The sequence below is a fragment of the Bacillota bacterium genome (assembly GCA_013177945.1).
GTDB lineage: Bacteria > Bacillota > DSM-12270 > Thermacetogeniales > Thermacetogeniaceae > Ch130.
In genome coordinates, this window is sequence record JABLXW010000015.1 from 55,167 (window position 1) to 112,837 (window position 57,671).

The window sequence follows — 57,671 nt, forward strand, 5'->3', positions numbered from 1 at the left end:
ACATTTTTGTGGATATTGCAGTAAGCCAGGGAATCGTTGTGTGCAATGGCGTAAGAATGAAGAATTTGCACCTGGTTAAAGGTGAGGTTGCATTCATACGCAGCTATGAAAGGGGCGTTAGGCAGATTCCAGCAGGATCTTTGTTTTGCTTGGCGGCCTCCGGGCCTCCTTCCGTTAATACATTCCGAATTTTGAAATTCCTCTGCAATTTGCAGGACAGTATGTCTTACCTGGGGCTCATCACTGCCAAAACCGGAGAATATGAGGGTGCGCGAGCGCAGGCAGTCGCGAAATAGATCCCGCGCCCAGTGGCGGTCTCCCCATTCCTGCAACTGGCGTTCCGTAAGAAGAATTTTTTCCGGTGGAAAATCTTTTTGTTTCAGTTTGGCCGCGCACCCGTTAATTTTATAGATCTTGAGACACCGTATGTCTTCTTTAATGAAAAATTTTCCTGAATCTCTCCTGTATTCTTCAAGATCGGTTATAACCAGGGCGGCGTTCTCAGAACCATTGATAAAGGTTGAATTATATGCCTCTTCCAGGCAACAATCATAATTCGTGGTGATAATCTCGTCTATTAAGCCCTCACGGGCAAGAAACGAGATGTATCTGTGAGCGATGGTCGGCTGTAGTTCGCTGAAATCCTGGATTGCTAAAACATCTTCCACTAAAGATCGCGGGGCATTCGTCCCGGCTACCCATGTATACATTTCGCAAAGTTTATCCAGAGTGACGTATTTTTTTAGATACTTGTCGCCTCCGGAATTATTGCTGAGTTCTTTGAGCAGACATTTTTTGTCGTTACATACACCCTGATGCTGGTTTTGATGCTGTTTTTCGCATTCCAGGAAAGAGCAACACCATTTAGCCCATTGTTTTTGTTCTTTACCTTGCAGCCGCAAGTCCAATAATTTACAGGCAATTAAACTGATCATGCGCCTGGTATCAGCAACTCCTGTTCTACCATCTTTGTGTACTGCGTTTCTCGAAACTCCGGCTCCGATGAAAGGAACCACTTTGCCTGTAAAAAAACGATCAACCAGCCGGGATATTTTGTCACTTACTTTAATTTTTCCCTTGCCCATTTCCCAAACGACCTCTGATGCTTAAGTAACTATCTGAATTATGAGTTCGGCAATAATATCCAAAATCCTTCCTGAATATTCCTAAAAATTACAAATTATAACGGTACGCACCAACCCCCGTTTCGCTTGCCCGCCGATCTGTGCCGTGTTTTTAAAATCCCAGATTGCTTTGATTATATTTTAAAAAATGTTGGGGCAGGAAAATTCTTGGGAATTTAGAAAAGATCGGGCAGGAAGTTCCGGCTTTTTGTCGAATTTCTCTTTTGGCGAACTCCGAAAGAGCACGGAAGCTGCAGCTCATAAAGCCGTCCGGCGCTCAATTTAGGGATCGGAGGGGGCTCTTTTCCTTGGAAACGGCAGTTGTCATTATGGCCGGCGGCTCCGGCGAGAGGTTCTGGCCGTACAGCAGAAGAGAAAGGCCCAAGCAGTTTCTGGCAATCGGCGGGAGAGAGAGCCTTCTTCAACAGGCCGTTGCAAGGGCGAAGCTGCTTGTGGACGTAGAAAAAATCTACATCGTTACCGGCCGGGGCTACAGCGAACTGGTGCGAGAGCAGGCCCCGGAGCTCCCCCCTGAAAACCTGATTGTCGAACCGGTAGGCCGCGATACGGCGCCCTGCATAGCCCTGGCGGCCCTGCTTTTAGCGGCAAGAGACCCGGAGACGCTCATGGTTGTCCTGCCGTCGGATCACATGATTCTCGACGAGCGCCGTTTTTGCGAAGCGATAACCCGTGCGCTTGCACTGGCGGCCGATACAAACGGACTCGTGACCGTCGGCATCCAGCCCACACGCCCCGAAACAGGCTACGGCTACATCCGCTTAGGGGAGCCGGCAGAGGACGGGTCGGCTTACAGGGTGGACAGGTTCGTGGAAAAGCCCGATGCCTGCCGGGCGGCCGAGTATCTGGCTTCGGGTGAGTATCTCTGGAACAGCGGCATGTTTATATGGAGGGCGAAGGCGATCAGAGAAGCGATTTCCCGCCACCTCCCGGAGCTGGCTGCTGCCATGGAGCCCATCGAGAGAGCGCTGGGCACCGCTGATTTCGAAGAGACCCTCAACGATCACTTTCCCCGCCTGCCCAAGATCTCCATCGATTACGGTGTAATCGAAAAGGCGGCCAATGTCTGGGTCGTGCCCGGGAGCTTCGGCTGGGATGACCTGGGGTCGTGGACGGCGCTGGAGCGGGTGCTGGAGCCTGACGGCTTCGGGAACCTTGTTGAAGGAAAAGCCGTTCTCGTCGATACCGAGAATGTGATTGCCAGGAACGACAACCGGGATAAATTAATGGTCACTCTTGGCCTTAAGGACCTGCTGGTCGTTGATATGCCCGATGTGCTGCTGGTGGCCCATAAGGATAGGGAACCGGAGCTCAAAAAAGTGGTCAGGGAGCTGGAGAGCCGGGGTTTGAGCCGGTATTTGCACAGCTTCGGCGGAGGAGAGGAGTAATTCGGTGGCGCTCCGTGGGGTGGTTGAACTTAACCGGCAGATATTCCGCCAGTACGACATTCGCGGCCACGCAGAGCGGGACTTCCCGGATGAAACGGTTCGGCTTCTGGGCCGGGCCTTTGGCACTTATGTCCGGGAGCGTGGGATTTCAGAGGTGCTGGTGGGGCGGGACAACCGCCTCAGCTCAGAAAGGTTGAGAAATGCTTTCGTTGCAGGGCTGCTTGCCACCGGGTGTACGGTCATCGACATCGGTCTTGTGGCAACTCCGATTCTCTATTACGCCATGGTGCACTGCGGCACTAAAGCTGGGGCGATGATCACCGGCAGCCACAACCCTCCCGATGAGAACGGCTTCAAGCTTGCCTGCGGTGAAGGGACGCTCTACGGGGAAGAGATCCTGAAGTTAAAGGAAATGGCAGAAGCCGGTCGATTCAAATCCGGGAAAGGCAGGATGGAAAAAAGGGATTTAGCAACCCCGTACCTCGCCATGCTCCAGGAGAAGATCGAGCTGGGCCCGCGCAGTTTGAAAGTTGCCGTGGACTGCGGCAACGGAACTGCTTCCCTTTTTGCCGAGAAGATCTTAAGGGCCTGGGGGTGCGAGGTGATTCCCCTTTACTGCGAATCGGATCCCCGCTTCCCCAACCATCACCCGGATCCTGTGGTTGCCGCCAATTTAGAAGATCTGAGGCAGGCGGTTTTGGAGCACGGGGCCGACCTGGGTGTGGCTTACGACGGCGATGCCGACAGGATCAGTGTGGTTGACGAAAAAGGGGAGATCATCTGGGGAGATCTGTTGATGTGCCTCTTCTGGCGGGAGATTCTGGCCCGCCACCCGGGGGCTTTGGCGATCATTGAGGTTAAGTGCTCCCAGGCGCTGGTCGATGAGGTAGTCCGCTTGGGAGGGAGGCCGTTTTTCTATAAAACAGGCCACTCTTTGATCAAGGCCAAGATGAGGGTGACGGGAGCGGTTTTTGCCGGCGAGATGTCCGGCCACATGTTCTTCGCGGACGAATACTTTGGCTTTGACGATGCCTTCTACGCTACAGGAAGGCTGTTGAGAATATTATCCAACACACCCAAGACGCTCTCTCAGCTTCTTGAAGATGTGCCCAGGTATTATGCTACTCCGGAAATACGCATCCCCTGCCCTGATGAAGATAAGTTCAAAGTGGTGGAGCGCCTGAAGGAAGAGTTTCGCCGGGATTATGAAGTTGTTGATGTAGACGGGGTGAGGGTAATTTTTCCCGAAGGCTGGGGCCTGGTGCGCGCCTCCAACACCCAGCCTGCGCTCGTGGCGAGGTGCGAAGCAAAAACCCCGGAAGGTCTTAGTAAAATCTGCAGCATCGTCAAAGAAGCCGTTGCCCGGCATCCGGAAGCAGGGGATTTCGACTGGAAGCATTAGGGTTAAGCCGGCAAATATGGTTAAGCAGAAATGTACGGGTTGACCAAGTGGTGTTATGGGCATTGTCAAAAAAACTCGGATGGAGAAGGAGAGCCCCCCGGTGAAGGTTTTGATTACAGGTGCTGCAGGGCAGCTTGGTACCGATCTGGTGAGAGTTTTGGGCGACGGCGGCTGCCAGGTGATCCCCGCAGGCCGCGCCGACTTCGATATCACCGATCTCGAGGCCACCGTAAAATTCATTACCGGTGTTCAACCGGACGCCGTTGTGCACAGCGCTGCCTTTACGGATGTTGACGCCTGCGAAAGTCAGCGTGAAAAAGCCTTTGCCGTCAACGGTCTGGGAGCGAGGAATGTTGCTGTTGCAGCAAGAAAGGTAGATGCCAAGCTCTTTTACATCAGCACTGATTATGTCTTCGATGGCCTTAAGGAGGGGCCTTACTTTGAGTTCGACAGGCCGAATCCGCTCAACGTTTACGGGAGATCGAAGCTGTGGGGCGAAGAGCTGGTTAAGGAGCAGCTGCAGAAGTTTTTCATCATCCGCACTGCCTGGCTTTACGGGCGGGCGGGCAGGAACTTTGTGAAAACGATGCTGATGCTTGGGAGGGAAAAGGGGGAATTGCAGGTCGTTAACGACCAGAGGGGCACTCCCACGTATACCGGGGACCTGGCGCTCCAGATCAAAGAACTGCTTCCCACGGAACTGTACGGCACATATCACTGTTCCTCTCAAGGGGCCTGCACCTGGTACGAGTTCGCCGTCGAGATCTTCAGGCTGGCCGGTCTGAGCGTCAGGGTTGAGCCTGTAACCTCCGAGGAGTTTCGGCGCCCGGCAAAACGACCCAAGAATTCGGTGCTGGAAAACTTCGCACTCAAGCTCGAGGGGCTCGACATCATGCCTCACTGGAAGGAGTCGCTGGAGAAGTTCATGAGAGCATTTAAAAGAGAGGAAATGATATTGTGAAGGCCTTGGTTCTGGCAGGGGGAAAGGGAACCCGCCTGCGGCCCCTGACATATACGATCCCCAAGCAGCTGGTTCCCGTGGCCAACCGCCCGATCATTCACTACGTGATGGATCAGATCGCCGGCGTGGGCATCAGAGATGTGGGGGTCATCATTTCGCCTGATACCGGTTCGCAGATAAAGGAGGCACTGGCAGAGAACCTCTGGGGATTTAATTTTACCTTCATCCTTCAGGAAGAGCCCAGGGGCCTTGCCCATGCCGTCATGGTGGCTCGCGACTTCCTGGGCGATGACCCTTTCCTGATGTATCTCGGAGACAACCTCATCGGGCAGGGCATCGAGGCTTTTGTCGAAGAGTTTCGGCAGTCGAAGCCCGAGGCGATGATCCTTTTGAAGGAAGTAGCTGACCCGCGCATGTTTGGAGTTGCCGAAGTTGACTGCGACGGCAAGATCAGGCGCCTCGTCGAGAAGCCAAAAGTTCCCCCTTCTAATCTGGCGCTGGTTGGAATTTACCTTTTCTCTCCTTCCATCCATGAAGCTGTTCTGGAGATTAAGCCTTCCTTTCGGGGGGAACTGGAGATCACCGATGCCATCCAGAAACTCCTCGACAGGAGAAAGACCGTAAGGAGCTTCATCCTCAAAAGATGGTGGCTTGACACCGGGAAGAAAGACGATCTGCTGGAGGCCAACCGTGTCGTTTTAGACGAACTCGTGAGAGAGAGCCTGGAGGGAGAAGTTGACGGGGGGAGCAGGGTTGCGGGACGCGTCTTTCTGGCGAAAGGAGCCCGGATTGAAGGGAGCACCGTCCGCGGCCCGGCGGTTATCGGGAAGGGAACGATCGTCAGGAATTCGTTTATAGGCCCCTATACAAGCATCGGCAGCGACTGCGCGGTTGAAGGTTCTGCCCTCGAACACGCTGTGATCCTGGACGGCGCCAGGATTGCAGGCATTGCGCGCCTGGAGGACAGCGTTGTCGGGAGAAATGCCGTTATCTCGAAAGGGAGCCAAAACAGCCAGGCTCTGCGGCTGATGGTGGGTGATGATGCGGAGGTGCTGCTGTAGTGCCGTTCAGTTTTCAGAGGTTAGAGATTCCGGAGGTCGTCCTCATCGAGCCGAAGGTCTTTCAGGATGGGCGCGGTTTCTTCATGGAGACCTACAAGTTCTCCGATTTCACAGCATTCGGCATCACCGAGCGCTTCGTTCAGGATAACCATTCTCGATCATTAAGAGGCGTCCTCCGCGGCCTCCACTACCAGAATCCCCCGAATGCCCAGGGAAAGCTCGTCCGGGTCGTCGCCGGTGAGATATTCGATGTAGCCGTGGATATCAGGAGAGGCTCCCCGACCTACGGGAAGTGGGTTGGTGAGAGGCTTTCGGCAGAAAACAAGCGGATGCTCTACATCCCCCCGGGGTTTGCCCACGGCTTCTGTGTCCTGAGTCAGGAGGCCGAGGTCGTCTACAAGGTGACCGAAGAATACGCACCTGAGCACGAGGCGGGGATCATCTGGAACGACCCTGACATCGGCATCCGCTGGCCGGTCGCAGAACCCATCATCTCTGAAAAGGATGCAGCCTTTCCCCGCCTCAAGGAAGCAGAAAACTATTTCTTTTTCTTTTATCAGGACTAGAGGACGCTTCTCAGGGGAGAGGGAAGGCAAGGAGGCTCAAGGTGAAGAAAAAATGAAGCTGCTCATTACCGGCGGTGCGGGTTTCATCGGGAGCAATTTCATTCGCTATATCCTACGGGAGCATCCAGAATGGGAGATCGTCAACCTCGACAAACTCACTTATGCCGGGAATCTGGCTAATTTGAAGGATGTCGAAGATAATCCCCGGTACAGGTTCGTCAGGGGGGATATTGCCGACCGCGGGCTGGTGGAGAGGCTCTTCCATGAGGAGAAGTTCGATGTAGTTGTTAATTTCGCCGCCGAGTCCCACGTGGACCGGAGCATCCTCGACTCCTCCCCCTTCATCGAGACGAACGTCAAGGGAGTGCAGGTGCTCCTGGAGGCGGCAAGGGAGTTCGAAATAAAGAAATTCGTTCAGATCTCCACCGATGAGGTTTACGGCTCCCTCGCCCACGACGATCCGCCCTGCACCGAGGAGAGCCCCCTGCTTCCCAACAGCCCCTACTCCGCCAGCAAGGCGGCGGCCGACCTCTTGTGCCGCGCCTATCATAAAACTTACAAACTTCCCATTGTCATCACCAGGAGTTCCAACAACTACGGCCCGTACCAGTTCCCCGAAAAGCTGATCCCTCTGATGATCACCAACGCCCTGGAAGACAAGCCCCTGCCCGTCTACGGGGACGGCCAGAACGTCCGGGACTGGCTCTTCGTCGAGGACAACTGCCGGGCCATTGCCCTTGTCATCGAGAAAGGAAAACCCGGAGAGATCTACAACATCGGAGGCGGAGAAGAAAAGCGAAACATCGATGTGGTAAAGACCATCCTCCGGCTCCTGGGGAAACCGGAAAGCCTGATCACTTTTGTCAAGGACCGCCCCGGCCACGACCTGCGCTACGCCCTCAATACCGGCAAGATGCTTCGAGAACTCGGCTGGCAGCCTGTAGTTTCCTTTGAAGGGGGCCTCGCCCAAACAGTTAAGTGGTACCTCGAAAACCGCACCTGGTGGGAGCGCGTCCGTGCCGGCGCCCACCTCGATTTCATGGAACAGTGGTACATTTTGCATAAAAAATACGCTGATAACTAAAAAGAATATGGGTTAATTTGATTCGCTGATTCCTTAAAGTAGCGATTTAAGTAGGATATTTAACCATAAAGGAGGAAAATATGGCGAATGATAATATAATTTATCCATTAAAAGCAGAAAAGTTTCTTAATGCTGCTCTAAAACATTATGAAGCCATTAAAGGGTCGTATATCTACAATGCGATTGTGCGTGATTTGTGGCAGAAGACTGATCAGGTAAACGCAGGATACGGGCAATGGCTCAGGCAAATGCTTGAAGTTGATACACAAACTACAACATCAAGGGCGGTCGGATCATGGATTTACGCTGTGGGTCTGGTGATTAACTGTTCGGCGGTATTCTCACAGCTATATTTCTTGAGGCAACAACTGAATTGAATATTAACTGGTATTTTAGGTGTATTTAGATACATTTTTATTGCTGTGTATATCTCTTACCATCTCTGATAGTGATATTAAGCTTATTAAACAAAATATTTTTAGGTGTGGATAACAATGAAAAGTAAGGATAATTTTGTTAAAACAGATTTCGACTTTGGTTGGAAAAGGTGGCAAGGTATTCCTGCCTATGCAGATTTAACTCTTCAACATCAAAGAGGAGATATCCTTGATGTAGGATGTGCTACTTGTCAGCTTTACACATTTTTGCGATCAAAGGGTTGGGAAAAAAGGTATTATGGAATTGATATTCAAAAATATGAGGGCTATGAATATCCTAAAGGTGCAGAGCTTATCATAGGAGATGCTCTAAAAGTAGAATTTCCAAGTTTTGATACGGTTTTACTCTATAATATTTTGGAGCATGTTGATGACCCAATAACATTATTAAGAAAAGCAATCAATGCTGCCAGAGAAAATGTTCTTATTAATGTGCCGAAAAGAAATGAGGAAATGTGGAAATATGGTGTTGTTGAATATCATCAGCTTGACAAGACTCATAAGCATTGCGGTTTTTCAAAAGAAGAAGTCTATAAATTAGTGGATTTAGCAGAAGGAGAGATAAAAACTTATAAAGAGGTGGGAAAAACAAATGCAACGATTGGGATTGGGCTGTGGAACAATATAATACCAAAAGGAATTGTTTATTTGCTTAGTAAAATATTTTCCTCCAAAACTTTTTATCAAGAAATATGGTGCGAGGTTGTGAGAAAATGAAAATAGCAGTTTTTCACAATTTACCTTCTGGAGGAGCAAAAAGGGCACTGTATGGTTTTGCTAAGTATTTGACTAAATCAGGCCATTTGGTAGATGTTTTTATTCCATCAACTGCTGATGAGACATTTTTACCATTGAAAGACGTTGCCAATAAAGTCTATGTATTTCCAGTAAGAAAAACTATTACTGGCCTGATTTATTCTACTTTCCGCTATATTCCCCCAATAAATATGAAAATTTCTTTAAGAGACCTTGAAAGAACGGAGAAAGAAATTGCTGATGTTATTAATAAGAAGGATTACGATATTGTGTTTAGTGAACAGGATCAAAATACTATGTCACCATTTTTTCTGAAATTCATTAAAAAACCAGCTGTTTACTATTGCCAGCAACCTTCAAGATTTCATGAAGCAATTTTACGGAACATCTCTCAAAATAGAAAACAGGGAGATTATCCTCAATTGTTGAGAAAAATATGGCATAAATATTTTGTTAGTAGACTGCCAGAGATAGACAGAGAAAATGCTTCCTTTTCTAGGTATATCTTAACAAATTCATATTTTTCCAGAGAGTCTATCTTGAGAAGCTATGGGCTTAATTCTTTTGTTTCTTATCTTGGAGTAGATACAGATATATTTAAACACCTTGAAATTCCTAAGGTGAACTTTGTCTTGTCTGTAGGAAGTTGTGGTCCATCTAAGGGATTTGATTTTATTATAAAATCTTTAGCTCGTATTGATTCCAAAATACGCCCTAGGTTTATTATTGTTTCCAACAGCGTTGATGTAGGATGGAAAAATTATTTGGAGCAACTGGCAATCAAAGTTGGCATTGAGTTAGAAATAAAACACTTAGTTTCAAATAATGAACTTGTGCAGCTTTACAATAAGGCAAAATTGGTTCTTTATGCTCCCTACCTCGAGCCTTTTGGACTTGTGCCATTAGAAGCAATGGCCTGTGGAACACCAGTAGTGGCAGTAAGAGAGGGGGGAGTAAGAGAGAGCGTGATTCATGATGAAACAGGAATTCTCACAGAAAGGGATGAAGACATGTTTGCCCAAGCTGTTAGTGAACTCCTCTTAAACAAAGAGAAAAGAGAAAAGATGGCTAAAAGATGTATAGAAGTAATTCGTAATTTTTGGACATTAGAGCATGCTGGAGAAAGATTATTAAATCATTTGAATCGTGTTATGGGGGTAAAAATATGAACTGGCAAGGTAAAAATATCTTAATATCTGGAATAAGTGGATTTGTTGGTCTTATTTAGCAGAAGAGTTGCTAAAAAGAGGAGCAAATGTTTTTGGTTTAATCAGGAAGAGAGCCGATGGAACAAAACCGAGGAACTTGGTAGATAAAGGGATTGTTGCTTTATAATATGGTGCTAAATAATATGGTGCTAAAGGCTGGCATTTCTAAAAACGATGTATTCCTTATCCCCCTTGGCATAGACCACGGCAGGTTTCGTATTCTAAAGGATATCAGAGAACGGCCGAAAAGGTTGCTATGATGTATTCAACTGCTAGCTATAAAGCGCCGGAAGATGGTTTGAAAGCATTAGAAATTTGTAAAAAAGAGACACCCAGATTTACAGGTGACCCTGTTTGGGCCAGGTTCTAGACCCAAGAAATTGCCATCGTGGGTAGAATATGTAGCAAATGTCAATGATGAAGAGCTGATTCAAATATATAACTCATGCAGTATCTTCGTTTCTTCTAGTGTAGCTGAGGGTTTTGCCTTTCCTCCTGCTGAAGCTATGGCTTGTGGTTGTGCAGTTGTCGCGACCGATAGTGGTGGCATTCGCGAGTATGCAGAACATGAGAGGACTGCTTTGTTATCTCCGCCGAGAAAACCGGAAGCATTGGCTGAAAATTTGCTTCGCGTTTTAAAGGATGACAACTTCTGAATACAACTTGCAAAGGCAGGGCATGAACAGATCAAAGAATTTACCTGGGATCGAAGTACAGACTTGTTGGAAAAAGCTTTGCTGGAGCACATGGAAGAAATACATTTAAGTAAAATAAGTAAAGGGAGATAGTAAAAAATGCCAAAGAAAGCTTTAATCACAGGGGTTACTGGGCAAGACGGGGCGTATCTTGCAAAGTTATTGCTCGAAAAGGGTTACAAAGTCTATGGAACTTTTCGTCGAACAACGGGTATCATGTCGTGGCGGCTGGAAGAGCTAGGCATCTTGGACAAGATTAAACTTGTTCCTATGGATCTTTTGGAGCTTACTAATATCATACGTGTGATCGAGGACATAAGACCTGACGAAGTCTATAATTTGGCTGCCCAAAGCTTTGTCGCCCTTTCTTTTGAACAACCGATCTTAACCTGCGAGACCAATGCTATAGGAACTCTAAGGCTTCTCGAAAGTGTAAGGACTATCACCCCAAAAACTAAATTCTATCAGGCTTCATCCAGTGAAATGTTCGGCAGGGTCTTAACCGAGCGCCAGAATGAGGACACCCCCTTTTATCCAAGAAGCCCTTACGGGGTATCGAAGCTTTTTGCTCACTGGATTACTGTGAATTACCGGGAAGCCTACGGCATGTTTGCTGTTTCCGGCATCTTGTTTAACCATGAATCCCCTCTGCGGGGTGAAGAATTTGTTACACGAAAGGTTTCTAAAGGAGTAGCGCGGATGAAGTTGGGTTTGCAGGATAAACTTGTCTTGGGAAATCTGGAGGCTAAACGCGACTGGGGGTATGCCCCTGAATATGTTGAGGCTATTTATCTAATGATGCAGCAGGATGAACCAGACACTTACATTATCGCAACCGGGGAATATCACTCTGTGCGTGAATTTGTGCAGAGGGCATTCGAGGTTATAGGTATTGAGCTGGAGTGGGAAGGAAAAGGAGTGGAGGAAAAAGGAGTAGACAAGCATTCGGGCAAAGTGCTCGTCGAAGTTAGCCCAGACTTTTTCCGACCAGCAGAGGTTAATACGTTGTTGGGGGATTACTCGAAAGCAAAAGGCAAACTGGGCTGGCAACCTAAAACCTCGTTTGAAGAGCTGGTAAGAATTATGGTAGAAAAAGATGTAGAGAGGGAGCGAAAGAAAACTCGATGACAGAGCTAAAAGGGTAGCGTAAAATCAATTGTATAAAAAGGAAAAACCAAAAAAAAGGGCGTACCCTCAAATAGACCATATTCCCAAAACAACCAAAAGGAGGGTACACCTTGAAAATCAGTTTAAATGCATGATGTCGAGGTCAACGAGAAATGGAGGCAGGAAATTTTCATCAACGATCTGGCCTTCTATATCAGGCAGTTCATCAAACACGCCCTTGAAGAAGCAATAAAGCAGGAAATTAACCAGCTTTCTGGGTTATGAACAGTACAAGAGGGGAAATGACAAAAGGGATAACTATCGCAATGGATATTACGAACGAGATCTCCTCACCCGGTTTGGCTTGATTGAAGATATTCAAGTGGCAAGAGACCGTAACGGCGAATTTGAATCGAAGGTTCTTCCTCGCTACAAGCGGAGAGAAGAGAAAATCGACAGACAGATCATTGATCTTTTCATTGGTGGAATCAGCACCCGAAAAATGAAGAAGATCACCAAAGAACTGCTGGGCAAAGGTTATTCCGCCGGCACCATCTCCCGAATCAACAAGCAACTCACCCAGGAGATGCGAGCCTGGCTGGAACAGCCCATTGAAGACAATATCATCTACATCTTCTTAGACGGCCTAAACCTGCCGGTTAAGCGGTTTACGGTGAGCAAGGAATCCCTTCTGGTGGCCATCGGCATCACCATCTACGGATACAGAAATCCTGGGAGTCCAGCTTGGAGACAGGGAAAGTTCAGCTTCCTGGAGGGAGTTTTTCAAAGACTTAAAAAGGCGGGGGTTCAAAGGAGAGCATTTAATCATGGGAATCATGGACGGCCTGCCGGGCCTGGAAAGCGCCTTCACCGAGGCCTTCCCAAAAGCCAAAGTGCAGAGGTGCGTCGTCCACAAGCTCCGGAACATCGCATCAAAACTTCCCCGCAAAATCCAGAAAGATTGTCTTGACCACGCCAAACGCATCTTTTATGCAGGCTCCCATGAAGAAGCTGAAGAACGTTTCCACGCCTGGAAAGATGTCTGGGAAAAAATAGCGCCTAGAGCCGTAGCATGCCTGGAAAAGGATCTGCAAGCAGTACTTCAGTTCTATACCCAGCCCAAGCCTTTGTGGAAGCTTCTGCGGTCCACCAATACCATCGAACGTACCTTCAAGGAATTTAAAAGACGTACAAGACAGATGGACAGCCTCCCTAATGAGGACTGCTGCCTGAGATGCATTTTTGCAATATCACAGGATCTGAATCAAACCTGGTCGGAAAAGAGGATTGATGGGTTCTTGAAAATGCAGCAGAAAGTGGTTGCCTAAAAATGTTAATCTTTGAGGGTTGCCCAACATAAAAAATTTTACACAAAAGGCTTGACACTACCACTGTCAGGTAGTAAAGATTGAATGATGAGATCCCCCTGTGCGCTAGGGTGTATAAGGTTACCGAGCGGACAATACTTAACAACGGCTAGCTTCTCCTCGATCCTGAGGCCTTGAGGTGGAAACCTACTGGACTACTTTACCGATCCTGTAGATGAAATCATCGCCCTTTACCATGGCCATGACACAAGTGAACAGTTCCGCAGTAAAATCAAAACCGACCTCGACCTGGAACGGCTGCCCAGCGGCAAGTTTGCTCTCTATTCGACTTGGTCTTATATCTTGGGGTGTTTGCTTACAATGTTCTGCGGCTGATAGGGAAGCTCAACCTCTCTATAAAGAAGGTGCCCCTGCGCCGGATGGTCCAACATCACCATCTGCGAACAGTCATTCAAAACTTGATCACCATGGCCTCACGGCTGGTCCGTCATGCCCGGCGGTTTGGCAAGTACAGTCCCTGGTATCCGGCTTTTGAAAATCTGTATGTGCTATTAGCCTAAGCAGAACCTCTGGATTACAGTGATATAAATCCCGCATTCAAGCCTTTCCACGAAAGGCCTGTTTTCCTATACCCTTTTTTTTCCTATACCCTTTTTATAGAAAGCTGGACATATAATTATAACACCTTGATAATCTGCAAAAAGCGACAACCGATTTGTATGTAATTAAAGGTTTGCTGTATGGTAAATATAACTCTCATAACTATTTTACTGTTAAATCAAGCTTGTTCCTTTTTGTATTCATGGATTCAGGTTATATTTATGTAAAATGATAAATGTGGATGGTGACATGATGGCCAGCGTAACACTAGTCTATTTGGTAACTATATATTTAGTATGTTTGATGTTTGTAATAAAAAGTAAAAACTTTCTCAACCCTGTACATGTATTTTTACTTTCCATGGTTCCACCATATGTAGTATTTTATTTTGTAGGTGATACCGAATTGCATAGGAAGTCATATCTACTTTACATTATTACTGTTACATCTTTTATCATAGGCTATTTCTATGCAGTAGCGATTCTTAAACTATTGTGCTCGAGTTCAATAAAAAAAGCAATTAAAAAAGCAAATCCTGGTGTTCAGTATCAGTTTAAGAAGATAAAGCCGTTGTTGAACATATTTCTTTTTATAGGTTTAATTGGTTTCGTGCTTGCAGCAATTAAGGCGTATAAGTTCAGCCAATTAGGGCCGGGTGGCCCTCTTTTCAACTTGCGTTATGCCAATACTGTTTTGAGAGTAGATATTGGTATTCCTAAATATATGTTGTTGTTCCTGCATATCTCAGTTTTATTAATGATTCTATATCGAAAGCATAATTACAAAACAATCCTTTTTCTCGCTTTAATATGGGCCGTTTCTTCCATGTTTACGATGGCTAGAACTGAACTTCTATTAGCACTTACATCTGTTTCTGCAGCTTACTACCTTAGTAGCCGTTTTATTTATAGAGATTCTTCCCTTTCTTTAAAACCATTTATTATTACTGGGGTCGTTTTTAGTTTAGGTTTTATTGGAATAGCTTTTGCAACACATAAAATTAGATCTTCTTTGTTGAGCACGTTCCTCGATTATTATATTGGGCCAATAGTCGCTTTTGATCGATATGTATTGGGATTCAATAGTTATACTTTAGGTTGGAACATATTTTATCCTTTTACCAAACTATTAAGCATTCTTGGCTACCAATTTATATCAGGACCCTACGTTCCGCCTGGTCAAGTTAATGTTTTCACCATGATGGCAGGGCCTTACCTTGATTACGGCGATATCGGCCTTGTTATTGTGCCATTTTTTTTGGGATTAGTGTATGCAATTATTTATAGGGGAGTTGTAAAAGGTGACATTTATTTTATCACATTTTATTCTTTGTTTGTTTTTCCTTTGATTATTTCTTTCTTTGCATACGAATATGCTCTAGCTAGTTGGTTATATTACATAGCTATTTTGTTTGTAGTAAAAATTTGGGAGTTACTACAACGTTAGTTGAGATAATTACGAAAAGTTGGACATAAGGAGGTTTTCAGTGGCAGATTTTCCTACTATGCATCCAAGACTTGATATCATCATTGTCAATTGGAATTCTGGACATCAATTGCAATGTTGCCTGAATTCGATTCTTAGAGCTGACAAGGAAAGCTTTATTGTAGAGCGAGTAGTGGTGGTGGATAATGCATCCACTGATGGTTCGGCAGAAGGAGTTGAAGATTTTGATCTCCCCTTGTGTTTAATACATAACATTGAGAACCGGGGTTTTGCTGCAGCTTGCAACCAGGGTGCAAAAGGTAGCAAAGCCGATTACCTGCTATTTCTAAATCCGGATACCTGCCTTTTTAAAGATTCTCTGACAAAGCCACTAACGTTTATGGAACAAAAGGAAAACAGGAATATAGGTATACTGGGCATTCAACTGGTGGACGATAATGGTCAAATCAGCCATACCTGTGCCCGTTTTCCTACACCAGGCCGTTTCTTTTCAAAGATGTTTGGGCTTGATCGCTTGTTTCCTAAACTTTTCCCAAGCCATTTTATGACTGAATGGGATCATAGGGAAGGTCGAGTAGTGGATCAAGTAATAGGTGCGTTTTTTTTGGTGCGACGTTCCATATTTGAGGATTTAGGAGGTTTTGACGAACGCTTCTTCGTCTATTTTGAAGATCTTGACTTTGCTCTTCGTGCACGGCAAGCCGGGTGGCATAATTTCTATCTGGCCGATGTACAAGCTTACCATAAGGGCGGGGGTACTTCAGAACAAGTTAAAGCTACACGTCTGTTCTACTCTTTACGCAGTCGAATTCTTTATGGCTACAAACATTTTGGGTGGTGGTCAGCAACCGGCTTAATGCTGGGGACGCTATTACTGGAGCCGCTAACACGTATAGCATGGGCTGTTATTCGCCGTTCTGGTAGAGATATCATCGAGACTATCAATGGTTATTTTATGTTATGGAGGGCATTACCAGCATTATTAGAAGCGACCAGGAAGTGTGATAAATTATGAAGGTCCTTTTACTCAGTAGATACACCCGTCTTGGTGCCAGCAGCCGGGTTCGTTTTTATCAGTACATTCCATACCTGAAAGAACAAGGCATTGAAGTTACGGTGTCTCCTTTATTTGGTGACGATTACATTAAAAACCTTTACTCAGGTAACAAAAAATGTTTTGGAAGCATTATCGCAGCATATTTTAGGCGACTTGGTGTTTTGCTTAAGAGCCGGCGATTTGATTTGTTGTGGATTGAAAAAGAACTGTTTCCCTGGCTACCAGCCTTGGCGGAGGCGGTGCTCCAATGGTTTAATATCCCCTATGTCGTTGACTACGACGATGCGGTATTTCACCGTTATGATCTGCATTCGAATGTGTTAGTTCGTTCATTCTTGGGCCGTAAAATAGATAAAGTTATGCGCCGAGCTGCTTTGGTGTTAGTTGGTAATGACTATCTGGCAGAGCGCGCTTATCGGGCTGGTGCGAAACGTGTGGAGTATCTGCCTACTGTAATTGATTTGAACCGTTACAATGTAGTGGATAAAGCTGGTGACACAAGTTTTAACATCGGCTGGATCGGTTCCCCTGCCACAGCAAAATACCTTAACTTGGTGCACCCGGCACTTGCTGAGGTTTGCAGGAAAAGAAATACTCGTTTGGTTTTGGTGGGTTCGGGCGAAATTAAACTGGAAAATGTGCCTATAATGCTACGTAGCTGGTCAGAAGAGACTGAAGTGGCTGACATTCAAAGTTTTGATGTGGGTATCATGCCTCTGCCAGATGAACCATGGGAACGGGGAAAATGTGGTTACAAACTTATTCAATATATGGCATGCGGCGTACCGGTTGTAGCCTCGCCGGTTGGAGTAAACAAGCAAATTGTTGAAAACGGGGTAAACGGCTATTTGTGTCAAACCACAATAGACTGGGTTAATGCCCTAACTACTTTGCGCGATATTCCGGAGTTAAGAGTTAAAATGGGTAGAGCAGGGCGAATAAAAGTTGGGAAGAAATATTGCACACAGGTTACAGCGCCACGACTGGTTGCTTTGCTGCATTCGATAGGAGGAGTGGGCTAATGTGTGGTATAGCAGGTTTTTTAGGCACTAACACAACTTATAGCAAGCAAGCATTGAAAGAAATGACTTCTTTACTGAAACATCGCGGTCCGGACGGAGAAGGTTTTTATTTTGATGATTTTGTAGCACTGGGACACCGGCGGCTGTCTATTATCGATCTTGAGGGAGGCCAACAGCCTATAACTAATGAGGATGGTTCTGTGGTAACGATCTTAAACGGCGAGATTTATAATTACATTGAGTTGCGTCAAGAACTACTGAAAAAAGGTCATCGTTTTTCTACAAAAACAGATACCGAATGTTTGGTACATTTATACGAAGAATACGGAGTAGATTTTCTTCGGTTTTTGAGGGGTATGTACGCTTTGGCTTTGTGGGATAAAAATCTGAGAAAACTAGTTCTGGCTAGAGATCGTGTGGGTAAGAAACCCCTTTATTATACTGTTCGAAACGGAGTATTGATTTTTGCTTCTGAATTAAAAGCACTGAAAAAGTATCCCATAGTGGATACTTCAATTTCCCTACAGTCAATATGGGATTATCTTACATTTGGATTTATTCCTTCGCCAAATACAGTTTATAAAAAAATATGTAAGCTTCCACCGGGACATCTGCTCGTTTATGATGGTAAAGGTGGGGTTAAAATTGAACGATACTGGCATGTTAAATTTACTCCTAAGCTGTCTGTATCCAGGGAAGAGGCACTCGAACAGCTAGAAAGAAGTCTTGAGAAGGCTGTTTGCTTGCGGCTCAGGTCGGATGTTCCCGTGGCATCCTTTCTTTCTGGGGGAATAGACAGCGGTTTAGTTACTGCCATCGCAGCCCAAAACTACCCTGACCGCATAAAGACCTTTACCATCGGCTTTGAAGACGGCGACTTTGATGAGAGAAATTTGGCCAGAAAGGTGGCTGAGCGTTATAGTACCGATCATCACGAGTTTCTGGTGAGACCAAATCTGGAGGATGATCTTGGTAAGATTGTGGCAGCGTATGATGAACCTTTTGCGGATTCTTCCGCAGTTCCATCCTGGTACGTGGCCCGGGAGGCTGCCAAGCATGTTAAAGTAGTGCTTAACGGTGACGGTGGTGATGAGGCTTTTTGCGGCTACCGGAGATATTTGGCTGCTAAATTTTTTAGTACTATCAGCTTTTCGCAAAGCGGCTTAATAAAAAACACGTTGAACTATATAGTTGATACAATGCCCGAACCGACGGCAGCTCGTTCACTGTACGGCTTTTTTCACCGTTTCTTAAGGGGAGTTGCCCTAAATGAAGTGGAGAGGTACCTTGCTTGGACCGGTGACAAATTAAATGAAGCGGATAAATCAGAAATGTTCTTATCTAATCTGGTAGGGAGTGTTAACCCTTCCATAAGAATTGTGGAAGATACACTAAACGAATTATCCATTTCTGGTGAAAAAATTGGATTTTTAGATAGGATGCTTTGGTTGGACATGCGCTTAATATTGCCCGATGACCTTCTGGTAAAAATGGACATTGCTACCATGACCCATTCTCTGGAAGCCAGATCGCCATTTTTAGATCATGAATTATTTGAATTTGCTATCAGGTTGCCACTTAATATAAAGTTGCCAGGACGTACTACCAAACCTTTACTGAGATCTCTGGCTAAACGATACTTGCCGCACGAAGTTGTGACAGCTCCCAAAAAAGGTTTTGAGGTACCGCTGGCAAGGTGGCTTAAAAGTGATCTGGCGGGTATGGTTCAAGATCTGCTTATTTCTACCAATGCAGAAATTTATGATTTTCTGAAGCATAAAGCTGTTGTTTCTTATATCCAGCGTACTGATATAGAACCTAAGCGGTGGGCTGGTGTCGTATGGAGTTTATTGTGGCTGGAACTTTGGTTAAGACAAAATAAGTCTTTGTAGTGACGTTTGAAGTGAGGTGTTAGAAAAATGAGTAGGTAGTGTAAAATCAATTGTATAAAAAAGGAAGACCATAAAAGAGGGCGTACCCTCAAAATAGAACCCTATTTCAAAAACAACCAAAAGAAGGGATTTTGGGATCAACCTCGCCGTGATTACGAGCGACAACTACGTGCTGGTTGCCCAGAGATCGTCGCACGTGAAGTCCCGCCTGCTCGTGTGGAGCGTTGCCGTGAACGAGGGTCTGGGCCTCCGGCGCGAGGTGGTAACCGCGCCTTAGCTATTCTGAGGGTAACAAGAGGCTGACCATCTGAGCACGCGGGGCTTTTGGTGAAAAGGCGAAAAAGGGCAATTTTTTGGGGAGGGGTTGAAGCTTGACAGCAGAAAAAACTATGGGATGTGCGGTGGTCGGGCTGGGGTATGTCGGGCTGCCGCTTGCGGTACAGGCGGCCCAGGCGGGGTATCTGGTTTATGGTGTGGATGTTAATGAAGAAAAGGTGGAACAACTAAAGCAGGGGAAGTCGGATGTTCTTGATGTGCCTTCTCATGTTGTCGCGGAATTAGTTGCTTCCGGTTTGTTCTTCCCCAGTACAGATTTTTCTTCCCTGCAGGAAGCAGATGCGGTTGTCATCTGTGTTCCAACTCCTCTGCGCAAGTCCAAAGACCCGGATATGTCCTACGTTTTGTCTGCAATCCGGTTTTTCAAACCCTACCTGCGAAGAGGTCACCTCGTTGTTGTGGAGAGCACGGTCTATCCTGGAGCTACTGAAGAACTGATCAGACCTGAGCTGGAGGAGGGCGGTCTCAAGGTTGGGCGTGACTTTTTCCTTGCTTTTTCTCCTGAGCGCGTTGATCCCGCCAACCGCGTTTATGGTATTAAAAACACGCCTAAGGTCGTCGGGGGCGTTACCCCCGAATGTACAAAAAGGGCAGTTGAGTTCTACAGTTCTTTTGTAGACGAAGTTGTTCCGGTGTCTTCTGCCCGGGCTGCGGAAATGGTGAAGTTGCTGGAAAACGTCTTCCGCGCCGTGAACATCGCCCTTATCAACGAGACTGCGATTATGTGCGACCGGATGGGAATCGATGTCTGGGAGGTGATCGAAGCCGCTGCGTCGAAGCCCTTCGGGTTTATGCCCTTTTACCCCGGGCCTGGGATTGGAGGCCATTGTATCCCTGTTGACCCGATTTACCTTTCATGGAAGGCAAAGAGCATGGGGTATCACCACAGGTTTATCGAGCTTGCCACGGATATTAACAGCGAAATGCCCAATTACGTTGTGGGGAAAATTTCTGAGATCCTCAACCTTAAGGCAAAGGCGATCCGCGGGAGCAGGATTCTTCTCCTTGGTGTCGCTTATAAGCCGGACGTAGGCGATGTGAGAGAGTCCCCCGCGCTGGAGATATACCACTTGCTGCGCGAGCGCGGTGCACTTGTTGACTACCATGATCCATATGTAGAATCTTTTAAATATCTGGAAACAAGTGTTAGGTCCGTAGAACTCAATCAAGATAATGTTCAAAATTATGATCTTCTCGTGTTGACCACAAATCACTCATGCTTCGATTACCGGTGGCTTGCGGATCACGCCGAACTGATTTTTGATACGCGGAACGGCTTTAAAAATGTTGAGGGATCGAACATTTTCAGGATCGGGGCCCCTTTGCCTAAAGCGAGCGGGGTACCCGCGGGCGCGGGGTATGAGTGCTCATGAGCAGAACTTGTCTTGTAACTGGTGGAGCGGGCTTTATCGGTTCTAATTTGACGCTCGAACTGGTGAGACGGCGGTGGCGCGTCAGGGTTCTGGACAACCTTGCGACAGGGAGGCTGCAGAACCTCGAGCCTGTTTTAGACCAGATCGAGTTTATTCAGGGCGATGTCCGGAATCGTGAGGACGTCGAGCGTGCCGTAAAAGGGGTCGAATTCGTCTTCCACCAGGCGGCCCTGCCTTCGGTGCCGCGCTCGGTGGAGGACCCTCTGTCAACAAATGAGGTTAATGTCACGGGTACGCTGAATCTCCTGCTGGCCGCCCGCGACCTGGGAGTGCGCCGGGTGGTTATTGCCTCTTCATCATCTGTCTACGGCAACATTCCTGTTTTGCCCAAGAGCGAGGAGCTTAAGCCCTGCCCCGCCTCCCCTTACGCGGTGAGCAAGCTGGCGCAGGAGCTTTACGCCAAAAACTTCTGGGAACTCTACGGGCTCAGCACCGTCTGCCTGCGCTACTTCAACGTCTTCGGCCCCCGGCAGGATCCCCAATCCCAATATGCCGCTGTCATACCGAGATTCATTGCTGCTTTGCTTTGCGGCCGCAACCCTGTAATTTACGGAGACGGGAACCAGTCCCGCGATTTTACTTTCGTGGCCGATGTGGTGGAGGCCAACCTCCGGGCGGCGGAAGCGGAGGGAGTGGACGGCGAGGTTTTTAATGTCGCGCGCGGGGAAAATGTTACGATAAATGACCTGCTGGGGATGCTTGGAGACATTACAGGCGTTGCGCTTACTGCTGAGCACCAGGAGCCGCGGCCCGGTGACGTGAGGCATTCACGTGCCGATATTACGAAAGCGCGGCGTCTTCTGGGGTATGTTCCACAATATGGTTTGCATGAGGGCCTCGAAGAAACGGTAAAGTGGTTCAGGCAACACCTGTAATAGGAGCCCGGTGGATTGATTGCCTGTTGCGTGCTTGTTAGCGTAATGCCTGTTAGCGTGCGAGGGAGCGGGAGAATTGGCCAGAGTACTGATTATATCTCACTACGCCAGGTCGTTGCTCAATTTTCGCGGGGAGCTTATTCGAACGTTGACGGAACTGGGGCACGAGGTAACAACCCTGGGGCCGGAGGCAGGCTTTGAAGAAAAGCTGAAAGCTCTTGGGGCCGGTTATATCCAGATCCCATTGGAGAGGACGGGACTTAACCCTCTCAGGGATTTTTCTACGCTGCTTGCTTTGGTGCTGGAAATGAAGAAGCTCAAGCCCGATGTCGTCTTTTCCTATGCGGTCAAGCCCGTGATTTACGGCTCTCTGGCGGCCCGGGTGGCAGGGGTTCCCGCGGTCTGCTCCATGATTACGGGAGTGGGCTCTGTCTTTTTGGAAGAGAGCGGTAGATATATTTTGCTGGCGCGGCTGGTGAAACTGCTTTACAAGGCAGCCTTGAGGTCTAATCGCGTGGTGTTTTTCCAAAATCCCGATGACATATCGCTTTTTAGAGAAACAGGTCTTTTGCCGGCAAAGTGCCGGGTAGTCCTGGTCAACGGCTCCGGGGTAGATGTGGAGCGGTTTTCATATGTTGAGCCGCCGGTGAAACCCCTTTCTTTTCTGCTTATTGCCCGGCTTATCTGGCACAAAGGGATTCGCGAATACGTGGAGGCAGCCCGTTTGCTTAAGTCTCGCTACCCGGAAGTGTCCTTTAAATTGCTCGGCCCTTTGGATACCAATCCCTCGGCCATCGGGAAGAAAGAGGTGGAAGCCTGGGTGGCTGAAGGGGTAATAGAGTACCTGGGGGAAACCGATGACGTGCGTCCCTACCTGGCTGCCTGCAGCGTTTATGTGCTGCCATCTTACAGAGAAGGCACCCCCCGCTCGGTGCTGGAGGCGATGGCCGTGGGGAGGCCGGTGATCACAACCGATTCGCCTGGCTGCCGGGAGACGGTGAAAGACGGCGTAAACGGTTTTCTCGTTCCCGTTAAGAATAGCGTTGCTCTGGCGGAGGCTATGGAGAGGTTTATCTTAAATCCAGAGATAATCGTGGAAATGGGCAAAAAGAGCAGGGAAATCGCGGAGCAAAAATACGATGTCCACAGGGTAAACCAGGTCATCCTGGAGGCTATGGGCTTAAAAGAGAGAGTGTTTTCTTGTTGTCCTATATAGTGACTGGGATAGTGCGAAAGACAATACACTTTCTTTCTTTGGTGGTTTATAGTATATTTCAAGCTTAACCGTACACGAATGAATAAAAACCAGAGTTTTAAAAAAACCACCTTCTATTGGTGGTGGATGGGAAAATGTGCCCGGTGGTGGGAAAATGGCTGAAGGAAAAAAGAATCCCACACGATCTTTTTCTTGGCTTCCGGAATGATGTGCCTCAGATATTGAAAGAAAGTGATATTTTCACTCTTATTTCTAAACGTTAAGGTCTTCCGCGATGATGTATAATGGAGGCCATGGCAGCCGGGAAACCGGTAGTGGACACCGATGTTCGGGGAAACCGTGATCTGGTGGAGCATGGCAAAACCGGCTTGCTCGTGTAATTGGGAGATACCCATGGGTTAACTACAGGTTGATTAGAGATGCAGATTTACGCTCCAAAATGGAAAAGGCAGCGTTTGAGAAGATCAGTGATTATTCTTTAGATAATGTTCTCTCAGAGATGAAATCAATTTACCGTAGTTATCTATATCTGAAATAAGTTTGTTATATAAAGAGTTAAAAATATTGCCGTGTTAATACATTAATGGAAATACTGGCATATTACCTGTTTATCTGAATTAAGAGGATAATCTGGAGGAATTCAGAAGTATGGACCCAAGGTGGTTATCATTGATGCAATCCGAGTTGGTAACAGGGCCTTTATGGATGATCCTGGGTGCGATTCTGGATGAGCCGGTAAAAAAGGCGTGCCGGAAAGTTTACCGCAAAAAGCGCTAGAATGATGCGGCATATGATACCAGCTCGAGAAGTGCCCAGGGAAATGTTTTTTACGCCGCATGATGCAAAATATGGATGGGTTGTCCTGGATACTACCAATGGTAGAGGTTATGGCAAGGCGCAACTGGTTACCCGTTATGTAAATGAGGATGCTCAACTACCGGATGTCTTGAAGAAGTTGCGCTCAGAAACTGCGGCGGAAATATTAAAATCAGGAGAAACGGGGGTTATACGGCCCTGGAACGGGAAAAGGTATTATCTGAAGTCTTTTTCGATTACCAGAACCCGTGATGATGAGCGGCCCAGAATTCATTTTGAGTTTGGGCCCTCCGATTACTTAAATTTCCTGGCAACCTCCTTGAATTTGGACCGTGAATTATATGTTAATGATGAAAAGTTCACATTGCGGGACAAATACCTGGCGGGGAAAGATCCTTATGGAAAACCGGTGGCTTTTCTTGCTCACAGTTTCGGGATTAATCTGGCGGTTCTCACAAGGGATAACTATGTTTTGCTGGTTCAAAGATCGGTGAATGTTAAATCCCGCCCCGGACTATGGAATATTGCTGTTAACGAGGGTCTGCAACGCCCAACGGATGGTGATGTCAATGGGAACCCAAATTTTTATAGAGCGGCCATTAGGGGAGTATATGAAGAGCTGGGAGTATCGATTACGGAGTCTGACAGTGATTGGCCCTTGTTTTTGAGCTTTGGCCTTGATTGGGAATTGTATCAGTATGCCTTAGGTCGCGTGCGCTTGAATTTAACGGCGAAGGAAATTCTGGAGATTAGAGAGGTCGCTTGCAAGGATAAATGGGAAAGCAGGGAATTGCATCCTGTAATATTTTCACTTAAATCTCTGGCATCATTCGTACGGGAACATTATCCGTGGTCACCCGCCGGCCTGGTTTGTTTGATCCATACCTTGATGATGGAAGAGGGTTTGACGATTGAGAAAGTTATGAAAGAATTCGCAAAAGCCGGGATCAGGCATGAGGTTTTTAGAGGTTCTTCTACTTAGCATGTACAATGATTATAGATATTGATATGGGTTTGTTCGAAATCATTTAAAATAACGTGATGATTCTGGCTATTAATATGGAGGAGGAGCATGGGGAAGAGTATTGCCGAAGTGGTTAAGCGCGGGATAGATATCTGCGTAGCGGCTGTGGGGCTTGTTTTGTTTGCCCCTCTTTTTACAGTGATTGCTCTTTTGATCAGGCTCGATTCCTCCGGGCCGGTATTTTTCCGGCAGGTGCGGCCGGGCCTGCACGGAAAGCCTTTTGTGCTTTACAAGTTTCGCACCATGCGGGAGGCTTTCGACGGGGATGGAAAACCACTGCCTGACGAAAAGCGCCTGACACGGCTTGGGTATTTTCTGAGAAGCACCAGTCTTGATGAACTGCCGGAGCTATACAACGTGCTCAAGGGGGAGATGAGCCTTGTGGGCCCCCGACCCCTGCTCATGGAGTATCTTGACCGCTATACACCTGAACAGGCGCGCCGCCATGAGGTGAAGCCGGGGATCACCGGATGGGCGCAGGTGCACGGGCGCAATGCCCTTTCCTGGGAGGAGAAGTTCCGGCTTGACGTCTGGTATGTAGATCACCGGTCTCTCTTGCTTGATCTCAAGATCCTCCTGCTCACACTTTGGAAGGTACTGCGGCGGGAGGGGATAAGCCACTCCGGCTATGCCACCATGCCGGAGTTTAAGGGAAGTGGAAAATATGGATCCTGTTAGGGATGCCGTATTTGTGGTCGGAGCCGGCGGCCATGCCAAGGTGGTGATGGCAACGCTGCTCGATGCGGGTTTTTCGATTACTGCGTTGCTGGACGACGACCAGACTAAATGGGGCTCTGAATTTTTCGGTTTACGGGTGGCAGGCAGTTTGGAAATGTTGCGTGATATGCGTTGCAGTGCCGTTATAGCCGTCGGCGATAACCGGTCCCGGAGGGATATCTCATTGCGTTACGGCGAATGCCGATGGTTGACCGTGGTGCATCCCGCTGCGTACGTACATGATAGTGTGCAGCTTGGAGCCGGTACGGTGATTATGGCTGGTTCAGTTATCCAGCCGGATTCCCGTCTTGGAGATCATGTAATTGTTAATACCGGAGCAACCATTGATCACGATTGTGAGATCGCGGATTTTGTCCATATTGCTCCCGGTGTTCACCTGGCCGGGGGTGTTTCTGTGGGTGAAGGGGCCTTACTTGGAATCGGTTCAGTGGTTTTACCTGGAAAAAAGATTGGAGCATGGGCGATAGTTGGAGCTGGGAGCGTTGTCGTTGATGATGTTCCCTCGTTTATAACGGTCGCCGGGGTGCCGGCGCGCCCGGTGGGAAAGGAATGAATGAAGATGAAGAGAATCCCGATGGCGCTTCCTGATCTGGATGAAAGCGATATCGAAGCGGTGATTGAGGTTCTGCGCAGCGGCAGGCTGGCGCTGGGGCAGCGGGCGGAGGAGTTCGAGCGGCTTATTTGCGAATACATCGGGGTGGAGCACGCCGTAGCGGTGAGCTCCGGGACGGCGGCCTTGCACCTGATAGTGCGGGCGTTAGGAATCGGCCCTGGGGATGAGGTGCTGGTGCCATCCTTTACCTTCGCGGCCAGCGTCAACGTCATCCTATACGTGGGTGCGACGCCCGTTTTCGTGGACATCGATCCGGAAACTTACTGCCTCGACCCCCAGGAACTGGAGCGGAAGATCACTCCCAGGACGAAGGCGGTCCTGGCGGTGGACGTTTTCGGACACCCGGCGGAGTGGGATGCCATCCTGGAGGTTGCGGGGAGGCACGGTCTCAGGGTGATCGATGACTCCTGCGAGGCGCTGGGGGCCGAGTACAAAGGGAAAAAGGTTGGGCAGTTCGGGGATGCTGCCGCCTTCGCCTTCTATCCCAACAAGCAGATCACCACCGGCGAGGGAGGGATCATCGTCACCTCCGATGAAGAGATCGCCCGGCTTTGCCGGAGCATGCGCAACCAGGGGCGGGGGGAGATGGGGGCATGGCTGTATCACGAGCGGCTGGGGTTCAACTACCGGATGGACGAGATGTCCGCTGCCCTCGGGGTTTCCCAGCTCAGGCGCATCGAGACATTCCTGGCGAAGCGGGAGCAGGTGGCCCGGTGGTATGGCGAGCGCCTGGCCGGGCTGGATTGGGTGCGGCCTCCGGTGGTGAAGCCTTACGTAAAGATGAGCTGGTTTGTGTATGTGGTCACCCTGGCGGAAGGAATCAAGCGGGATGCCGTGATGCGCTCACTGGAGGAGCAGGGGATTCCTACCCGCGGTTATTTCTCGCCTATCCATCTGCAGCCCTATATTCGGGAGCGGTTCGGAACCCGGGAAGGAGAGCTTCCGGTCACCGAGTCTGTAGCCCGAAGGACCATTGCCCTTCCCTTTCACAATAATCTCTCCGAGTCTGAGGTGGACCTGGTGGTGAAGGCTCTTGAAAACGCCGTAAGATGAGCCGAAAACAAGGGGACGGTTTTCTTGTTTGCGCGCACTGTTTGTTCTTGTTTGTTTCGCCGAGTACCTGGCGGAAGACGACATTGTGCGCTTTGATGACGATTTTGGGCGGGATGTCGTCGCGGTTGATTAAGTGTTCATTAGGGAAGATCTGTTAAGAGAAGCCCAGGAATAGCAGGAAAAAAATCGGGAAGAAATAATCAGGCCGGGAGAGGAGGAGGGAGACAAGGGGACGGTTCTTTTGTCTATTGGAGGATAGGCAAAAGGAGCCGTTTTTTGATGTAAGGGACTTTCCGGCAGGGTAGTTGAATCTGGATAGAGTATAGTGTCCAGCGGACTCGGCCAGATCTTTTACATCTGGTGTTGTACAATAATACGCTCAAGATATGATGATGCCTCCAAGGGCGAAGCGGAAGAGCTTGAAGTGGAAGATTGAAGAAGGCAGCCGGGGAGGGCATAAAAAATGGCGGGTCTCCCGCCACCTGGTTGATTTTGACTCTCTGTTAGACTCTTTTAAACTCCAGACATCACCGCCGGCCATTTTGAAGATTTCGAAGTGATGTTCCCAACTGGCCAACTCTTTTGCATCGATTTTTACCGGAGTGACCCCGAATGTACGGTAGAAAGTGAAAAAGTCATCTGTTTCGATGCCGTATTTTTTCTGAAATTCGAGCAATACCTGCTGCGAATGCTCCGGTTCCTTTACAAATACGAAACCCGCTTCCTCCCCAAACAGGTCCTTTAAGTCATTCAAGTACATGATACTCCCCACCAACCTTGAGTGATCATATGATCTCATACTCACAGTAATTGACTTGTTTACTAAAAAAGTATTTCCGCTTTTGGCTGAATTTATAATTAATAATCGAGAATTAAATATAGCTTGCAAGTAGATTAAAACTTATTGCGGTTGAACAGTCAAACTAAAAACACTCAGTAAATTGAATGTATTCAGGTGAATGTAGGCTCTACCTACCATTTTCTTATGGAATTCCCTAATAAACGAAAAAATTTTCGTCCCCAGGCAGTAAGTATTGATAACCCCAACTATCCCTAACTCCTTTTTCCGACTTGATGTCCCTCTTGCCGGTAACCAGGGACCCCTCGTCAGGGGACCGTTTGTCCTGCAACCCTGCGCTGTGGTCGGTGATTCTCTCATGGCAGAGACCGGAACACGGTAATATCGCAGCAGCAGTACCCGGTCGAAAGGGAAAAGGTGCCTGTTAAATCCTGCTTTTCGTACCTATGGGCGAACGGGGAATGGAATGTTATATGAGCCTTGAGAGGTTCTTAATTGAGCGTGCCCTGCTTTTCCGTGTCCCGGGGATTAGAAAGATAAACTCGGTGGAAGAGACACCTGCGACCGTAACCGTATATGTCGGTGATGCCGGGGGCGAGGCCCCCCACCGAGCTTCTTGCGGCTGCCAAAGAGGTGCGGAAAAGCACCGGCCGATCACAGTTCGGCACAAACAAAGGGACGGTTCTCATGTTTGCGCCTGCAGGCAGGGGCAGGCGGCGAAACACGAGGTCGAAAAACCAAGCGGCAGACCTGTTGGTGTCCTGCACCAGGATGGAAAAACCGGAGCGAGACAAAATCTTACATGATTGTCAGCAGGACCGCCCCCCTGTTTTGGCGTTCCCCTGATTGTAAAGCGAACTTAGAGCGATAACCGCGTGTAGCAATGTTACAAAGGGGGTAGTGTTTTCCAATAGACTTCGCACACGAAATTTATGGGACCCCTTGCTTTGGGTGTGGGTTCTGTGAAAAGCGGGAGGTTTTATTTACGCAGGCGCGTTTTCAGAGTGGCTCTAAAGAGCAGGTTTACCTTGCTGGTTGTGTTTTCTCCTGATAGAATAATCACCAGGAATTAATCCGTTTGGGAGGAACTGTATTACTGCCTGGTTAATTTGGGAGAACAGGGAGAAGAAGGTTGTGAGGCAATGAAAGCGAGGTTTCCGGAGATCTTCAACTGCAGGGTGGCACCCAATGCAGGAGTTTTTGGGAAGTGGTAAATATGAATCCTATTAAATTTGGCAGAATAATACCAGATACCCTCAAGATCGAAATTGATTATAACGGAGGTTTATGCTATGCGCCAGTTTAAAATTATAGTGGAGAAGCATCAGGACGGGTACGTGGCGTACCCTCTTGGATTAAAGGGAATTATAGTTGGCCAGGGGGATACCTGCGAAGAGGCGCTCGCTGACGTAAAATCTGCCATTCGGTTTCACATTGAAACTTTTGGAGAAGAGGTATTAGAAACTGACTCACCCGTACTTGAGGTTTTTGTGACTGAAGCAGGAGTGGCCGTATAGTGGTCAAATTTCCAGTAGATGCCCCCAAACAAAGGGTTATTAAGGCACTTGAAATTTTAGGTTTTCAGCTTGTTAGAGAACGAAGCATATTGCGATGGTTCGCAAAAACCCGGATGGTACCCGAACTCCGCTGACAATGCCAAATCATCCAAGAATAAAAGCTTCCACCTTAAGAACTATTTGTACTCAAGCAGGTATTTCCAGAGAAGAATTCTTAAAAGCGTATGATCAGGCGTAAAAACTCTGGACAAACAAAGGGACGGTTCTCATGTTTGCGCCTGCAAGCAAGGGCAGGTGCAGAGAAGGGCAGGCGGCGAAACACGAAGTCGAAAAATCAAGCGGCAGACCTGTTGGTGTCCTGCACCAGGATGGAAAAACCGGAGCGGGACAAAATTCTTGCATGATTCTCAGCAGGACCGCTCCACTGTTTTGGCAGACAGCAGGACCGTTTCCCTGTTTTCCTGGACCGGACCGGGTGCTGGACCATCTGTTTGCCGCCGGCTCCCTGGAAGAAGCCCGGAACATCATCTGGGAGAAGCTGAGCAGGTTCATTCAGTAACCTATGGGCGAACGGGGAATGGAATGTTATATGAGCCTTGAGAGGTTCTTAATTGAGCGTGCCCTGCTTTTCCGGCGCCAGGTGGCGCAAATCACCTTTCCACTGGGTGCAAGAACAGGTGGATCTCTTGGGTCTGGGCCTCGACCTGGCTTTCCTGAATAAGAATTTTCTGCGAGGTTTTGAGCCCAGGACAAGGTATTTTAGGTCCAATTTTTTAATTAATATAACACCCTTGAAACCTTTCAGAAATTTTTGAAACAGGAAGGAGGCAAAATTATGCAAAGACGATTTAAAGTCGTTTTAGAATGGAACGAAGAGGATGGGGGGTATACCGTTACAGTACCGGCTTTGCCGGGATGTATAACCGAAGGAGATACTCTCGAGGAAGCATTAAGAAATGCTGAAGAAGCTATTACTGGCTATCTCGAAGCATTAAAGATTCAGGGCCGGCCGATTCCCGAAAAAGACGCAAAACTATTTTTTGGAGAAGTTGAGGTTTCATTATGACGCGCCTTCCCAGGGTTTCCGGCAAAGACGTTGTAGCAGCCTTGCGCCGAGCAAGATTTAAACTTCTTTATGTTTGAATCACCTGCCGGCCATCTTGTCACGGTTCCTGTACATGGCAAAAAGTTACTCAAACCAAAAACCTTGAAAAGTATCCTAACCCAAGCTGACCTTTCAGTTGACGAGCTCATTGAATTGCTATAAATCTTAGAAAAAAAGAATTTGGAAGCCAATTAACTCTGACACAAAAAATCGCTTCAAAAAACTAATCCCGGCGGCAATGATTGTGATCCCATTTTGGTTCATTGCCGTTATTCTCTGGCAAATCACAAGAAAGCTCTTCTATCTACCGATTTTCCGCATTAACCAAATTTTAATCTAAACTTCCTAAAAAGAGACAGTTTTTGGAAGTTTGAAGTTTTGTGAAAACTGGCGGCTTTATCTTTAAAGCCTTAAGAATTTGGCATTAAAGGAGAAACATTACCAATCTGCTGCACAATCTGGCCATTGACCGTCAAAGTCACGCGTCAAGTGGAGATCGGAGCATTTTCAGGGCATCTCTGCCGGAGGTAGCTAATTTTTCTCTTTGACAGACCTTATTGAATATCATGTTGAACCGCAATCGTACGTACAAAAGAACTTTAACGAGTCAGCCGGTTATACGAGAAGCACCGGCGGAAGATATTACCGGTGGCCGTGTTCGGCTACGACCGGGCGCATGCTGGCCCGGATGAAGCTGGACCCGGCTCGGATGGAGTTGCTGGCCGCTTTTTTCGAGACCTACCTGAAGCTGAACCGCGAGGAAGAAGAACAGCTTTACCGGGAATTGGGTAAAATAGACAAAAAAGAGGTTGATGCCATTATGCAAATAACCACCAGCTGGCATGAAAAAGGCCGTGCGGAGGGCCTTGCGCAAGGCCGCGCAGAAGGCCGTGCGGAGGGCCTTGTGGAAGGTAAAATTAAAGCAAAGCAGGAGGTCATATGCAGGTACCTGGCCCGCAGGTTTGGAGCGGATTCTGCCGCCATACAGGAAAAGGTGCCGCAACTGACCGACATGGATGCGCTGGACCGGGTGCTGGACCAGCTGTTTGCCGCCGGCTCCCTGGAAGAAGCCCGGAACATCATCTGGGAGGAGCTGAGCAGGTTCATTCAGTAAGTGTATCTTTCGATTATTCCGACCCAACCTTCTCAGCGCTATGCTTTTAAACCCCTCGCAGCTTGTTTCATCCCGAAAAAGCTGATGTGGACCTCCTCCTTGTGGTTCGACCATTCACGATCTTGCTTGCCGCTCGATGACCCCCGAACTCAAGGAGATCTACAAAAAAATAGTGGCGTCGCACCGCGCTCATCGCCGGAAGATTTACAGCTTGATCAAACGACCTGTGCTATAATGGTGGCAAAAAAAGAGTGCCGGTCAGCCGAAGCTTTAATGCATCGTGAACTGAAAAAAGAAACAGAAAAACAGGAGGGTTTTGCGTCATGCCCCAAGTGTACCATTATACCGTGATTCTGGAGCGGGAAGAAGAGGGGGGTTTCCACGCTTTTTGTCCTGCTTTACCCGGGTGCCATTCCCAGGGGGAATCGCTAGAGGAAACGCTTTCGAACATCCGGGAAGCGATTCTGGCTTATCTGGAAAGTCTCAAGGCACATAACGAACCGCTGCCCCGGGAAGATCTCTTGATTAAGCCTGTAGAGGTTGCTTTATGACAAGAAAGCTCCCTGTGGTTACAGCGAAAGAAGTAATCCGGGTTGCGGAACGTATAGGGTTTGTTTTTGACCGGCAAAAGGGAGCCATGCGGTTTATTACCGGCCGTCGGACAAGCGTCGTGTCGTTGTTCCTGTACATTCAGGTAGAGAAATTTATCAACTCTTCTTTTTTTGTAGTTTTTCTAGCAGTTCCCGGCTCTTTGTGGTGGACAACGCCGACTGGCTCGTCGGCGGCCTTATGGCTCCGGGCGGCGCTATTTTCGGCTACGTCAATCTTTTCAACACCTTTGAAGGTTGCGTGGTGCTGAGCAAAGAACCCATGGCTTACGGCCTCGATTGTGATTGTGGGGCAATTTATATCGTGGACGTACCTCACCGGGTCACCCACCGGTACAGCCTGGTCGAACTGGTAGCAAACTTCGTACAACAAGGTGCCGTGGACTGAGATGAGGATCTTATTTTATCCTCGCCAGTGCCCGGTTTACCTCGTTGATGTAAAAATACTCCGGGTCAAACTTTTTGCCGCCAGTATCCTTTTCTGCCCAGAGCAGATAATTGTTGTATTCCTGGTGTTTGGGGTTTCGTATAACGCGCAGGAAGTCCTGGTACCCACCAATGCCGCCGACATCCTCCGGCGGCCTGTGGCGGGCACCGGCAATACACAAGGGATAGTGCCGTCCTTCTTCGGCCGTTAGTGTTTTTTCCAGAACGACCTCGTGCTGCCAGTTGTCTCCGAAATCATAGGTATAAATACATCTTTTGCGCTCTATGAGCAGCTCGTCGATTTTTGTTCTTTTGGCGTTAAGCTCTTTTTTGCCGCCGTATAATTCACCCGGGGCATAATCAGGGTCGGGAATATGAACAACCATATCACCTAGGTCAAAATCAAAAAGGTGATAATCCTGCCAGCCGAAAGAGGCCTGAATGATTTTGTGCAGTTTATAGAAGGTGATGTTTTGCGGCACCAAAATCCGCCTCCAGATGGGCGGTTCGATTTCCAGTAAAGTTATTTTTAGCTGATACACAGTACTCACCAAGTCAACCTCCAATCTGTCTGCTTATTCCGGCAGTGCTTCAGTTATCATTACCGTATGTATGGGGCTTTCCGGTCATACCACGTTAGAGCAGTTTTATTCTGTAGCGGTTTCCACCGCGGTGCAACTCTGGGATTTCCTGCCTGAATTGTACCATTTCCTCAAACAGACGGCAATATACGCCTTCAAAGGCTGTCACCTCCGGGGGCCAAGCTGCTGTTGAAAGGTAGCCGGGGCTATGTGGCATATGTGGTGTCTAATGTAATGAAAGCAAGCTTCCGGAGATCTTCAACTGCAGGGTGGCACCTCATGCAGGAGTTTTTGGGAAGTGGTAAATATGAATTAAAGTTGGCGGAATAACACCAGGGCAAACAAAGGGACGGTTCTCATGTTTGCACAAGCAGACAAGGGTAAGTGATGAAACACGGAATCACAAAAAATATAAAAAATGTTAAGTGGTAGACCTGTTAGTGTTCTGCACCAGATGGAAAAACCGGAGCGGGATAAAAAGCGGGATAAAATCCTGCAGAAAAATCAAGGTGATAGAGGGGAGCAGCCTTAGACAGATTTCGAGGATAATCTTTTCGGTAAGCTGTTGCCATAACCACTTACTGGGTTTATAATAGCGTACAGAAAGAACTGCTTGGAGGGTATGAAATGGAACAGGTTATAGTGAGAGTTTCCAGTAAGCGACAAATAACCTTGCCTGCCGCAATTTATAAAAAGCTCGGCATCCAGCCGGGACAAAAACTGTTATTAGAAGTTCAAGGGGACAAAATTATTCTTTCGCCGAAAACTACAAGTTATACGGAACTGCTGGCCGGTTCATTGAAGAACGTCTACGGCCGAACTCCAGAAGAGGTCAACGCTTATATCAGGAAGGAACGCGAAACATGGGACAGGACGCTTTCTTAAACAGAATTGCCCATGTCAAACGCTTATTACTCGACACCAATGCAATAATCTATTTTTTGCAAGGTATTAGCCCTTACGACACCGTTTTAAATCCTTTATTCCATCTTTTTGAAGAAGGAAGACTCCAAGCTGTCATTTCTGTGATTACTGAAGCCGAACTCCTGGTTGGGCCGCTTAAAAAAAATGACAAAGAAGCCTTAGCAAGGGTAAGGCTACTGCTCAATGAGTTTCCGGGCATGAAAGTAATCTCGATTTCGCGCCAGATTGGCCAGATGGCCGCTTCTATTAGAGTTGAAACTAATTTGCCTCTGCCCGATGCGCTCATCATTGCCACGGCTAAGGCAGCTGGTTGCGATGCAATTATTGGAAACGATCAATCCTGGTCTAGAATTGATACGCCGGAGGTACTCCTTCTTGATGATTATGTTTTCTTTCATCCCGCCTGCTTACGGCCCCGATGAGAACCGTTCTTTCGGCGTCGAGAATCTCGTAGAGGATGCGGATGTTCCCGACACGTAGCCTGTAGTAGTTCTTTTCGAGGCAGATACAGCCTAGCGGTCGCGGTTCTTCAGCCAGCCCTTCCAGGGCGCGCCGCACTTTCTCCTGCTCTGCCGGTGTTAGCCTCGCGTAATCGTGGCGGAAGCGGTTGACATTCTTGGGTTTAACGCTGTACACGACCCTGTTCTTCAACTTCCCGCATTATCTCGAATACGTCCTTATCCTCGGGGTTGTCGGTGGGTTGCTCGAAGATTTCCCGGGCCAGTCTGATGTCCTGGACCAGCTCGTAGGACTCCAGCAGTTCCCTGTAGGCTTCTGCGCTTAGCAGCACCCCTTCTACCTCGTTGTTCCTGAGGATCAGCAGCGGCTTCTCCTTACACTTGGCCAGATATTTCCCCAGCGACCTGGAGAGGGCGGTGACGCTGACCAGGCTGTCGATGTCGAATGAAAGCACAGGAAACACCTCCATTTGAGGATTATTCTATATAAAATAGTGCGCAATATCAAGCGAAAAATTATCGGGGGCCGTGTAAAATTTGCACAAACAGAGGGACGGTTCTCATGGGCACAAACAGAGGGACGGTTCTCATGTTTGCGCAAGCAGTCAAGGGTAAGTGACGAGAACCGGACAGCTTCGAGATTGTCTTCCCCTTCCTGGATGTTCTAAATTTCCGGTTTTACAAACTGGAGTTAAAAAAACTTGACTGGCGGGAGTACATCCATAGCGACAATCCGGTAGCAGCGGCGCTGTTAAGCAAAATGGGCAGCACTTTCTCTATCTCCCAGTTGCACCCCCAGGATCTTCCAGTAGCCATCGGCAGTGATGCCGATGGCTACGAGGAGAGACTCTTTGCTCACAGTGAAGCGTTTTATCGGCAGGTTTAAGCCGTCAAAGAAGATATAGATGTTATCTTCAATAGGCTGCTCCAGCCAGGTACGCATCCCTAGCAAAACTTTCAAACACCAGAAGGGGATGTATCTGGGCTGGTGCCAAGACGGGAAAGGTGAATAGAGGAGAGGCAGTCATGTAGTCATGTAGCACAGTTTTGGCTGCTTTTTTTATTTTTTTCTTCGGATGTAAGCCAGATGTAGGCAGGATTTTTCTTTTCCTGAAGGATTTGGAGGATAACTGTCGAATTATACCAAAAAGAGGTAAATATTGCTGTAGGTGAGTGGAAGATATGTTAGTAGGAAAGAGCTCGTTTTATCGGGCTTCTCCTTTGATGTTTGAACTTTATGAGAATCTCATAAGTGAGTTTGAAAATGATGAGAGATACTCAGGTTTTAAGGACCATGCTCGACCTACTGCAGACAATTATCCTCAGATGGCAGGAACCTTGTATCGTCATTTCCCAGCTCATTTTTATAAAGCGCAGGATTTATAAACTCCTACCAGAAAAAGTATGGTGATAGAGCGTCTATTTGTGAGCAGGAGAGTGTCGTTGTAGTAGACGTGGGAGCTGGGGTAGGAACTTTTAGCTTAGCTTTAATGGATTTAGTAATGCAGGAAAAAGCAAAAGGCGCTGATGTTTGTGAGAAATTTTATTTGATCCTGATCGAACCCAATGTGTTATATCACGAAGTAGCCAATGAATTATTAAAACAATGTGCGCAAGGGTCAAATCTACAGGTTAAATGGACGATAATTGCTGGAAAGTTTCCTGATGAACCATGTCTAAGTGAAGTATTGGAAAGAGTGGCTGGGTATGATTCTAAATTTGTGATAATTGCCATGAGTAATCTGTGGAACTGGCTAGAAGATGGAAAAAGTCTCCTCGATATTTTTTTGCCGTGGCGGCGAAAGACGGAAGCAGAAACAGTATATGATAGAGCGTGTAATTTCTTAAAAGAGTTTGCGGAGAATACTCCGGCGTTGCAGGTTGCATTATTATCAGTCGAAACTAAGGAGCCAAAGCTTCGCAAGAAACTGGATAAATTTTACAAAAGGTTAAAGCAGGCTTCGCAGGATATTTATATCTTGAAGGGCCCAGACACAAATTTTATAAGATACGAGAACTTCCCAAGATCTTATTATAGAGAAGTGAAAACGAAGATTGAGCACGTGAATAGCTATAATGCTGCCTTTGCAGTTTTTGGTTTGATTGTGAACAAAATGAGCGAGCTAGAAAATTTAAAAAGGGCGTATTTTAAGAGCCGCCAGGCATTGCGATGGGAGTTTCCTTGTGATGAAGTTGAAATCAAACTGTTTGAACAAGATCTCGAACACAACCTGAAGCAACTGGGAAAAAGGATCCTTACCGGTTACAATTTTGGGGAATTTCTACTGGAGTATGAAGTGCCGAAAAATGATAAAGAGACAAGGCCAAGGGTTATGGACAGTTTAAGTGATAGTATAGTTGGGGCCGCGTTTTTAGATGTTGTGGGTAGAGGTATAGACAGGAACTTTTGTAGGACGAGTTATGGTAACAGGATCAATGAAAAAATTGATAGTGAATATATGTATAAGTATTTTTGGCATTCGTATCGAAATTTCATGTATAAACCGAAAAGTTGGTTCGCAAAAAACGGTTTTAATTTTTTTGTGAAGATGGATATCAAGTCTTTTTATCCTTCGGTAAAACAGGAGAAATTAATTGAAAAGCTTATCAGGTTATTACCTGCAAAAGAACCGAGAGTATTAAACTTGTTAAATTCTATGATTAAAAGATCAATTTTTGGTTCTCCTGAAGGTTGTGGTATACCCCAGGGGCCGATCTGTAGCGGTTTTTTAGCGAATTGTTATTTAGACGAATTTGACCGCGAAATGGAAGCCAAATTGGGACCAAATGGATATCGGAGATATGTGGATGATATGATTATCTACACACATGATGAGGAAAGTTGTAAAGAATCGATCAAGTATGTGTCGGAAAAATTATGTGAGTTAGGGTTAAAAAATCATACAGGTAGAAAGCTGAAAGAGGGAACGATTGAAGATTATTTATCATTGATTGAGCGTGATCGGGAAGTGGATGATTTCCAGAAGGATTTATCGAGAATCTTGAGGGGGTTGTATAGTTTAGATTGGAATAACTACCGCGAGTTTATAAGAAAACCTGATGAGTTCGTCAGGTTATATAGTGAGTGCCTTCGGACTATTGGAGTTATTATCAACCCTGAGTGGTTGCGGAGAAAGCTTTTGCTTGGAAAAGGCTTGAGTGCGGCTTTATCCTTTGTGTCCAGGTATTTTAGTTCTCAAATGTACCGCGTAAATTTCCTCATCCTGCCAAATTACTCAATGCAAATGAGTGGGCAAAGGATTTTAAGTCGAAAAATTTGAAACTAGTAAAAAAACTCAAGCGGTTAAAAGAGGAATTGGAAAATAGGCTACAACGGCTTTACGACTGTTACGGAGATCTTTCAACAACTGGGCTTGATGCCGATATTAGAAAAAAGATAACGGCGAAATACAGATTTTACACATACAGAGCAAGTATCTTGTCTTCGCCTGGAATAATCCCCGTAATAAAGAAAATTTTACCGTCCCCGTGGTTATATAATATAACTGTTTTGCGGAGTTACCCGGCATTGATCCCGGACCTTGTTCGAATATTAGAGAATGAGAGTTCTGAATACCTAAAGTATGTAGCTATTTGGGCATTGGGTGAAATGAAGCCAAACTGTTCCAATGCTGTCTCAGCTTTAACCAAAATTTTGTTTTTTGATGAAAGTTTAGGCATCAAGCTGATGGCATCTCAGTCACTGCTAAAGATTGATTACTGGGATGGATTTGATTGGGAGAGGTTAGAGCAAGAGATTTTGAAAATGCAGAAAATACCCCGCTTATTGAAAAATCTAATTCTTATCTGGGGCCGCAGTGGTTCTGATAAATTAAAGTTGAATTGGATGAGAGCGTTAGAGAAGATGAAAATGTAGCGAATGCATTGAGGTGGATAAACAGATGTAGTGACAACGTTATGCGTATACCAGATAAATTGCCGGAGTACGTTAGAGGTAAGGAATATCCCTTGATGGAGCCTGGCCTTGATATCTCGGCATACAGTTCGTATTATTAGGGTTATTAAGGGTGTTATTATCAATGAAAAGGAGGCAAATGGTTGTAAGTTTCGAGAAACGATGAAATTGAACTTAAGTTCGAAGATCTTTAGCGTGAGGGGAAAGATACTGATGATCGTTTCGGCCAGCAGGAGGACAGACATACCGGCTTTTTACGGAGAATGGCTGTATCGCCGCGTTGAAGAAGGCTGGGCGGTGGCTGTTAACCCTTTTACTAAGGCTGCGGTCATGGTGTCGCTGGATCCCCAGGACGTTTATGCACTCGTGCTCTGGTCGAAGAATTTCCGGCCGTTTTTGCCCTACCTGGAGTACCTGGATCAGCGCAAGTATAACCTTTATTTTCTGTTCACGATCACCGGGATGAGTGGCCAGTTTGAACCTCATGTTCCCCCGAAGGAGGAGATGGTTGAGGTTTTCCGTTATCTCTCAGAGAGGTATTCCCCAGAACATGTCCAGTGGAGGTTTGACCCGATCCTGATAACAACTGAGATGGGTCGGGATTATTATCTGGAGAGGTTTGAATACATGGCCAGGAGGCTCAAGGGTTATACCCGGCGTTGTTACATAAGTTTCGCCAACCGCTACCGCAAGGTTGAGGTGCGCTTTCAGAAGAGGTTTGGGAATTCCAGCAGATGGTTGGAGTTGGAGCTGGAGGAGAAGCAGAAGCTGGTGCGGGAGATGGCGCAAATCGCTGAGAGGTACGGTATCAGCTTGTATAGCTGTTGCCAGCCCGAACTGGTAGGAGAAGGCGTAAAGAGGGGCAGTTGTGTAGATTACCTTTATATGACCGCGGTTTTCGGGGAATTAATACCTGCGCCCAAAAAATCTCCGACCAGGGCCGGGTGCTGCTGCTATGAGAGCATCGACATCGGCATGTACGACACCTGTCTTCACGACTGTGTATACTGTTACGCCAATCAGGATCACTGGAGGGCTCTTAAGAGGTATCGTGCTCACAGGCCCGAGAGTCCGAGTTTGCTGCCAGGAGAATGTAAATTTAACGAGAACAAGGGTAGCAATCGAATCCCCGGCCTTTTCTGCCAGCCAAAATTAATTTCGTGAGTGGGGGTATTTTTAACCTCCGGGTTGCTCCTCTCAAGACTCAAACTCGCTGGTTTATTTTTGTGCTGGGGCGGGAGTTCCTGTTTATGCCAGGTATCGGATGAATCGAAGTTTCTATAATTCTGGAGTGTATAATTCTGGAAGTGTTGTAAACCGGTAAATTTTTTGAGAGGGAGTTTTAAGGCAAGTTGACTGACCGGTGGTTATCCCCGAAGTTATAGATAGGAGAGATCAAAAATCTACCTTAAGCTCGAGGAGCGAGCGACAAATTCGGCCGCGGTTGCTGAACTGCTTTCGGCTGTGAACCGTGCTTGTTACGATGCTTTCCAGCGTGCCCAACACTGAAAAACCTGTCGCCCCTCGAATTAGCTTTGCTGATCTTGAGTGCTTTTTTCCATGATATTGGCATGTGCCCGGCAGAAGACGATGTTGCGGCCTTCAAAAAAACAATTAGAAAATCATCAAGATGAAACAAGCAGCCAGCAGCGGTTAGCCGATTGGATTAGAACTTCCCATGCGGCTCGGAGCGAAAGAATTGTCAGGAAATGAGTTTGAACTATCAGAACGTTGTATTGAGAGGGAGATTAAGGCTTGCAACGAAGTTTTGATAAAAATGCACGGTTTGCTCAAAGCAGAAGAGATTTCGAAATCTACCAGCTGAATTTGCCGCATCAAGTTGACTGCAGTCAAATTCGCCCAAAAGTTGACCATGACGGGAATCCTTTAGGCATCCTTGGTGCGGGAGTAGCCTGAGTACCAGACTGAACCAAGCAGTCTTCACTTCCTTAACCCGGTTTGTAGTACTTGAGTCTAAGGCGGCTGAGGAAAATGGTAGCCAAGGGTAGGTGAGAGAAGATAACAGGTATTTTCTCAATATGCTTGCAAAAATACACCGTGCTCCAAATGTTTCTTGGCCCCCCGGATCCCCAGGGGTGCATAGTGAAGAATACTTTTTGCGGGGCAAAAAGCCGGGGAAGTTGAATGTTATATCGCAGTATAACCCCCGTCTACAACCAGGTTATGACCGTTGACAAATGACGCCTCATCACTTGCTAAAAATAAGGCGCAAGCGGCAACTTCCTCTGGTCTCCCGTCCCTTTTCAATGGAACACCTTCCACAAATTTGCCTACAATAGGAACATCTGTCTCAGTCATTTCTGTAACAATAACACCGGGATTGATGGCGTTAACACGGATCCCCGATGGACCCAATTCAGCAGCTAGTGCTCTTGTAAAATTGGTAATAGCGCCCTTTGAAGTGCAGTAAGTTGTGGCAGAGGCTGCACCAACAATTCCGGCGACACTTGAGATGTTAATAATGCTTCCCTTTATTCCCCGCTTAAGCATTTCTTCAGCGGCAAACTTTGCCGCAAAATATGAGCCTTTAACATTAATGTTCATAAGCCTGTCGTATTCTTCTTCGGAAACTTCTGTAATTGGTTTCATCATAAAGATACCTGCATTATTTACCAAGATGTCAATGCGGCCGAAAGCATCTAAGGCTTTCTTGATCAAATTCCTTAAGTCATCAAGTTTTGATACGTCGGTCTTTTGAAAAACCGCTTCTCCACCCTGTTCAATAATCTCCTGATGTGTTGGCTTTCCTCCTTCACGAGGTTCTTCTCTGATATCCCCTATAACTATTCGTGCTCCTTCTTTGGCAAAATGCAAAGCAATCTTTCTTCCGATACCCGAACTTGCACCAGTGATTACGGCGACCTTATCTTGTAATAAAGGCAATTGAAAGGCTCCTTCCTAATTTGAGTTTTCCATTTAGTTATCCTACCCTTAAAATGCTTTTTTATTCAAAAGCAAACAGGGGGACGGTTCTCTTGTGGGCAAACAAGGGGACGGTTCTCATGTTTGCGCCTGCAGTTTCGGGACCCGGCGCGCATGGAGTTGCTGGCCGCTTTTTTCGAGACCTACCTGAAGCTGAACCGCGAGGAAGAACAGCTTTACCGGGAATTGGGTAAAATGGACAAAAAAGAGGTTGATGCCATTATGCAAATAACCACCAGCTGGCATGAAAAAGGCCGTGCGGAGGGCCTTGCGCAAGGCCGCGCAGAAGGCCGCGCGGAGGGCCTTGTGGAAGGTAAAATTAAAGCAAAGCAGGAGGTCATATGCAGGTACCTGGCCCCCAGGTTTGGAGCGGATTCTGCCGCCATACAGGAAAAGGTGCCGCAACTGACCGACATGGATGCGCTGGACCGGGTGCTGGACCAGCTGTTTGCCGCCGGCTCCCTGGAAGAAGCCCGGAACATCATTGGGAGGAGCTGAGCAGGTTCATTCAGTAAGTGTATCTTTCGATTATTCCGACCCAACCTTCTCAGCGCTATGCTTTTAAACCCCTCGCAGCTTGTTTCATCCCGAAAAAGCTAATGCGGATCCTCCTCCTTGTGGTTCGATCATCCACAACACTCTTCTGTGGTTCGAAAATTGCCGCCCGCTGGACGGCGGGGCTCATCGTGATGAACGGGGAGGACCGCTTCACCCTGTTCAATAATCTCCTGATGTGCTGCCTTTCTTCCTTCACGAAGTCAGCGGACATCAAGGATTTTCTCCGAGGCCGACATCGTTAACTGGGGCTACCTTATCCACCAGAGAAGGGCAAACAAGGGGAAACAAGGGGACGGTTCTCATGTTTGCGCCGGCAGACAAGGGCAAGGAGCATGTCCTAAACGTCGTGGAATTTCGGTGACGCCCTTTTTGCCTTTTGCGGTAGAGAAAAATTGACTCCTTGCGATTAGAGGCAAAAAATTTACTGCAGGCGGTTTGATAGAAGCGGCCCAATTTGCGCCGGAATAATAACAGGGCTCAAGGTGCCAAGATGTCCTCAAGCGCGAAGCAGAAGAGCTTGGTAGATATTGAGATCTACCAGAGGGGCGCCCCCATCATCTGTCTGCTTATGGAGAGGGCCTGTGCTGAGGCAGGCCGTGGCGCCGGTGGAGACCTCGAGACACAGGAGACCGGGGAAAAGGCCGGTTTTCCTTGCCGGTTTCCTTATCTCCTGGTAGAATAACACCAGATAGTGCTTTGGAAGTATATTTCGTTGCAGGAGGCCAAAGGGGATTTCATAATGCAGGAAATTTATCCAGGAGTGGTAGCGGATCCGGGAATTAAAGGTGGCAAGCCTGTGATTAAAGGAACGCGGGTCCCGGTTGCCCTTTTATTCTGGGCAAGTTGGCCGGTGGTGCAACATATGAAGAACTAATTGAGGAGTTTGATTTAACCCGCGAGCAAATCCTTAGTAGACCCCCATGCCGCTTTTTAGCGACACCAACAGAGGATGAAAATGGGTTCGTGTCGAACCATCCTTATTGCGGCTGGCGACGAGAGGTCGGTAGCACCTGGTGTTTTCAAGCCCGATCAGTAGACAGACCCCGGCGGCCTGGTGCACCACAGATTGTTGCTCCCTTTTCGGGAAGCACGCAGGGAGACCTGAGCCCTAAAAAGGCTGCTGCACCAGCCGCAACAAAAACTGCCACCGCGAAAGGGGAAAGCTTTTCAAATGGAGATCATTTATGAGCGCTGTTGTGGTCTAGATGTGCACAAAAAGAGCATTACGGCTTGCATCATCACTCCTGAAGGCAAGGAACTCAAAACTTTCGGAACTATGACCGGTGACCTGGTGGCCTTGGTTCAGTGGATCAAAGAGAAAGGCTGCACCCACGTGGCCATGGAAAGCACCGGCGTGTACTGGAAACCGATTTACAACCTCCTGGAGATGGAGGAAATCACTACCCTCGTGGTCAACGCCCAACACTTCAAGGCAGTGGCCGGCCGGAAGACTGACTTGAAAGACGCTGAGTGGCTCGCCGACCTTCTCCGGCACGGGCTTCTGCAAGGAAGCTACATCCCCGACCGGGAGCAGAGGGAGTTAAGGGAGTTGGTCCGCTACCGGAAGAGCCTGGTTAACGAGCGCGCCCGGGAAGTCAACCGCCTGCAAAAAGTTTTGGAGGGGGCCAACATCAAGCTTTCCTCTGTGGCCAGCGACGTTCTGGGGGCCTCTGGGCGCTCCATGATCGAAGCCATCATTCACGGCATAGATAACCCCAGGTTTCTAGCCGGACTGGCCCAGGGACGGATGAAGAGCAAGAAGGAGCAGTTGGAAAAAGCCCTTACCGGTTTAATCGGCCCCCACCAGAGGATGCTCTTGGCTGTTATCTTAGAACATATTGACTTCTTAGACCGGCAAATTGCCCGTTTGGACCAGGAGATCGAGGAGCGGATGCGCCCTTTTGAAGAAGCCCTGGCCCTTTTGGACACCATTCCCGGCGTGGGCAAACCAAGCCGCCGAGCAAATCCTGGCCGAAATCGGGACCAACATGGAGCGTTTTCCTACCGCTGCCCACCTGGCTTCTTGGGCGGGGATGTGTCCAGGCAACAACGAGAGCGCTGGAAAGCGCAAATCAGGTCGGACACGCAAAGGAAATAATTCTTTACGCAATATCCTGGTGGAAGTTGCCCGGGCTGCCGGGAGAACCAAAAACACCTACTTGTCTTCAAAGTACCACCGGATTGCCGCCCGCCGGGGGGCCAACCGGGCGGCCGTAGCTGTTGGCCACACCATTCTGGTGATCGTTTACCACGTTTTAAAAAGGCGCACACCGTACATCGAGCTGGGTGCTGACTATTTTGACCGGCTCAAAAAAGATGCCATCGTCCACCGGGCGGTTAAGAAACTTGAGTCTTTGGATACAAGGTTTCGTTGGAACTGGATGTTGCCTAAGTTTCTTGGTTTCCTAAGTTTTCTGGACCAACTCTCGTAACAGATTGCCTTTGGCGGTTATTGCCTATTGCGCTAGGTTATTTTCAGGGTAGTGCGCTGCGCTATGCGGCGACGGTATTGGATGAAGAACAGGTTAGAGCGGTTCTGTGAGATTAAGATTTCTCGTCGATGAAGATTTGCCACGGTCCACTGCGAAGGCACTTGCTGCTGCCGGGTATGAGGCTTTAGATGTTCGGGATTTTGGTCTGCGTGGTGCCAAGGACCATGAAATCTTGGTCTATGCCCTCCAAAATGAAGCCGTAAAACAAAGACCGTGACGATATATATGGTCACCGAACTTGAGCCTGAGGAAGCCTTGCGAAGACTCGAGCGGATTGACGAGGAATGGCTCCTTTCCCGCTTGAATGAACTGACTCAAAACTTTGCATAACGCTGGATTACCTTTAAGAAAAAAGAATTTTCTCCGGGAAAGTTTTTCCAGGGAGGTTTCTCGGGGGCCACAGGTGATGTTCGATTGGGAAGATTGCTTTAAATTGGCCAGGCTTTTATGCGAGTCAAAATCGGCCTTTTCAATAGTACTGCCAGAGCGTTTTTTAGAGGTTGTACTGCCGAAGAGCGCTCGCTGACGTAAAACTGCCATCCGGTTTCACATTGAAACCTTTGGTGATGAAGTACATTTCAATGGTTCATGAAAACCTTGGGTCCTCAGCCTGCTTATAGTGTTGCGGCGGACCGGTAATTGTAGAGAAAATGGAGAAGACAAGGAGGCGAATTGATCTGGAGAACGAGAAAAATTTTTTTCGCGCTTCAAGAAGTCGTCGAAGCCGTTGAGGCATTGCCGCAAGATGATCAGTTGTTGTTAATCGAAATTATTCGTCGGCGCCTGATCCAGCATCGGCGTGCAGAACTGGCAGCAGAGGTGGCTGAAGCCCGCCGGGCTTATCAGAAAGCAAGGTATTGCTTGACGTTGTTTGAGGATAAAACGGGGACAGGAGAAAGGTGGGTTTATGGACGGCAGTAATCTCTCATGGTTAACAGAGGAATATATTCGTCATCTGGCGGACGGGCGAAGTTTTGAGCGCGGGATGAATTACTACGCCGGCGGAAACATTCGCCATCCCCTCCGGCAAGGGATGGAACTGCGCGGTGAGTGTTATGGGTCACAGTCGAAGCCGTACAGGGTCAGGGTTGTATTGGATAATAACGGCATCCGGGAGGCATCCTGTACCTGCCCCCGGGGAGGGGTTTGCAAACATATCATTGCCCTCTTGCTAACCTATGTTCATGAACCGGATTCTTTTGAGGTTTTAACGTCACTGGACGCCATGCTTGCCCGGCTCAGCAGGGAAGAACTCATTTCGCTGATCGTTGAGATGCTTCAGCGGGAGCCGTCTTTGTCGGCTGTAGTTGATCTGGCTGTGGCTACGGCCGGCGGGCAGTCTCTGGATGTGGCGGCATTGAGCCGAGAAGTGAAGAGAGCGTTGAGCCTGGATGACCCCTTTGAAATAGAGATGGGCCTGCGGAACATCTTGCGAACGGCCGAGCGCCTCGCCCGGAAAGAAGACTGGCCGGGGGCAGGTGCGGTCTACCAAACGGTGCTTGACGCTCTGACAGAGATTTATGGCAATGAGTTGTTGAGCATGGACGATGATGGAGCCATCGCCGCCATTGCCTGCGAATGTGTGGAGGGATTGAGCGAGTGCCTTAATCGAGGTGATTGCGACCGCGACACGCGGCAGGCCTGGTTGATGTCTCTTATGAAGGCCGAACTGGCTGACATAGAAATGGGTGGTGTCGATTTTGCCGGTGAAGCCCTGGACGCCATATTTGAGCATGCCGGCGAGCAGGATTGGGAGCTGCTTCGGGAATGCGTATGTGAACATATCCCGAAAAGCGGCGAATGGGGGCGGGAGAAGCTGGTAGGAATACTGGTAGCCTGGGAGGAAAAGAACGGCCGCTATGAGCAGGCCAGGCGGTTAATCCAGGAAATGGGAACCGCGGAACAGCGGGCTTTTCTTATGGTCAGAGATGGCGAGCCTGGAAGAGCGGTAGCCCTGGCGAAGCAGCACATGAGGGATAAGCCGGGGATTATCATGCGCCTGGCCGGTGCGCTGGCAGACGCCGGAGCCGGGGACCACGCCGTGGCACTGTTAACCCAACTGGCCGGTTCGAAGGATTCCCATCCCGGTTACCTGGAATGGCTGGCGAACTACCACAGCAGGAATGGAGAATTGGACGAGGCATTAAAATGGCAGCGCCGGCTTTTTGAGCAGCATCCTACCCTTGCGTCATTTAGAAAATTACGCCAGATTTGTGAAGAGCTCGGAGTTTGGCCGCGGGTGCGCAACGAGATATTGAAAGTGCTGGAGCGCAAAAAGCAGGCAGACATTCTGATTGAGATAGCCCTGGACGAGGGGGATGTAGCGCGGGCGCTGGAACTGGTGCCCGGGATTCCTCCGGGGGACTGGCACGACTATCGAGGTAAAGTAGCCAGGGCCGCCGAAGAAAAGCATCCCCGGGAGGCCATAAAGCTGTACCGGGAAATGGCGGAAGCGGCTATTGCACTTCGCCAGCGCAAACACTACAGCTATGCTGCGGGGCTGCTGTGCCGCGTCAGGAACCTCTATGAACGCCTGGGTGAACAGGCGGACTGGAAAAACTACATCACCGCCCTGAAGAATAGATATGCCCGTTTCTCCGCTCTGCGTGAGGAATTAAAAAAAGCCGGCTTATAAGGGATTTTATTTTATCTTCGCAAGTGCCCGGTTTACCTCGTTGATGTAAAAATACTCCGGGTCAAACTTTCTGCCGCCAGTATCCTTTTCTGCCCGGAGCAGATATTGTATTTGTCAATAAAAAAGTTGACCACTTGATCTCTAAAAAATTGACCACCTGCATAGGATAATTTTGCTAAAACATCCAGTTCGGTTTGCCAGCACAGCATCCTCGCCTACGAATCCGCCTTTGAGAAGGTCTGGACTGGAAAACCCGGCTGAGACGTTGCTGTTACCTGCTCTCAAGCTTCGTCATCGGGTTCAATGCCGGGGGTTCCGGCGATCGCAGGAGAGCATCAACGCTTGGGTGATCCGGCTGCGGAGCGACGACCTGCTGGCAGTCATCTGCAGTTTACACCTGGCCGGGTATCCCGGGCACCTTCTGCGATCTCCTGGACCAGATCCCGCCCATATAGCCGGCAGTATAAAAACGTACACGATAACCCTGCCGGCAGGCGCATAAAGCCAGGGCAATGGCCAGGTGCGTTTTACCGGTTCCGCTGTTACCAAGGAAGATAATATTTTCCTTGGCTTTGATGTATTCTCCCCGGCTTAAAGTTAACACTTTAGGCTTGCTCAAGCCTGGTAAGGCAGTAAAGTCGAACTCTTCGAGGGTCTTGAAATAAGGGAAGTTAGCCCGGCGGATCCGGTTCTTAAGAGCGCTTTCTTCTCTGCTCAATATCTCCTGTTCTAAAAGAGCGCATAAGTATTCCTCATAAGTGCGGTTGGTTTCTGCTGCTGTGCGGGCAAAACTTTTGTAGTGCTGGGCTACCGCCGGAAGCTTCAGTTTGTGTAAATACTCTTTAAGAAGGAGTTCTGTGCTCAATGGATCATCATCCCTTTATTGCAGCTTCCCAGGATATCGAACTGTTTCAGGTTCGGCCTGGACACCCGGTAGGCTGAAAGGTCATGGGTTTCTCTGAAAGTAAGGCATTTACCGGTCAGCTGCTCAAGGATGTTTTTCACTCCGGGGGCGTGATAGACCTTTTCTTCTAAAGCCTTATTTAAGGCGGATGTTAGAGCGTCCCATCCAACTTCCCGGTGGTACGTGAGGATCTGTACAAATTCTTTTTCCGGTTGGGCATGATGTTTTTTTAAGGCCGCCAGGTAACGGTAATATACTGGCGGGAGGTCTGCACGGTGAAAGGGTTTAGCATCCTCCAAAGCCCTGGGTTTGCGGTAAAGGGCCTCAAGGTAATGATCCAAGTCATATATCTCCTCTTCCGTGCCATAAGAGTGGCGGTGAGTGGCCACCAGCCGGTGGTCAGCGTAGATTTCCACCCGGTGAACATAAGCCCGGATCACCACCAGCCGTCCTGCACAGGAAGAAGGTACAGAATAATAATTGTTTTCAAAGCGCACCAGCTGGTTCCGGGCAGCTTTGACCTCAATATGACGGCAACAGGGGAAGAAGCGGGAAGGCAGAGGAAGGAGATGCTCTTTTTCCGCCTGCCAGGCTTCATACACCGTCATCTTGGTGCCAGGTGCTTTGTGGGTCCTGGCGTAGTCCAAACAGCGCTCCAAAAACAATTCGTTTAATTCTGCCCAATCCGAAGCTTCCGGAATGGGAGTGAAAAAGTTGCGGTGGGCAAAACCTACCAGGTTTTCCGCCCCGCCCTTCTCATTCCCCCTGCCGACATTGCAGTAGCGGCTTTCAAAAAGGTAATGGCTGCGGAAAGCAATAAAGCTGTTCTGTTCAATGCGGTTTCGGCCTGCAAGAACCTTGAAAACGGCTGTCTTTAAGTTGTCGTAAGTGATACTCAGAGGAACGCCGCCCAGGAAGATAAACCCTTGGGTATGGCCTTCGAAGAAGGCTTCCTGCCTTTGGGTAGGAAAAACCATAACAAAGGGCATCCGGCTAAAGCTCAGGCGCAGGCAGAAAAACTGCACCAGTGTTTTTGCTTTGTTTAAGATGACCACATCCTCACCCCAATCACATTGGGCATTACTTCCAGGGCGGAATCCTAAGGGAATAAAGGTTTCCTTGGCGTTTCTACGCAATTCTCCAACTATCCGCCTTATAGTAGAGGGGCTTCCAGTATAACCGTATTCTTCCACTAAACGCTGGTATAAACGGTCTCCGGTGAGGCGACGCTTATTCTCCTTTTCTTCGGACACCCACTGGGCCAAAACCTCCCGGATGTGTCCGGTTACAGGCCTGCGCCTGGTACCCCTAAGCCGGTACGTAGGCGGTTCTGCATCCTGCAGCGCTTTTCTTATAGTTTGTCTGGCGAAGCCCAATTTCCTCGAGATCCACCGGATGGATTTCCCTTCTACGTAGTAGAGCCTGCGGATCATCTCCTTGTCGACCACATCGATCATCCCTCTTTCCTCCTGTTGCCAAAGGATTTCCTCCTCCAGCATAACAGGGAATTTGATCTTGGTGGTCAACTTTTCGCTGATCATCTGGTCAACTTTTAGAGTAACAAAAACAGATATCGCATTTCGGGTGTTTGGGATTTCGTATAATGAAGATAACGCCGCTGTTTACGCGGCGAAGCCGGAATTATTCCCCTTTCCCGCCCTCACCGTGATTTTGCTGCCGGCACACGGTCGTACGCATTACCCGGTGCCCGGTGCCCGTGTAAGCATTACCCCTTGCACCTTCACCGGTCTGTCTTGGGGTACCAAGCCCAAAGGACCCTTCACGAAAGCGCCTCGCGGCGCGTTACGGCCGGATATCGCACCTCCGGCGGGGAGATGCCCTCAGCAGCGAAACTTACGGCTACACCTCTGATTGATTTTTCTACTCTTCGATCAGATCGATCGTCCAGTTTGCGGCCTGGATGGCCGCGTCCAGTTCACGGTAGGCCTTGGCCAGGGCGTCGGCTTCCCGCCTCCACCGGGCGATGTCAATGGTGGGCTGGAACTTCACCTCGGAGCGGGTGAGCCGCCATCCGCCGCGCTCCGGGGCGGCCGCCTCGGCCAGGTCCTTTGCAACCTGGTGGCGGAGCTTCAGCATGTCCCGCCTGGCGATGGCCTCCATGATTGCTCTTCCATCCGGGAGTTGGGCGTGAGCGTTCGTCCGGTTGATGGCGATCACCAGCCTTTCCAGGCGCTCGGCCAGCCTGTTGATTTCGGCAACAAGGTCCTCCGGCTTTTCTGCCGGCTGGTCCCCTTCCTGCACCCGGGCGTCGTTGATTGCCCGTTCTTTCAGGGCGCCGATCTGATCCTTCAGGCTCTTGCGCTCCAGGAGCGCTTCCGCCAGCTTCATTCTCCTCACCTCCTGTCGGGCTAGTAGGTTAGACACAGAAAAAAGGAAAAAAGTTCCCGGAACAAACAAGGAACAAACAAGGGGACGGTTCTCATGTTTTACAAACAAGGGGACGGTTCTCATGTTTGCGCAAGCAGGCAAGGGTAAGTGACGAAACACGAAATCAAAAAAGTTAAGTGGTAGACCTGTTAGTGTTCTGCACCAGATGGAAAAACCGGAGCTATAAAATCCTGCAGAAAAATCAAGGTGATAGAGGGGAGCAGCCTCAGACAGATTGCGAAAATAACGGGGCTGACTGTTGAAATAAAGCCTGAAGGAGGCAAACAGCAGAACCGTCCCCCTGTTTTGCCCCCGAAGCAGAGCAGGCTGCCCTGGCCCGGCAGCTGGCCGAAATCGCCGCCGAACAGTCAAGGGATGAACCTTGCCGGGAGGCAGGAAATCTGGAAATAAGCAGAGAAATAACCGATAGAGTTTTTGTCTGGGAGGAGGACATGAGAGCCCGCGTTCGATCTTTTGTTATGGGTGTGGATACCTGGAGAAATCATTCAAATGAATTGAGGTGCAAGCATGAAGGTCTTTGAAGTGGAGAGGAACGACATCTGCCCCTGCGGCAGCGGGCGCAAGTTTAAAAAGTGCTGCCAGGAGAGGGTGGAGGAGGCGATTCGCCGGATCGGCCGGGTGATCGGCCTGGGAAACTGTACGGCCGGGGGGCGGGAGATTGTTGAAACCCTCGGATTTGTGTGCGGGATGCGGGCTGAGGAAGAGGGGCACATGCCGGACCCGGAGACGCTTGGCAGACTGCTGCAGGATGCCTGGGATGAGGAAGAACGGCTGCGCGACTCCGGGGATGAGGTCGGTTTAAGAGTTCTTTCGGACCGGCTTCAGGGGCTTCTGGGTGAGAAGCCGTATTTGAGGCATCTCAGGGTTCCGGTATGGCAGTTCGATTTTGATGAAGACTTTGACATTATGGAATACCTCGACGGAACCTGGGGATATCTGCTTGCGACAAGATCGGTGGAGTTGTTCCGTCTGTCGCTTCTTTACGATGACTGCACCGAAGACGAGCTCAAATTGCTGCTCACAGGGCTGAGCTGGCTGGTGGCGGACGACATGCGAGAGCTGTTCTGGCGGTCTGTTCTTTCCAGGACGAGGAATGACCTGCTGTCGGCTGCCAGAGAGATGAGTGAAATATCTAAAAAATACCAGGATGAGAGTCAGCACGAGTTTTACGCAAAGATACAAACCATTTTCAGCAAATATCCAGTATACAAAAAAATGCTGTCGGAAAGCCTGGCGGAAGAGATTAAACCTGCAGTAGCTGCCGTTGTACAGGGAAAAATAAAGGTGGACGTTCCCCTCTACTCCGTCCTGGGGGGGATTTACGCAACAATCTCCGGCTTTATCGAAAGTTTTGAAAACCTGCTTTTACGCCGCAGGGTACCCCCTGCGCTGCTGTCGCTGCTGGAGGAAGCGCTTCTGGGCGCCGGTGGGTACGAATTTTTCCTTCCGGAAGTCCTCAATTCTCTCAATGAGAAAATTCAGGAAATCCAGGACAGCGAGCTGGGAAAATCACTTTGCAATCTGATGCTTTACCTTTCTTTGATGTTTGACGATAACGGGTATGCGCTTCTCGAATACCTTTATCTGAGGAATGCCTGCACGTTCCTGGCCGGGCTCCCCCTGGCTCTAACGGAGGCCGGGGTGGAGTTTAAAGACGTCAAAGATCTGTGCGACGAGAACCTGGTTGAAAAGTACGCCGCTTACCTGGAGTCCCGGAATCTGGCGGAAGAAGCCGGACATGTGCGGGATGTCTACCGGTCCTTTGGTGTACGGGCAAGGGAAAAGGCTGCAGCCGGGCAGAAAGATCTGGTTAGCTTCGCCCGGTCGCTTGTGGAAGAAGGCAAACAAGGGGACGGTTCTCATGTTTGCGCAAGCAGGCAAGGGTAAGTGACGAAACACGAAATCAAAAAAGTTAAGTGGTAGACCTGTTAGTGTTCTGCACCAGATGGAAAAACCGGAGCTATAAAATCCTGCAGAAAAATCAAGGTGATAGAGGGGAGCAGCCTCAGACAGATTGCGAGGATAACGGGGCTGACTGTTAAAATAGAGCCTGAAGGAGGCAAACAGCAGAACCGTCCCCCTGTTTGTGCCCCTGTTTGTGTGTGCCGGTTCTTTTATAACACTTTTCTGCTGTGCGGGATACTCCGTTACTCGGGGGGAGAAGTAACAATGGTTACTTTGTCCGGAGCATCCCGCACGCTGCACTTTTTTCATTTCATATAGCAAAAGGCATGCCAGGGATATTAAAAAAAGTTACCCTTCACTTCGATTTGCAGACCGAAATGAAGGGCAGAAAAGAAAGTGGGGGAAATTTGTAATAGCACGTGCACCAGCTTTCGGGCCTTGATTTAGTAAATTATACTATTCCAAATATAGAAACGATCGCAATTACGATAAAAACTGTTAAGGTTTTCATGACCGTGATTGCGAAAATATCGGGATAGGACTCCCTGTGCGTTAAGCCGCAAATTGCCAGCAGGGTGATCACCGCACCGTTATGAGGCAGGGTATCGAAACCACCGCAGGCCATTGCAGCTATTCTGTGCAGCAACTCAGGGCTGACTCCCACCCGGTGGGCCCATTCAAGATACTGTTTTCCCATGATTTCAAGTGCGATGCTGAGACCGCCGGAGCCGGACCCTGTGATGCCTGCTAAAGAGGTCACCGCGATCGCTTCCGAAACAAGCGGAGTGCCTTTAATACCTAAAACTGCAGAAGCAATTGCTTTGAAGCCCGGAAGAGAAGCGATCACGCTCCCGTAGCCTACCTCAGACGACGTATTCATGATGGCCAGCAGCGACCCGATTGTACCTGTGTTGAGGCTTTTTACAACAGAATCTTTAAAGTATTTCCAGTTGAAAGTGATCGCCAGCAAAATTCCTATAACAATGGCCAGGATTAAGGCCCAAATTCCGGCTACGCTGCTCAGCTGCACCCCCGGGTAATTGCTTAAAATCGCCGGGTCCCACCTGCTAATCCATTTGGTGAAGAAAAAGTTGCCTCCCAGAACTGCCAGCAGGGGTATGCACGAGATTGCAGCATTGGGCAGCCTGTCATCGTTTGAAGTTTCAGGTTCGTTAAGGGTATGCTTTCCATAGCCTTCCCCTTTTGCGATCGCTTTGCGCTTCCGGTATTCAAGCCACGCCATGCCTCCTGTAAAGAGGATGACTGCCCCAATCAGTCCGGTCCATGGTGCTGCGTAGGTGGTAGTTCCAAAGTATTTGGTGGGGATAATGTTTTGTATCTGCGGCGATCCGGGCAGGGCGTCCATTGCGAACGTAAAAGAACCCAAGGCAATGCAGGCGGGGATGAGTCTTTTAGGAATGTTTGCTTCCTTAAAAAGGGCCGCGGCGAATGGGTACACTGCAAAGGCCACAACGAATAAGCTGACACCGCCGTAGACCAGAACCGCACATGACAACACCACCGCTAATATGGCACGTTCTGGCCCCAACTTTTGAATTAAAGCCTTGGCGATTGAGCGGGCCGCGCCGCTGTCTTCCATGACTTTTCCGAAAACTGCACCCAGCATAAAGATCGGGAAGAAGCTTTTCGCGTAGCCCACCGCTTTTGCCATAAATAACTCGGTATAGGTTGGCAGCAAACTTGCCCCGGAAAATAAAGCCGCGAGCAGGGCGCAAACCGGGGCAAACAGTATCACGGAAAAACCGCGGTATGCCAGGAAAATCAGCAGTGCGAGACTTAAGATGATGCCTAAGATAGCCACAATTTTGACCCTCCTTCGACCTGTCTTTTTTTAAGTCTTGTCGTGTGCCTGTTTCGTTTTGACTGGTAGGTTAGCCCGGCAGCAGCAGATTAATTCTGTGGTTAAAACAACGGTTAAAACAACAAACCGGCCGGCTTCCGAACTCCTCTTTTGATCATTTGTTTCCGGTCATGAAAGGCCACCTCCCGGTTAGGCGGTATAAGAAGCAGCAACCTACTGGGATGTGCTCAGCAAGTTTTATGCCAGGGTTTATTACCCGGGAACGTAATGGGAAGGAAATGCTAAGGATTCGTGGAAAATTGTGGATTCAAACATATTGATCAAGAAAATTGGTGAGCAAGATTGCTTGAAAAGGATTTTCAAAAGAGGATTTTTCATGAAGTTTCCCTTTAGGGTTTAACGCGTGCCAGTATTTGTGACGGCGAATAACTGAAATGTTATAATTTTTTAGGATAATAGTCACAGCGTAAAATTTTAATTGCAAGTTTTTGCAATCGTTTATTCACCATTGCACCTGTTTTTTAATGTTTTTGATAATTGATATATGGCACGTAAATTGCAACCACGTGAATTGCAGCTTGTGAATTGCAGCCTTGAAATTGTGAAAATAAGCACGAGAACTTGCTCTAAAGTTATTCATAGGGGGTGGGGGGATCATGAATGATACCGAGAGAAAAGAAAATTCTAAACAAAAATTAGTTGCTAAAAAAGACAACTGTATTCGCCGGGAAAAAATTGTGCATTTGCATGATTATTGTAAGAAAATCACCGGACATGATTCTCACGAGTTAACAAAAAAAATAGAAGAGGTCTTGGCTGAGTTCAGGCAAACAATCCATTTGTATGAAGGAACTCTGGAAAACTTGTATGACGGAATATTTATTGCCGATCGCAAAGGTTTTGCTGTTTTTTGCAATCGGGCCTTCGAAAAACTTACCGGACTTTCTAGAGAACAGATAATAAACATGAACGTAAGTGAAATGGAGGAGAAGGGATTTATTTCGGAGTCGATTGTGAAAAAAGTTCTTAATACCGGCAGGCCCTGCACGTTGACAATACAATATCCGACGGGCCGGGATATTGTTGTCTCAGCCGTTCCATATTTTATCGATGGAAAATTGTCTTACGTTGTTTGCAGTTTGCGGGACCTTACGGAGTTAATTGCGCTGAAGGCGGAGCTGGAAGAGGTCAGGAGGCAGCTGGATATTTCAAAGCTGCAGCTGGACAACATCAAGCTGGAAAAGATTAAAAACAGTCAGGAATTTATATTTCGCAGTTCGACCATGGAAAAGGTCTTATCGCTGGCTTTAAAGGTGGGTAGAGTTGATACTACTGTGCTTATATTAGGTGAATCAGGTGTGGGCAAGGATCTGCTGGCTAAATTTATCCATTCGGTTTCAGAGCGGAGCGAAGGCCCTTTTGTCAAGATTTGCTGCGAGGCCATACCGGAGACCCTCCTGGAATCAGAATTGTTCGGCTACGAAAAAGGCGCCTTTACAGGAGCCAAAGGGAATGGGAAAATGGGGCTTTTCGAGCTGGCCAATAAAGGCACCTTATTTCTTGACGAGATCGGAGAGCTGCCTGTGAGGCTTCAAACGAAGCTGTTGAACGTGCTCCAGGATCGCAAAATTATGCGCCTTGGGGGAACAAAGCCGATCGACATTAACGTGAGAATTATAGCGGCAACAAATCGGAACCTGGAGAAAATGGTTGCCGAAGGGAAATTCCGGGAGGACCTGTTTTTCAGGCTTAATGTAGTTCCGATCACCATCCCCCCGCTCAGAGAGCGCCGCAATGATATACTGCCGCTGATAAACCATTTTCTGGCGCAGTATAATAAAAAGTACGATTTAAAGAAAAAACTTTCGGCAGCCGCAATTGACAGGTTGTTGGCTTATAATTGGCCGGGTAATGTCCGGGAGCTCCAGAACGTAATTGAAAGGCTGGTTGTTTTAAGTTCTACGGACCTGATTGACGTGGACGAACTCCCTAAAGAAATTCTTGAGAAAGGCTCCAGCAGTAAGTTGCAACAGGAAACACCTGCAAAAGAGGAGGATATTTTTACGGCCCGTTTTTCAAGCTATCGGAATCTCCATGACTTTTTATACGAAGCAGAAAAGTCCATGATATCCTGGGCGCTCGAGAAGACGGACAATCAGCGTGATGCAGCTGCAATTTTAGGAATTGACGCCTCTACTCTGACGCGCAAGAAGCAGCGGCTTGGGATCTGACTTAAAAAGTGCTGCCACCAGGCGTTTCTTGAGGTCTAGAATCCCGGTAAATCAAGCAGTTTTTCAACGCGTTGAAATGCCCCGCCTCTTGTCCTGTCCTTGTGCCGAGGCAGAGGGTTTGAGAACGGATGCTTTTTTGAATTGACAGGGGAGGATTGAAGAACATCCTTCCCTTTTTTATTTATTTTTCGCTCTCCCTTCTTCCCAGTCTCCAAAAACTGCGGCGAGTTCCGCCTCGCGGGCGGGGCGGAGGGGAGCGGCGAAACAACTGGTATGCTTTTTGCTTGAAAGGTTGGGGCAAATGTACTAAAGCCCTAGCCAGGAGGTGGTCGGATCTATGGACGGCACGAAGTTTTAAAGTGCGCGGTCGGTTGAAGTAATTACCCAGATGTTATTGAACCAGACGAAGCTTACGGGAGGTGTTCTTTTATGGTGAGGTTCCTCTCTGCGGAAGAGGCAATAGATCTGATACGAGACGGCGCTACAGTAGGGGTGTCCGGCTTTATCGGCGCAGGCTATCCAGAGCACCTGGCGCGGAAAATTGAAGAAAAATTTCTGGCCACGGAGCATCCGCAGAAATTAACGGTAGTATACAGTGCCGGAATGGGTGACTACGGGTCTCGCGGCATGAACCATTTTGGTCATGCCGGCTTGGTGAAGAGGATCATCGGAGGACATTATGGGCTGGTTCCTCGCTTTCAAGAGCTTGTGGCAAAGAATGAAGTAGAAGCATACTGCTGGCCTCAGGGAGTAGTTGCCCATTTTTACCGGGCGGTGGCCGGCAACAGGCCTGGCGTAATAACCAAGGTGGGGTTGGGCACCTTCGTTGATCCTCGCGTTGAAGGCGGCAAGCTTAACGACTGTACCAGGGAAGACCTGATCAAAGTTCTAGAAATTGATGGAGAGGAATGGCTTCTTTACAAGGCATTTCCCATCGACGTGGCACTAATTAGAGGAACGTCGGCGGACGAGAACGGCAACATCTCTATGGAAAAAGAGGCGGTGCTTACCGAAGCCCTCTATATCGCCGAGGCTGCAAAAAGGTCGGGCGGCATTGTAATCGCTCAG

53 protein-coding genes and 8 pseudogenes (2 of these 61 cut by a window edge) are annotated in these 57,671 nt (G+C 48.3%); 49 read left to right on the forward strand and 12 right to left on the reverse strand.

Features of this window, described 5'->3' with window-relative positions:
• Window positions 1-1,085, reverse strand: the 5' portion of a protein-coding gene (locus HPY58_09995) for a hypothetical protein (GenBank protein ID NPV29962.1). The gene continues 841 nt to the left of window position 1, outside the view; only the first 1,085 of its 1,926 coding nucleotides appear in the window; it begins with the start codon at window positions 1,083-1,085; its stop codon lies beyond the left edge, outside the window.
• Window positions 1,086-1,453: 368 nt separating this feature from the next.
• Between HPY58_09995 and HPY58_10000 the strand changes: the two genes are divergently transcribed.
• From HPY58_10000 to HPY58_10125, 26 genes and pseudogenes are all read left to right on the forward strand, one after another.
• Complete coding sequence (locus HPY58_10000) at window positions 1,454-2,530, forward strand: mannose-1-phosphate guanylyltransferase (protein NPV29963.1); 1,077 nt, start codon at window positions 1,454-1,456, stop codon at window positions 2,528-2,530.
• 19 nt (window positions 2,531-2,549) lie between these two features.
• Complete coding sequence (locus HPY58_10005) at window positions 2,550-3,932, forward strand: phosphomannomutase/phosphoglucomutase (protein ID NPV29964.1); 1,383 nt, start codon at window positions 2,550-2,552, stop codon at window positions 3,930-3,932.
• 100 nt (window positions 3,933-4,032) lie between these two features.
• Window positions 4,033-4,893, forward strand: coding sequence for a dTDP-4-dehydrorhamnose reductase (rfbD, locus tag HPY58_10010; protein ID NPV29965.1), 861 nt, complete (start codon window positions 4,033-4,035; stop codon window positions 4,891-4,893).
• Complete coding sequence (locus tag HPY58_10015) at window positions 4,890-5,954, forward strand: glucose-1-phosphate thymidylyltransferase (protein NPV29966.1); 1,065 nt, start codon at window positions 4,890-4,892, stop codon at window positions 5,952-5,954. The genes rfbD and HPY58_10015 overlap by 4 nt, the downstream gene beginning before the upstream one ends.
• Window positions 5,954-6,520, forward strand: coding sequence for a dTDP-4-dehydrorhamnose 3,5-epimerase (gene rfbC, locus HPY58_10020; GenBank protein ID NPV29967.1), 567 nt, complete (start codon window positions 5,954-5,956; stop codon window positions 6,518-6,520). The genes HPY58_10015 and rfbC overlap by 1 nt, the downstream gene beginning before the upstream one ends.
• Window positions 6,521-6,572: 52 nt before the next feature.
• Window positions 6,573-7,604 (forward strand): dTDP-glucose 4,6-dehydratase, encoded by a 1,032-nt coding sequence (rfbB, locus tag HPY58_10025; protein ID NPV29968.1) that lies wholly within the window; start codon window positions 6,573-6,575, stop codon window positions 7,602-7,604.
• A gap of 80 nt (window positions 7,605-7,684) precedes the next feature.
• Window positions 7,685-7,981, forward strand: coding sequence for a hypothetical protein (locus HPY58_10030; GenBank protein NPV29969.1), 297 nt, complete (start codon window positions 7,685-7,687; stop codon window positions 7,979-7,981).
• A 117-nt stretch (window positions 7,982-8,098) separates the two neighbouring features.
• Window positions 8,099-8,758 carry a class I SAM-dependent methyltransferase gene (locus HPY58_10035; GenBank protein NPV29970.1) on the forward strand — a complete coding sequence of 220 codons (660 nt, stop codon included), beginning with the start codon at window positions 8,099-8,101 and terminating at the stop codon, window positions 8,756-8,758.
• Window positions 8,755-9,966: a glycosyltransferase family 4 protein gene (locus HPY58_10040; GenBank protein NPV29971.1), complete on the forward strand. Its 1,212-nt coding sequence runs from the start codon at window positions 8,755-8,757 to the stop codon at window positions 9,964-9,966. The genes HPY58_10035 and HPY58_10040 overlap by 4 nt, the downstream gene beginning before the upstream one ends.
• A gap of 383 nt (window positions 9,967-10,349) precedes the next feature.
• A complete protein-coding gene (locus tag HPY58_10045) occupies window positions 10,350-10,661 on the forward strand; it encodes a glycosyltransferase family 4 protein (protein ID NPV29972.1) in 312 nt (103 codons plus the stop codon).
• Between the two features lie 138 nt (window positions 10,662-10,799).
• A complete protein-coding gene (gmd, locus tag HPY58_10050; GenBank protein NPV29973.1) occupies window positions 10,800-11,828 on the forward strand; it encodes a GDP-mannose 4,6-dehydratase in 1,029 nt (342 codons plus the stop codon).
• 126 nt (window positions 11,829-11,954) lie between these two features.
• Entirely contained in the window at window positions 11,955-12,092 is a 138-nt protein-coding gene (locus HPY58_10055) for a hypothetical protein (protein NPV29974.1), read from the forward strand.
• Window positions 12,082-12,618: pseudogene (locus HPY58_10060) on the forward strand (hypothetical protein). Before HPY58_10055 ends, HPY58_10060 begins: the two are co-directional and overlap by 11 nt.
• Entirely contained in the window at window positions 12,536-13,135 is a 600-nt protein-coding gene (locus HPY58_10065; protein ID NPV29975.1) for a hypothetical protein, read from the forward strand. Before HPY58_10060 ends, HPY58_10065 begins: the two are co-directional and overlap by 83 nt.
• A gap of 828 nt (window positions 13,136-13,963) precedes the next feature.
• The gene (locus HPY58_10070) at window positions 13,964-15,181 is read left to right on the forward strand and encodes an oligosaccharide repeat unit polymerase (GenBank protein ID NPV29976.1); all 1,218 of its coding nucleotides are present in this window, start codon (window positions 13,964-13,966) and stop codon (window positions 15,179-15,181) included.
• A 58-nt stretch (window positions 15,182-15,239) separates the two neighbouring features.
• Window positions 15,240-16,196 (forward strand): glycosyltransferase family 2 protein, encoded by a 957-nt coding sequence (locus tag HPY58_10075; protein ID NPV29977.1) that lies wholly within the window; start codon window positions 15,240-15,242, stop codon window positions 16,194-16,196.
• The gene (locus HPY58_10080; GenBank protein NPV29978.1) at window positions 16,193-17,260 is read left to right on the forward strand and encodes a glycosyltransferase family 4 protein; all 1,068 of its coding nucleotides are present in this window, start codon (window positions 16,193-16,195) and stop codon (window positions 17,258-17,260) included. The genes HPY58_10075 and HPY58_10080 overlap by 4 nt, the downstream gene beginning before the upstream one ends.
• A complete protein-coding gene (gene asnB, locus HPY58_10085; GenBank protein NPV29979.1) occupies window positions 17,260-19,152 on the forward strand; it encodes an asparagine synthase (glutamine-hydrolyzing) in 1,893 nt (630 codons plus the stop codon). The genes HPY58_10080 and asnB overlap by 1 nt, the downstream gene beginning before the upstream one ends.
• Window positions 19,153-19,541: 389 nt before the next feature.
• The gene (locus tag HPY58_10090; protein NPV29980.1) at window positions 19,542-20,861 is read left to right on the forward strand and encodes a nucleotide sugar dehydrogenase; all 1,320 of its coding nucleotides are present in this window, start codon (window positions 19,542-19,544) and stop codon (window positions 20,859-20,861) included.
• Complete coding sequence (locus HPY58_10095; GenBank protein NPV29981.1) at window positions 20,858-21,796, forward strand: SDR family oxidoreductase; 939 nt, start codon at window positions 20,858-20,860, stop codon at window positions 21,794-21,796. Before HPY58_10090 ends, HPY58_10095 begins: the two co-directional genes overlap by 4 nt.
• A 76-nt stretch (window positions 21,797-21,872) precedes the next feature.
• Window positions 21,873-23,012, forward strand: a complete 1,140-nt coding sequence (locus HPY58_10100) for a glycosyltransferase family 4 protein (protein NPV29982.1) — start codon at window positions 21,873-21,875, stop codon at window positions 23,010-23,012.
• A gap of 134 nt (window positions 23,013-23,146) precedes the next feature.
• Window positions 23,147-23,550, forward strand: a pseudogene (locus HPY58_10105) (glycosyltransferase).
• 240 nt (window positions 23,551-23,790) lie between these two features.
• Entirely contained in the window at window positions 23,791-24,810 is a 1,020-nt protein-coding gene (locus HPY58_10110) for a hypothetical protein (GenBank protein NPV29983.1), read from the forward strand.
• Window positions 24,811-24,900: 90 nt separating this feature from the next.
• Window positions 24,901-25,530 carry a sugar transferase gene (locus tag HPY58_10115; GenBank protein NPV29984.1) on the forward strand — a complete coding sequence of 210 codons (630 nt, stop codon included), beginning with the start codon at window positions 24,901-24,903 and terminating at the stop codon, window positions 25,528-25,530.
• Complete coding sequence (locus HPY58_10120) at window positions 25,517-26,143, forward strand: acetyltransferase (GenBank protein ID NPV29985.1); 627 nt, start codon at window positions 25,517-25,519, stop codon at window positions 26,141-26,143. Before HPY58_10115 ends, HPY58_10120 begins: the two co-directional genes overlap by 14 nt.
• A 6-nt stretch (window positions 26,144-26,149) precedes the next feature.
• Window positions 26,150-27,256 (forward strand): DegT/DnrJ/EryC1/StrS family aminotransferase, encoded by a 1,107-nt coding sequence (locus HPY58_10125; GenBank protein ID NPV29986.1) that lies wholly within the window; start codon window positions 26,150-26,152, stop codon window positions 27,254-27,256.
• 379 nt (window positions 27,257-27,635) lie between these two features.
• Here the strand turns inward: HPY58_10125 and HPY58_10130 are convergent, their stop codons facing one another.
• Entirely contained in the window at window positions 27,636-28,016 is a 381-nt protein-coding gene (locus HPY58_10130; GenBank protein NPV29987.1) for a hypothetical protein, read from the reverse strand.
• A 1,331-nt stretch (window positions 28,017-29,347) separates the two neighbouring features.
• On the opposite strand from HPY58_10130, the gene HPY58_10135 reads away from it, so the two are divergent.
• The 8 genes and pseudogenes from HPY58_10135 to HPY58_10170 all read left to right on the forward strand — a co-directional run bounded on the left by HPY58_10135 (window position 29,348) and on the right by HPY58_10170 (window position 32,787).
• The gene (locus tag HPY58_10135) at window positions 29,348-29,572 is read left to right on the forward strand and encodes a type II toxin-antitoxin system HicB family antitoxin (protein ID NPV29988.1); all 225 of its coding nucleotides are present in this window, start codon (window positions 29,348-29,350) and stop codon (window positions 29,570-29,572) included.
• Window positions 29,572-29,810, forward strand: a pseudogene (locus tag HPY58_10140) (type II toxin-antitoxin system HicA family toxin). Before HPY58_10135 ends, HPY58_10140 begins: the two are co-directional and overlap by 1 nt.
• 162 nt (window positions 29,811-29,972) lie before the next feature.
• A complete protein-coding gene (locus HPY58_10145) occupies window positions 29,973-30,131 on the forward strand; it encodes a hypothetical protein (protein NPV29989.1) in 159 nt (52 codons plus the stop codon).
• Between the two features lie 276 nt (window positions 30,132-30,407).
• Entirely contained in the window at window positions 30,408-30,638 is a 231-nt protein-coding gene (locus HPY58_10150; GenBank protein ID NPV29990.1) for a type II toxin-antitoxin system HicB family antitoxin, read from the forward strand.
• Window positions 30,632-30,839 (forward strand): annotated as a pseudogene (locus HPY58_10155) (addiction module toxin, HicA family). The gene HPY58_10150 and the pseudogene HPY58_10155 overlap by 7 nt, the downstream one beginning before the upstream one ends.
• Before the next feature lie 391 nt (window positions 30,840-31,230).
• Window positions 31,231-31,791 (forward strand): annotated as a pseudogene (locus HPY58_10160) (transposase).
• A gap of 323 nt (window positions 31,792-32,114) precedes the next feature.
• On the forward strand, window positions 32,115-32,342 hold the full coding sequence (locus HPY58_10165) for a type II toxin-antitoxin system HicB family antitoxin (GenBank protein NPV29991.1): 228 nt from the start codon (window positions 32,115-32,117) through the stop codon (window positions 32,340-32,342).
• 205 nt (window positions 32,343-32,547) lie between these two features.
• Window positions 32,548-32,787 (forward strand): hypothetical protein, encoded by a 240-nt coding sequence (locus HPY58_10170; protein ID NPV29992.1) that lies wholly within the window; start codon window positions 32,548-32,550, stop codon window positions 32,785-32,787.
• A gap of 10 nt (window positions 32,788-32,797) precedes the next feature.
• Here HPY58_10170 and HPY58_10175 read toward each other — a convergent pair whose 3' ends face one another.
• Window positions 32,798-33,376 (reverse strand): plasmid pRiA4b ORF-3 family protein, encoded by a 579-nt coding sequence (locus HPY58_10175; protein NPV29993.1) that lies wholly within the window; start codon window positions 33,374-33,376, stop codon window positions 32,798-32,800.
• A 657-nt stretch (window positions 33,377-34,033) separates the two neighbouring features.
• Between HPY58_10175 and HPY58_10180 the strand changes: the two genes are divergently transcribed.
• Complete coding sequence (locus HPY58_10180) at window positions 34,034-34,291, forward strand: AbrB/MazE/SpoVT family DNA-binding domain-containing protein (protein NPV29994.1); 258 nt, start codon at window positions 34,034-34,036, stop codon at window positions 34,289-34,291.
• Window positions 34,270-34,752, forward strand: a complete 483-nt coding sequence (locus tag HPY58_10185; GenBank protein NPV29995.1) for a PIN domain-containing protein — start codon at window positions 34,270-34,272, stop codon at window positions 34,750-34,752. Before HPY58_10180 ends, HPY58_10185 begins: the two co-directional genes overlap by 22 nt.
• Here HPY58_10185 and HPY58_10190 read toward each other — a convergent pair.
• From HPY58_10190 to HPY58_10200, 3 genes are all read right to left on the reverse strand, one after another.
• Window positions 34,676-34,981 carry a type II toxin-antitoxin system RelE/ParE family toxin gene (locus HPY58_10190; protein NPV29996.1) on the reverse strand — a complete coding sequence of 102 codons (306 nt, stop codon included), beginning with the start codon at window positions 34,979-34,981 and terminating at the stop codon, window positions 34,676-34,678. The genes HPY58_10185 and HPY58_10190 overlap by 77 nt on opposite strands.
• Window positions 34,953-35,243 carry a type II toxin-antitoxin system Phd/YefM family antitoxin gene (locus tag HPY58_10195; GenBank protein NPV29997.1) on the reverse strand — a complete coding sequence of 97 codons (291 nt, stop codon included), beginning with the start codon at window positions 35,241-35,243 and terminating at the stop codon, window positions 34,953-34,955. The genes HPY58_10190 and HPY58_10195 overlap by 29 nt, the downstream gene beginning before the upstream one ends.
• A gap of 296 nt (window positions 35,244-35,539) precedes the next feature.
• Entirely contained in the window at window positions 35,540-35,740 is a 201-nt protein-coding gene (locus HPY58_10200; GenBank protein NPV29998.1) for a hypothetical protein, read from the reverse strand.
• 221 nt (window positions 35,741-35,961) lie between these two features.
• Here HPY58_10200 and HPY58_10205 point away from each other — a divergent pair, with 221 nt between their 5' ends.
• From HPY58_10205 to HPY58_10220, 4 genes are all read left to right on the forward strand, one after another.
• Entirely contained in the window at window positions 35,962-36,174 is a 213-nt protein-coding gene (locus HPY58_10205) for a hypothetical protein (protein NPV29999.1), read from the forward strand.
• A gap of 68 nt (window positions 36,175-36,242) precedes the next feature.
• Window positions 36,243-38,069, forward strand: a complete 1,827-nt coding sequence (locus HPY58_10210; GenBank protein NPV30000.1) for a hypothetical protein — start codon at window positions 36,243-36,245, stop codon at window positions 38,067-38,069.
• Window positions 38,066-38,665: a HEAT repeat domain-containing protein gene (locus tag HPY58_10215; protein NPV30001.1), complete on the forward strand. Its 600-nt coding sequence runs from the start codon at window positions 38,066-38,068 to the stop codon at window positions 38,663-38,665. The genes HPY58_10210 and HPY58_10215 overlap by 4 nt, the downstream gene beginning before the upstream one ends.
• A gap of 108 nt (window positions 38,666-38,773) precedes the next feature.
• A complete protein-coding gene (locus HPY58_10220) occupies window positions 38,774-39,868 on the forward strand; it encodes a DUF1848 domain-containing protein (protein NPV30002.1) in 1,095 nt (364 codons plus the stop codon).
• Window positions 39,869-40,852: 984 nt separating this feature from the next.
• Here the strand turns inward: HPY58_10220 and HPY58_10225 are convergent.
• Window positions 40,853-41,608: an SDR family oxidoreductase gene (locus HPY58_10225; GenBank protein ID NPV30003.1), complete on the reverse strand. Its 756-nt coding sequence runs from the start codon at window positions 41,606-41,608 to the stop codon at window positions 40,853-40,855.
• Between the two features lie 141 nt (window positions 41,609-41,749).
• On the opposite strand from HPY58_10225, the pseudogene HPY58_10230 reads away from it, so the two are divergent.
• Window positions 41,750-42,145: pseudogene (locus HPY58_10230) on the forward strand (transposase).
• Between the two features lie 55 nt (window positions 42,146-42,200).
• Here the strand turns inward: HPY58_10230 and HPY58_10235 are convergent.
• Complete coding sequence (locus HPY58_10235; protein NPV30004.1) at window positions 42,201-42,401, reverse strand: hypothetical protein; 201 nt, start codon at window positions 42,399-42,401, stop codon at window positions 42,201-42,203.
• A 543-nt stretch (window positions 42,402-42,944) separates the two neighbouring features.
• Here HPY58_10235 and HPY58_10240 point away from each other — a divergent pair.
• The 5 genes and pseudogenes from HPY58_10240 (at window position 42,945) to HPY58_10260 (ending at window position 47,332) form a co-directional block, all read left to right on the forward strand.
• A pseudogene (locus HPY58_10240) lies at window positions 42,945-43,393 on the forward strand (DUF433 domain-containing protein).
• Window positions 43,377-44,637, forward strand: a pseudogene (locus HPY58_10245) (IS110 family transposase). Before HPY58_10240 ends, HPY58_10245 begins: the two co-directional pseudogenes overlap by 17 nt.
• A gap of 106 nt (window positions 44,638-44,743) precedes the next feature.
• Window positions 44,744-44,914 carry a DUF5615 family PIN-like protein gene (locus HPY58_10250; protein ID NPV30005.1) on the forward strand — a complete coding sequence of 57 codons (171 nt, stop codon included), beginning with the start codon at window positions 44,744-44,746 and terminating at the stop codon, window positions 44,912-44,914.
• A gap of 455 nt (window positions 44,915-45,369) precedes the next feature.
• Entirely contained in the window at window positions 45,370-45,618 is a 249-nt protein-coding gene (locus tag HPY58_10255; protein ID NPV30006.1) for a hypothetical protein, read from the forward strand.
• On the forward strand, window positions 45,605-47,332 hold the full coding sequence (locus tag HPY58_10260; protein ID NPV30007.1) for a hypothetical protein: 1,728 nt from the start codon (window positions 45,605-45,607) through the stop codon (window positions 47,330-47,332). Before HPY58_10255 ends, HPY58_10260 begins: the two co-directional genes overlap by 14 nt.
• Before the next feature lie 391 nt (window positions 47,333-47,723).
• Here HPY58_10260 and HPY58_10265 read toward each other — a convergent pair whose 3' ends face one another.
• The 3 genes from HPY58_10265 to HPY58_10275 all read right to left on the reverse strand — a co-directional run bounded on the left by HPY58_10265 (window position 47,724) and on the right by HPY58_10275 (window position 50,585).
• Complete coding sequence (locus HPY58_10265; protein NPV30008.1) at window positions 47,724-48,197, reverse strand: ATP-binding protein; 474 nt, start codon at window positions 48,195-48,197, stop codon at window positions 47,724-47,726.
• Window positions 48,194-49,693 (reverse strand): IS21 family transposase, encoded by a 1,500-nt coding sequence (locus tag HPY58_10270; GenBank protein ID NPV30009.1) that lies wholly within the window; start codon window positions 49,691-49,693, stop codon window positions 48,194-48,196. Before HPY58_10270 ends, HPY58_10265 begins: the two co-directional genes overlap by 4 nt.
• 424 nt (window positions 49,694-50,117) lie before the next feature.
• Window positions 50,118-50,585: a DIP1984 family protein gene (locus HPY58_10275; GenBank protein NPV30010.1), complete on the reverse strand. Its 468-nt coding sequence runs from the start codon at window positions 50,583-50,585 to the stop codon at window positions 50,118-50,120.
• Between the two features lie 567 nt (window positions 50,586-51,152).
• Between HPY58_10275 and HPY58_10280 the strand changes: the two genes are divergently transcribed.
• Window positions 51,153-52,532 (forward strand): SEC-C domain-containing protein, encoded by a 1,380-nt coding sequence (locus HPY58_10280; GenBank protein ID NPV30011.1) that lies wholly within the window; start codon window positions 51,153-51,155, stop codon window positions 52,530-52,532.
• A 469-nt stretch (window positions 52,533-53,001) separates the two neighbouring features.
• On the opposite strand, the gene HPY58_10285 is transcribed toward HPY58_10280, so the two are convergent.
• On the reverse strand, window positions 53,002-54,372 hold the full coding sequence (locus tag HPY58_10285) for a GntP family permease (GenBank protein ID NPV30012.1): 1,371 nt from the start codon (window positions 54,370-54,372) through the stop codon (window positions 53,002-53,004).
• 812 nt (window positions 54,373-55,184) lie between these two features.
• On the opposite strand from HPY58_10285, the gene HPY58_10290 reads away from it, so the two are divergent.
• Window positions 55,185-56,603 carry a sigma 54-interacting transcriptional regulator gene (locus tag HPY58_10290; protein ID NPV30013.1) on the forward strand — a complete coding sequence of 473 codons (1,419 nt, stop codon included), beginning with the start codon at window positions 55,185-55,187 and terminating at the stop codon, window positions 56,601-56,603.
• Window positions 56,604-57,032: 429 nt separating this feature from the next.
• On the forward strand, window positions 57,033-57,671 hold the beginning of the coding sequence (locus tag HPY58_10295; GenBank protein ID NPV30014.1) for an acyl CoA:acetate/3-ketoacid CoA transferase. Its footprint extends 942 nt past the window's final position; only the first 639 of its 1,581 coding nucleotides appear in the window; it begins with the start codon at window positions 57,033-57,035; its stop codon lies off the right edge, out of view.

What these genes read in the sequence shown, in the direction of transcription:
- HPY58_10000 (NPV29963.1), top strand. Translation starts at nt 1,454, where the DNA reads ATGGCCGGCGGCTCCGGCGAGAGGTTCTGGCCGTACAGCAGAAGAGAA.
- rfbB (NPV29968.1), top strand. Translation starts at nt 6,573, where the DNA reads ATGAAGCTGCTCATTACCGGCGGTGCGGGTTTCATCGGGAGCAATTTC.
- HPY58_10030 (NPV29969.1), top strand. Translation starts at nt 7,685, where the DNA reads ATGGCGAATGATAATATAATTTATCCATTAAAAGCAGAAAAGTTTCTT.
- HPY58_10035 (NPV29970.1), top strand. Translation starts at nt 8,099, where the DNA reads ATGAAAAGTAAGGATAATTTTGTTAAAACAGATTTCGACTTTGGTTGG.
- HPY58_10040 (NPV29971.1), top strand. Translation starts at nt 8,755, where the DNA reads ATGAAAATAGCAGTTTTTCACAATTTACCTTCTGGAGGAGCAAAAAGG.
- gmd (NPV29973.1), top strand. Translation starts at nt 10,800, where the DNA reads ATGCCAAAGAAAGCTTTAATCACAGGGGTTACTGGGCAAGACGGGGCG.
- HPY58_10055 (NPV29974.1), top strand. Translation starts at nt 11,955, where the DNA reads ATGCATGATGTCGAGGTCAACGAGAAATGGAGGCAGGAAATTTTCATC.
- HPY58_10070 (NPV29976.1), top strand. Translation starts at nt 13,964, where the DNA reads ATGATAAATGTGGATGGTGACATGATGGCCAGCGTAACACTAGTCTAT.
- HPY58_10075 (NPV29977.1), top strand. Translation starts at nt 15,240, where the DNA reads ATGCATCCAAGACTTGATATCATCATTGTCAATTGGAATTCTGGACAT.
- HPY58_10080 (NPV29978.1), top strand. Translation starts at nt 16,193, where the DNA reads ATGAAGGTCCTTTTACTCAGTAGATACACCCGTCTTGGTGCCAGCAGC.
- asnB (NPV29979.1), top strand. Translation starts at nt 17,260, where the DNA reads ATGTGTGGTATAGCAGGTTTTTTAGGCACTAACACAACTTATAGCAAG.
- HPY58_10090 (NPV29980.1), top strand. Translation starts at nt 19,542, where the DNA reads ATGGGATGTGCGGTGGTCGGGCTGGGGTATGTCGGGCTGCCGCTTGCG.
- HPY58_10095 (NPV29981.1), top strand. Translation starts at nt 20,858, where the DNA reads ATGAGCAGAACTTGTCTTGTAACTGGTGGAGCGGGCTTTATCGGTTCT.
- HPY58_10110 (NPV29983.1), top strand. Translation starts at nt 23,791, where the DNA reads ATGATGCGGCATATGATACCAGCTCGAGAAGTGCCCAGGGAAATGTTT.
- HPY58_10115 (NPV29984.1), top strand. Translation starts at nt 24,901, where the DNA reads ATGGGGAAGAGTATTGCCGAAGTGGTTAAGCGCGGGATAGATATCTGC.
- HPY58_10120 (NPV29985.1), top strand. Translation starts at nt 25,517, where the DNA reads ATGGATCCTGTTAGGGATGCCGTATTTGTGGTCGGAGCCGGCGGCCAT.
- HPY58_10125 (NPV29986.1), top strand. Translation starts at nt 26,150, where the DNA reads ATGAAGAGAATCCCGATGGCGCTTCCTGATCTGGATGAAAGCGATATC.
- HPY58_10130 (NPV29987.1), bottom strand. Translation starts at nt 28,016, where the DNA reads ATGTACTTGAATGACTTAAAGGACCTGTTTGGGGAGGAAGCGGGTTTC.
- HPY58_10135 (NPV29988.1), top strand. Translation starts at nt 29,348, where the DNA reads ATGCGCCAGTTTAAAATTATAGTGGAGAAGCATCAGGACGGGTACGTG.
- HPY58_10145 (NPV29989.1), top strand. Translation starts at nt 29,973, where the DNA reads ATGATTCTCAGCAGGACCGCTCCACTGTTTTGGCAGACAGCAGGACCG.
- HPY58_10150 (NPV29990.1), top strand. Translation starts at nt 30,408, where the DNA reads ATGCAAAGACGATTTAAAGTCGTTTTAGAATGGAACGAAGAGGATGGG.
- HPY58_10165 (NPV29991.1), top strand. Translation starts at nt 32,115, where the DNA reads ATGCCCCAAGTGTACCATTATACCGTGATTCTGGAGCGGGAAGAAGAG.
- HPY58_10180 (NPV29994.1), top strand. Translation starts at nt 34,034, where the DNA reads ATGGAACAGGTTATAGTGAGAGTTTCCAGTAAGCGACAAATAACCTTG.
- HPY58_10185 (NPV29995.1), top strand. Translation starts at nt 34,270, where the DNA reads ATGGGACAGGACGCTTTCTTAAACAGAATTGCCCATGTCAAACGCTTA.
- HPY58_10260 (NPV30007.1), top strand. Translation starts at nt 45,605, where the DNA reads ATGGACGGCAGTAATCTCTCATGGTTAACAGAGGAATATATTCGTCAT.
- HPY58_10270 (NPV30009.1), bottom strand. Translation starts at nt 49,693, where the DNA reads ATGATCGATGTGGTCGACAAGGAGATGATCCGCAGGCTCTACTACGTA.
- HPY58_10275 (NPV30010.1), bottom strand. Translation starts at nt 50,585, where the DNA reads ATGAAGCTGGCGGAAGCGCTCCTGGAGCGCAAGAGCCTGAAGGATCAG.
- HPY58_10280 (NPV30011.1), top strand. Translation starts at nt 51,153, where the DNA reads ATGAAGGTCTTTGAAGTGGAGAGGAACGACATCTGCCCCTGCGGCAGC.